Here is a 57,671-nt window from a genome sequence, read left to right as displayed (position 1 = left end):
CGCCGGCGCCGTGCACGTCGCCGAGGGCATCGGCTATCCCGTGCTCGTGCGCCCGAGCTACGTGCTCGGCGGCCGCGGCATGGAGATCGTCTACGACTCGCCGTCGCTCGCCGACTACTTCTCGCGCATCGAGGGCCAGGGCATCGTCGGTCCGAGTCATCCGCTGCTCGTGGACCGGTTCCTCGACGACGCGATCGAGATCGACGTCGACGCGCTCTACGACGGCACCGACCTGTACATCGGCGGCGTGATGGAGCACATCGAGGAAGCCGGCATCCACTCGGGCGACTCGAGCTGCACCCTGCCGCCCGTGACGCTCGGCCGCGCCGAGGTCGACCGGGTGCGTGAGGCGACGCGCGCCATCGCTGAGGGGATCGGCGTGCGCGGGTTGCTCAACGTGCAGTTCGCGATCGGCGCCGGCGTGCTCTACGTGCTCGAGGCCAACCCGAGGGCCAGTCGCACGGTCCCGTTCGTGTCGAAGGCGCTCGGCATCCCGCTCGCCAAGGCCGCGTCGCGCATCATGGTGGGCGCGACGGTCGCCGAGCTGATCGCCGAGGGCATGCTCCCCGAGTCCGACGGCTCGCGGGTGCCCCTCGACGCGCCGGTCGCCGTGAAGGAGGCCGTGCTGCCGTTCCACCGCTTCCGCACCCGCGAGGGCATCATGGTCGACTCCGTGCTCGGGCCCGAGATGCGCTCCACGGGCGAGGTCATGGGCATCGACAAGGACTTCCCGACGGCGTTCGCGAAGAGCCAGTTGGCGGCATACGGCGGCATGCCGCTGAGCGGCACGGTGTTCGTGTCGGTGTCCGACCGCGACAAGCGCGCGATCATCCTCCCGGTGCTGCGCCTGCAGCAGCTCGGCTACGACATCACGGCGACGGAGGGCACCGCAGAGGTCCTGCGCCGCAACGGCATCGGCGCCCGGGAGGTGCTGAAGTACAGCGAGAAGGCGTCGGCCGACGACGCCTCGATCGTCGAGCTGATCCATCGCGGCGAGGTCGACGTGGTGATCAACACCCCGAGCGGCCGCTCGGCCCGCGCCGACGGGTACGAGATCCGCGCGGCGGCGGTCGCGGCCGACATCGCGCTGTTCACGACCATCGCCGAGCTCTCGGCCGCGGTCGCCTCGCTCGACGCCGTCCGCGGCGGGTTCGAGGTGACGAGCCTGCAGGAGTACGGCCGGCGGCGAGCGGCGGCGCTGGCATGATCGGCTCCGGCGTGATCCCGTTCGGCGAGCGGCTCGAGGCGGTCTTCGCGGCCTACGGGCACCTGTGCCTCGGGCTCGACCCGCACCGGTCGGTGCTCGACGCCTGGGGCCAGCCCGACTCCGCGGAGGGCGTCCGCGAGTTCGGGCTCCGCGCGATCGAGGCGGCATCCGGCCTCATCGGCATCGTGAAGCCGCAGGTGGCGTTCTTCGAGCGACACGGTGCCGCGGGCTACGCGGTGCTCGAGCGCCTCCTGGCCGAGGCCCGTGACGCCGGGCTCCTCGTGATCGCCGACGCGAAGCGCGGCGACATCGGCTCCACGGTGGAGGCGTACGGGGAGGCGTGGCTGCGCCCGGGATCGAGCCTCGAAGCGGATGCCATGACGATCAGCGCATTCCAGGGCCTCGGCTCGATCGAGCAGGTCATGGTCTCGGCCGAGGCGGCGGGCAAGGGCCTGTTCGTCCTCGCCGCCACCTCGAATCCAGAGGCCGCCGCCATCCAGCGCGCCGTCCTCCAGCAGTCGAGCCGGGCCGGGTCGTCGGTGGCGCAGGCCATCACCGACGGCGTGATCAGCTGGAACCAGGGCCGAGTGGATGCCTCGAGCCACGCACTCGGCTCCATCGGCGTGGTGTTCGGGGCGACGACCGACCTCCCCGCCGCGGGCATCGACATCGAGGCCGAGCCACCGCGCCCGGGCCTGCCGGTGCTCGCGCCCGGATTCGGCCACCAGGGCGCCGAGCCGCGCGAGCTCCGCTCCCGGTTCGGCGGCTTCGCGGGCGGCGTCGTCGCGAACGAGTCGCGGTCCCTCCTGATGGCGGGGCCCGATGGACTGGCCGACGCCATCGCGCGTCGTGCCGACGAGTACGGAGCCGCGGTTGCCTGACACGAGCACGAGCACGAGCACGAGCACCACCGACGCGGCGGACTCGATCGCCGAGGCCGGGAAGCCCGTGACCGCGTCGAGCCCGCCCGAGGTCGATCGCGTCGCGGCGTCCCGCGCCGCCGTCGCCGCCCGCCGTGCGCGGGCCGCAGTGAAGGCCCAGGTCGCCGACGGCGTCCGCAGCCCGCTGGATGTGCTGCGCGCCGCCTATGAGGAGCCCGAGGGCGTCGAGGGTCGCCTTCGCGTGCCCGAGTTCCTCACGTCGATCCCGGCGATCGGCGCCACGAAGAGCGCCCGGATCATGCAGGACCTCGAGATCGCGACGTCGAAGCGGCTCGGCGGCCTCGGCCGGCTGCAGCGCCGTCGCCTCCGCGAGTTCGTCGCCGACTGGGTCGCCGATCACGGCGGCACGGGCGACCGGCTCGTCGTGCTCGCCGGTCCCACGGCGGTCGGCAAGGGCACGGTGGCGTCGTACATCCGGCGGCACCACCCCGAGGTCCGGCTCTCGGTGTCGGCCACCACGAGGGCGCCCCGGCCGGGCGAGGTCGAGGGCGAGCACTACTACTTCGTCGACGACGCGGAGTTCGACCGCATGGTCGAGGCGGGCGAACTGCTCGAGTGGGCCACCGTCCACAACGCCTCCCGATACGGCACGCCGCGCCGTCCGGTGGAGCAGGCGATCGCGGCGGGCAACAGCGTGCTGCTCGAGATCGACATCCAGGGCGCACGCTCCGTCCGCCGGGCGATGCCCGAGGCCACCCTCGTCTTCCTGCTGCCGCCGACCTGGGACGAACTCGTCCGCCGGCTGGTGGGTCGGGGCACCGAGAGTCCGGCCGAGCAGCAGCGCCGCCTGGAGACCGCGAAGGTCGAATTGGCGGCCGTCGACGAGTTCGACCACCAGGTCGTCAACCACGAGGTCGGCGAGGCCGCGCAAAAGGTCGTAGACTTGATGCGGCCCCGCAAGGGTCGGCGTTGAGCTGCCCGGGCCGAAAGTTTCCGCGCACCCGACGTGCGCACGTTCCGTTCTAAGGAGTCTGTCCATGGCTGAGAAGCTGTCCGGCATCATCGACCCGCCCATCGACGACCTGCTCTCCAAGGTCGACTCGAAGTACCAGCTCGTGATCTTCGCGTCCAAGCGGGCCCGCCAGATCAACGACTACTACGCCGACCTCCACGAGGGCAGCCTCTTCGACAACGTCGGCCCGCTGGTCGACTCGTCGATCGACGACAAGCCGCTGTCGGTCGCGCTCCACGAGATCAACGAGGACAAGCTCCGGCTCCGCCCCATCGGCGAATAGCACGTCCCGGATGTCGCCGCTCAACATCGTCGTCGGCATCACGGGCGGCATCGCGGCGTACAAGGCCGTCGGTGTGGTCCGCGCGCTCGTGCTCGCCGGCCACGACGTCCACGTCGTGCCGACCGAGGGTGCGCTCCGGTTCGTGGGTCGTCCCACGCTCGAGGCGATCTCGCGCAATCCGGTGCACACCGACCTCTACGAGGGTGTCGCCGAGGTGCGCCACGTCGCGATCGGGCAGGCGGCCGACCTCATCGTGATCGCGCCCGCCACCGCGAACTCCATCGCGAAGCTCGCGACCGGCCTCGCCGACGACCTCCTGGGCAACACCGTGCTGGCCAGCGAGGCGCCCGTCGTCATCGCGCCCGCCATGCACACCGAGATGTGGCGGCATCCGGCCACGCAGGCCAACATTGCCACCTTGCGCGAGCGTGGTGTCACGGTCGTGGGGCCGGCGGTGGGCCAGCTCACGGGCGCCGACAGCGGACCCGGTCGCATGGAGGAGCCCGACGTGATCGTGGCCGCCGCGCTCGAGCGCGCCGCGGCATCGGGCCGACACGACCTCGCGGGGCGCCGCGTCGTGGTCACGGCCGGCGGCACTCGCGAGCCGCTCGATCCCGTGCGGTTCCTCGGCAACCGTTCCAGTGGCAAGCAGGGCGTCGCGATCGCGGAGGCGGCGCGGGCGCGTGGCGCCGAGGTCACGCTCATCGCGGCGAACCTCGAGGTCGCCCATCCGGCCGGCTGCGACATCCGCCAGGTCTCGACCGCACTCGAGCTGAAGCAGGCGGTGACGGATGCCGCACGTGGCGCCGACGTCGTGATCATGGCCGCGGCCGTCGCCGACTACCGTCCCGCCGACGTGAGCGAGTCGAAGCTGAAGAAGGACGCCGGGGACGGTGGCATGACGCTCGAGCTCGTGCGCAACCCCGACATCCTCGCCGGCCTCGGACACGCGCCACACGACGGCACGGTGCTCGTCGGCTTCGCGGCAGAGACCGAGCCCGACGACGAGCGGCTCCTCGCCCTCGGCCGGGCGAAGCGCGAGGCGAAGGGCGCCGACGTGCTCGTCGTGAACCGGGTCGGCTGGAGCGAGGGCTTCGCGAGCGACGAGAACCGCGTCGTCGTGATCGGACCCGACGGCGAGATCGTCACACGAGCACACGGAACGAAATCATCAGTGGCCCATGTCATCCTCGACGTGGTTGTCTCGGAATCGACGACCGCGGCGGTCGCCGCCGACATCACGAAGGAACACGGGACCACATGAGCGCACTCCGACTCTTCACCTCCGAATCCGTCACCGAGGGCCATCCCGACAAGATCTGCGACCAGGTCTCGGACTCGATCCTCGACGCGCTCCTCACGGTCGACCCGCACAGTCGGGTCGCGGTCGAGACGCTCGTGACGACGGGGCTCGTGCACGTCGCGGGCGAGGTGACGACGTCGGGGTACGTGGAGATCCCGGCGATCGTGCGCGAGCGGGTGACGTCGATCGGCTACAACTCGTCCGACGTGTGGTTCGACGGCCGCTCGTGCGGCGTGTCGGTGTCGATCGGCGGGCAGTCGCCCGACATCGCGCAGGGCGTCGACCACGCGTTCGAAGCCCGCGAACGGGCCAGCGTCGACGCGCTCGACATGCAGGGCGCCGGCGACCAGGGCATCATGTTCGGCTACGCCACGCGCGAGACGCCCGAGCTCATGCCCGTGCCGATCTGGCTCGCCCACCGACTCGCCGAGCGGCTCGCCACCGTGCGCAAGCAGGGCGAGCTCGACTACCTGCGGCCCGACGGCAAGACGCAGGTCACCGTCGGCTACGACGGGCAGGTGCCGCGCACGATCGAGACGGTGGTGCTCTCGACGCAGCATTCGCCGGCGGTCTCCACCGAGCAGCTCCGGGCCGAGGTCGAGGAGCTCGTCATCCGCCCGGTGCTCGACACGGTCGAGCTGGCGCGGCCCGACCTCGCCGTGCTGATCAACCCCACCGGTCGCTTCGAGATCGGCGGACCGCAGGGCGACGCCGGGCTCACCGGCCGCAAGATCATCATCGACACGTACGGTGGCGCGAGCCGTCACGGCGGCGGCGCCTTCAGCGGCAAGGACCCCTCGAAGGTCGACCGCTCGGCGGCGTACGCCATGCGCTGGGTCGCGAAGAACGCCGTGGCGGCGGGGCTCGCCGACCGCCTCGAGCTGCAGGTGGCCTACGCGATCGGCAAGGCCGCGCCCGTGGGCCTGTACGTCGAGTCGTTCGGCACGGCGCACGTGCCCGACGAGCGAATCATCGGCGCGATCCGCGAGGTGTTCGACCTCCGACCCGCCGCGATCATCCGCGACCTCGACCTGCTGCGGCCCATCTACGCCAAGACGGCGAGCTATGGCCACTTCGGCCGTGAGCTTCCCGAGTTCACCTGGGAGCGGCTCGACCGCGTCGACGACCTCCGCGCGGCCGCCGGGCTCTGACATGGCGGGCGGCCCCGTCGCCAGGGTGCTCGTCGATTCGCCGCTGCCGCAGCTCGACCAGCTCTTCGACTACTCGGTTCCCGAACGCCTGCGTGCGTCGGCGCGTCCGGGCGTGCGGGTGCGGGTGCCGCTCCGCACCGGCGGACGCATCGCGAACGGTTGGCTCGTCGAGCTCGTGGACGAGAGCGAGTACGGCGGCACGCTGAGCGAGGTCGAGGACATCGTGTCCGAGGTCCCCTTGCTGGTGCCCGAGGTCTGGGCGCTCGCGCGTGCGGTCGCCGACCGTGCCGCGGGCAATGCGAGTGATGTGCTCCGTCTCGCCATCCCGAGCCGCTACGTGCGGGTGGAGCGATCCTGGCTGTCCGCCCCTGCTGAGCCGGGAGACCTGCCCGAGGCGCCGCCGCCCGTGCACGGCGCTGAGGCGGGTCGCGTCGAGGCCGGCATCGAGCGCGGCGAGCGGATGTCGCTCCGCGCCGATCCGCGCCCGCTCCGCCTCCCCACGGGGCAGTGGGTCGGCGCGTGGGCGGTCACGCTCGCGCAGGCCGCGGCACACACGCTGGCCGCCGACCGTTCGGCCCTGCTCGTCGTGCCCGACTACCGCGACCAGGAGCAGCTCGAACTCGTGCTCGCGGCATCCGTCGACCCTCGCCGGGTACTGCGCACCGACGCCCGCCAGTCGGGCGGGAACCGCTACCGGTCGTTCCTCGACGCCACCCGCGACGAGGCCCGCATCATCATCGGCAACCGGTCGACGGTGTACGCGCCGGCACCCCGCCTCGGACTCATCGCGCTGTGGGACGACGGTGACAGCCTCCTGAACGAGCCGCTGGCGCCCGGGGTGCACCCGCGCGACGCGGCGCTGGTGCGGCAGGAGCAGAGCGGCGCAGCGCTCCTGTTCGCGGCCCACACCCGCAGCGTCGAGGTCGAGCGACTGGTCGCCGTCGGCTGGGTGCACGACGTCGCGCCCCTGAAGCACGTGCGGCCGCGCGTCATCCCGACCGAGCAGCAGGCCGCGCCCGAGCCGGGATCGGCGCGCATCCCGTCGGTCGCCTGGCGACAGGCGCAGGAGGCCGTGCGCGAGGGACCGGTGCTCGTGCAGGTCGCCAGGCCGGGCAACGCCCCGCTGCTCGCGTGCGATCGGTGCCGCGAGCCCGCCCGATGCACGGCCTGCGGGGGAGCGCTCGGGGTGCCCCGCAGCGGTGGCCAGCCCCGATGCGTGCTCTGCGGCACGAGCGCGAGCGCGTGGCGGTGCCCGGTGTGCGACGGTACGAAGCTGCGCGCGGTCACCGTCGGGGCGAGCCGCACCGCCGACGAGCTCGGCCGGGCCTTCCCGCGCACCAGGGTGATCCTCTCCGACGGCGAGCGACCGGTGCTGCGCGTGTCCGCCGAGCCGGCGCTCGTCGTGGCGACCCGTGGCGCCGAGCCGATCGCCGAGGGCGGCTACCGTGCCGTGCTCCTCCTCGACGGCGAGCGGATGCTGCTGCGCGAGTCACTGCGCGTCGCCGAGGACTGCCTGCGCTGGTGGTCGAATGCTGCGGCGCTGGCCGCGCCCGGGGCCACCGTGCACCTCGTCGGGGTGGGTGGCGCGCTCGCCTCGGCGCTGTCGATGTGGCGGCAGCCCGAGTGGGCCGCGACCGAGCTCGAGGCGCGCCGCGCACTGCGGTTCCCACCCGCGGTCAGGGTGGCGAGCGTGACGGCGGCGCATGCATCGGTGGCCAGAGCGGCGGAGTCGGTGTCCGACCTCGACGGGGTGGACGTGCTGGGGCCGGTGCCCGCCGACGACGACGGGCTGGAGCGGGCGATCGTGCGCTTCGACTACGCGGCCGGCGCACGCGTCGCCCGGGAGCTCCGGGCGGAGATGATCCGCGTCGCCACCGAGCGGCGTCGGCCGATCGCCGGCCGCCCCGCGCGCCGCCCGCCGGTGCTCCGGGTGCGGTTCGACGATCCCGAGGTGCCCTGAGAGGCACCGGCCGCCCTGGCCGGCGTGCATCGTGGTGCGTGCAGGGCACGGCGGTTCGGCCACAATGGAGTGTGCAGAAGCTCCGCCTCGTCTTCGCAGGGACCCCCGCCGCCGCCGTTCCCTCGCTCGAACGGCTCGCCGCGGGCGAGCACGACGTGCTGGCCGTCGTCACCCGGCCTGCGGCTCCGCAGGGGCGCAAGCGCGTGATGACGCCGTCACCGGTAGCCGTCGCGGCCGAACGACTCGGGATCCCCGTCATCGAGGCCGCGCGCCTCGACGCGACGGCCACCGAGCGCCTCCGCGACCTCGAGCCCGACCTCGGCGTGATCGTGGCCTACGGCGGCCTCGTGCGCGAGCCACTGCTGTCGTCGCCGGTGCACGGCTGGATCAACCTGCACTTCTCCCGGCTCCCGGCGTGGCGTGGTGCCGCGCCCGTGCAGCATGCGCTCATCGCCGGCGACGCGGAGACCGGCGCATCCGTGTTCCAGCTCGTTCCCGAACTCGACGCCGGCGACGTCTTCGCGACGCGGTCGCGGGCGATCGGCCCCGACGACACGGCCGGGTCCCTGCTCGAGGCCCTCGCCGTCGAGGGCGCGGACCTGCTGGCCGAGGTCGTCGACGGGATCGCCGACGGCTCGGCGGCCTCGACGCCGCAGACCGGTGCGGTGTCCTTCGCACCGAAGCTCGGTATCGACGACGCGCGGCTGGACTGGGCCGCGCCGGCCTCGACGGTGCACAGCCGGTTCCGCGGTGTGACGCCCGAGCCAGGCGCGTGGACGACCGTCGACGACCAGCGGTTGAAGGTCATCGAGCTCGCGGATGCCGCGGACGACGAATCGCTCCCGCCCGGGCGACTCGCGCTCGTCGGCCGTCGCCTGCTCGTCGGCACGGCGACCCACCCGCTCGAGCTGCGCCGGGTGCAGCCGGCCGGACGCACGGCCATGGCGGCAGCCGACTGGTGGCGGGGATCAGGCCGCGCGGACGCGGTGGCGCGATGAGCGGGGGCGACGGCGGCCGCACCCAGCGCGGTGGACGCGACCACGGCGGACGCAGCGGACGGGGCGGACGCGGTGACGCCGGAGACGCAGCCGAGCGCATCTCGCCCGCGCGGCTGGTGGCGTTCGAGGTGCTCGCCGCCGTCCGTGAGGACGAGGCCTACGCCAACCTGCTGCTGCCCGCCCGCATCCGACGCGCCCGCCTCGATCGGGCGGATGCCGCGTTCGCGACCGAGCTCACCTACGGCACACTGCGCATGCAGGGCTACTACGACGAGGTGATCGCGCTGGCAGCCGGACGACCGACGACCGCGGTCGATCCCGCCGTGCTCGACGTCCTCCGGCTCGGCGTGCACCAGCTCCTGGCGACCCGGGTGCCGACGCACGCGGCGGTCTACGAGCAGGTCGCCCTCGCCCGGCGAGTCGCACCGAAGGCGGCCGGCTTCGCCAACGCGGTGCTCCGCACGGTGTCGCGCTCGTCGGCCGAGGCGTGGCGCGACCTGGTCGCCGAGGGGGCGAAGGGCGAGGACGAGCGGCTCGCGCGACTCGAGAGCCACCCGAAGTGGATCGTGCGCGCCCTGCGCAAGGCGCTCCAGCGGGAGGGGCGTGCCGACGAGCTGCCCGACCTGCTCGCCGCCGACAACGCCTCGCCCCGCGTGAACCTCGCGGTGCTGCCCGGCCTCGGCGCCGACACCGCGTCGGTCGCGGGGTTCGAGCCCGACCCGTTCTCGCCGATCGGCGCGGTCGCCGACGACCCCATCGCCGTCGCCGAGTCGTCGGCCGGTCGCATCCGCGTGCAGGACGAGGGCTCGCAGCTCGCCGCACTCGCCCTGACGCGGGCGCGACCCGTCGTCCCGGGCGAGCGCTGGCTCGACCTCTGCGCAGGCCCGGGCGGGAAGACGGCCGTGCTCGCCGCCGAGGCGCTCGGCGCAGGGGCCCTCGTGGTGGCCAACGAGATGGTCCCCGCACGCGCCGAACTCGTGCGCAAGGCCCTCGCCGGCGTGCCCGCGTCGATCGAGGTGCACGTCGGTGACGGCCGCGCGATCGACGCCGGCACCCTCGGCGCGCCGGGCGGCTTCGACCGCATCCTCCTCGACGCCCCGTGCACCGGCCTCGGCGCCCTGCGGCGTCGCCCCGAGGCGAGATGGCGCAAGGCGCCGGCGGATGTCGCCGAGCTGACCAAGCTCCAGGGCGAGCTGTTCGACGCGGCGGTGCGAGCGCTCGCCCCGGGCGGCATCCTGGCGTACGTGACCTGCTCGCCGCACACCGGCGAGACGCACGGAACCCTGACGGCGGCGCTCGAGCGCTGGCGTGGGCGTGTCGAGCAACTCGACACCCACGCCGTCGTGCAGGCGCTGTCGCGGCATCCGCTCGACCTCGCCGGCGACCCCGAGACCGTGCAGCTGTGGCCGCACCGGCACGGCACCGACGCCATGTTCATCGCGCTGGTGCAGCGTACCGACGCCGATGCCGATGACGTCGCGGAGACCGCCGAGGCCGATCGCTAGGCTGGCGGCATGACGACGCGGATCAACCCGAGCATCCTCGCTGCCGACTGGGCGAACCTCGAGCACGAGCTCGGGCGCATCTCCTCGGCCGACCTCGTGCACGTCGACATCATGGACAACCACTTCGTGCCGAACCTCACCTTCGGGCTGCAGATGGTGCAGCGCCTGCAGGAGGTCTCGCCGATCCCGCTCGACGTGCACCTCATGATCGACGACCCCGACCGGTGGGCGCCCTCGTATGCCGAGGCCGGTGCCTTCTCGGTCACGTTCCATGCGGAGGCGGCGCGCGAACCCGTGGCGCTGGCGCGCCGGCTGCGCGAGATCGGTGCCCGCGCGGGCATCGCCCTGAAGCCCGGCACGGATGCCACGCCCTACCTCGACCTGCTGCCCGAGTTCGACCAGGTGCTGGTCATGACGGTCGAGCCCGGGTTCGGCGGCCAGTCGTTCATGTCCGAGACGATGCCGAAGCTGCGGCGCGTCGCCGAGGCCGTGCGTGACTCGGGCCTCGACGTGTGGCTGCAGGTCGACGGCGGCATCACGGCCGACACGATCGGCATCGCGGCCGAGGCCGGAGCCGACACGTTCGTCGCCGGGTCGGCCGTGTTCGGCGGCGAGGTGCCGGCCGACCGCATCGCGTCGCTGCGCGACGCCGCGTCGGCGCACACGCACGCGCACCGGTAGCCTAGACGGGTGAAGACCTTCGACGACCTGTTCGTCGAGCTCAGCGACAAGGCCCGCACCCGCCCCGAGGGTTCCGGCACGGTTCGACAGCTCGACGCCGGCGTGCACGCCATCGGCAAGAAGATCGTCGAGGAGGCGGCCGAGGTCTGGATGGCCGCCGAGTACCAGAGCGACGATGAGACCGCGGAGGAGATCTCGCAGCTGCTCTACCACCTGCAGGTGCTCATGCTCGCGAAGGGGCTCGCGCCGGCCGACGTGTATCGACATCTCTGATCGCGCATGACCCCATGACCGATCAGCTCCGTCGACACGAAAGCCAAGGAATGCTCCGAATCGCCGTGCCCAACAAGGGCTCGCTCGCCGAGACCGCCGCGCAGATGCTGTGGGAGGCCGGCTACACCGGTCGCCGCGACCTGCGCGACCTCCACACCGCCGACCCCCGCAACGGGGTCGAGTTCTTCTACCTCCGTCCGCGCGACATCGCGACCTATGTGGGCTCGGGCGCCCTCGACGTCGGAATCACCGGGCGCGACCTGCTGCTCGACTCGGGCTCCGAGGCGAACGAGATCGCCCCCCTCGGCTTCGGCGACTCGACGTTCCGCTTCGCCGGTCCGGCGGGCGGCTTCGCCGAGCTCGCCGACCTCCACGGCGTGCGCGTCGCCACCAGCTACCCGGGCCTCGTCGGCGACTTCCTCGCCGGGCACGGGGTCACCGCGAAGCTCGTGAAGCTCGACGGTGCGGTCGAGTCCGCAGTGCGACTGGGCGTGGCGGATGCCGTCGCCGACGTCGTGTCGACGGGCTCGACGCTCCGCCAGGCGGGCCTCGAGATCTTCGGCCCGGTCATCCTCGAGTCCGAGGCGGTGCTGATCGGCTCGGGCGTCGAGCGCCCCGGCGCCGACACCCTCCTCCGACGCCTGCAGGGCGTGCTCGTGGCTCGCCAGTACGTGCTGCTCGACTACGACGTGCCCGTCGCGCACCTCGAGCGAGCGACCGAGGCCGCCCCGGGCTTCGAATCGCCGACCGTCTCGCCGCTCCACGATCCCGAGTGGGTCGCCGTGCGGGTCATGATCCCGCGGGTCGACATGAACCACGTCATGGACGAGCTGTACTCGCTCGGGGCTCGGGCGATCCTCGTCAGCGCCATCCACGCGGCCCGGTTGTGAGGCGCGGATGTCCCTCGCCGTCCGTGTGATCCCGTGCCTCGACGTGGCCGCCGGCCGCGTCGTGAAGGGCGTGAACTTCCAGAACCTGCGTGACGCGGGCGACCCCGTCGAGCTCGCCGCGCGCTACTCCGACCAGGGCGCCGACGAGCTGACGTTCCTCGACGTCACCGCCACGGTCGACGACCGCTCCACCACGTACGACATGGTGCAGCGCGTCGCCGAGCAGGTGTTCATCCCGCTGACGGTGGGCGGCGGCATCCGCTCGGCCGAGGACGTGGCGCGACTCCTCGGCCACGGCGCCGACAAGATCGGCGTGAACAGCGCCGCGATCGCGCGGCCCGCGCTCATCGCCGAGATCGCCGACCGGTTCGGCGCGCAGGTGTGCGTGCTCTCGCTCGACGTGAAGCGCTCGCCGCGCACCGCGTCGGGCTTCGTGGTGACCACGCACGGCGGCCGCACCGAGACCGACCTCGACGCGCTCGACTGGGCGCGCCGGGCGATCGAGCTGGGCGCGGGGGAGCTGCTCGTGAACTCCATCGACGCCGACGGCACCAAGGCGGGCTTCGACCTCGAGCTCACCGCGTTGATGCACGAGCTCGCCGGTGTGCCGGTGATCGCGTCGGGCGGCGCCGGCGCCGTCGGGGACTTCGCGCCGGCGATCGCGGCGGGGGCCGACGCGGTGCTCGCGGCATCCGTGTTCCACAATGGCGAGGTGACGATCGGCGAGGTGAAGGCCGCCCTCGCCGCCGACGGGAGGATCGTGCGATGAGCGAAGCCGGCGACGAGGAACTGGAACGCGACGAGGAGTCGTGGGCGCCGGGGGCATCCGCCGTCGACCGCGCGCTGTTCAACGCCGACGGGCTACTGCCCGCGATCATCCAGGCGGAGGGCACCGGCGAGGTGCTCATGCTCGGCTGGATGGACCGCGAGGCGATGCGCCGCACGCTCACCGAGGGCCGGGTGACGTTCTGGTCGCGGTCCCGGCAGGAGTACTGGCGCAAGGGCGACACGTCGGGCCACGTGCAGTACGTGCGCGCCGCAGCGCTCGACTGCGACGCCGACACGCTGCTCGTCACGGTGGAGCAGGTCGGTGCGGCGTGCCATACCGGCACTCGTACGTGCTTCGACGGCGACCGGCTCGAGGTCGCGGTGGGCGCAGCGCCCGCTCCCGCAGCGACCGCCGCCCCGGCGCCGCCCTCGGCCGACTGACCAACCCCCGCTGACACGAGGAGGCCGAGTGCCCGCCACCACGAGCTTCGACGAGTTCATCGCCCTGCTGCCCGGCCGCAGGGTCGTGCCCGTGTCCCGGGAGCTCTTCGCCGACGGCGAGACCCCGGTCGGCATCTACCGCAAGCTCACCGCCGGCCGCCCGGGCACCTTCCTGCTCGAGTCCGCCGAGCAGGGCGGCATCTGGTCGCGGTACTCCTTCGTGGGAGCGTCCTCGTACGGCGTGCTCACCGAGCGCGACGGGCACGTCGAATGGCAGGACTACGGCCTCTCGGCGGAGCGTGCGCTGGGCGAGGCCGCAGCACTCGCGCCCCTGGCCGCGCTCGAGGCACTGTATGAGCGCTGGCGGACCGAGGACGTGCCGGGCGCGCCGCCGCTCACCGGCGGGCTCGTCGGTTTCATCGGGTGGGAGGCGATCCGGCAGATCGAGCACCTGCCGAACCGGCCGCCGGCCGACTTCCGGATGCCCGGGCAGGCGTTCGCCTTCGTGTCCGAGCTCGTCGTGATCGACCACCGCACCGGCACCGTGCAGCTCGTGGCATCGGCCCTGAACGACGGCGACGAGTCGCCAGAGGGGCTCTGGGTGGACGCGCAGGAACGGCTCGACCGGATGCAGCGGCGGCTCGCCCGCCCGTCCGAGGCGTGGCTCGCCGAGATCGACCTCGCGACCGCCGCGGCGCCGACGCCTCGCACCGAGAAGGCCGACTTCCTCGCCGCCGTCGAGCGCTCGAAGGAGTACATCCGCGAGGGCGACATCTTCCAGGTCGTGGTCTCGCAGCGCTTCGAGCAGGTGGCCACCGCCGACCCGATCGACGTCTACCGGGTGCTTCGAAGCCTGAACCCGAGCCCGTACATGTACGTCCTGCACCTCGACGACCCGGCCGGCGAGCCGTACTGGATCGTCGGCTCCTCGCCGGAGGCGCTCGTGAAGGTGGAGGACGGCCGCGTCTTCACCCACCCGATCGCGGGCTCGAAGCCGCGCGGTGCGACGCCCGAGCAGGATGCCGACCTCGAGGCCGAGCTCATCGCCGACCCGAAGGAGCAGGCCGAGCACCTCATGCTCGTCGACCTCGCCCGCAACGACCTCGCGAAGGTCTGCACGGCCGGATCGGTGGAGGTGACCGAGTTCATGCGCGTGGAGCGGTTCAGCCACATCATGCACCTCGTGTCGTCGGTCGAGGGCGATCTCGCGCCGGGGGCGAACGCCGTCGACGTGTTCCGGGCGACCTTCCCCGCCGGCACGCTCTCGGGTGCGCCGAAGCCGCGGGCCCTCGAGATCATCGACGAGCTCGAACCCGCGCAGCGCGGGCTCTACGGCGGCGTCGTCGGCTACTTCGGCTTCGGCGGCGACGCCGACCTCGCGATCGCCATCCGCACCGCCACCATCTCGGGCGGCATCGCCCGGGTGCAGGCGGGTGGCGGGCTCGTCGCCGACTCCGTGCCCGAGTCGGAGTTCCAGGAGTCGCAGAACAAGGCGGCGGCGCCGCTGCGCGCGGTCGCGGTGGCGAACGCCATGCGGAGGGTCGAGTGAGCGCCTCGCGCATGAAGCTGCCCATCATCGTGGCCACGATCGTCGGCGCGGGCCTCGCCCTGCTCTCGTGGAGCCAGACCTGGTTCGAACTGCGACTCGCGGATGCCGCGGCGCAGGGCTCCGACGACGCGATCGCCGTTCCCGGCAGCGTCGCGTCGCCGGCCCTCGCCGCACTCGGCCTGGCCGGACTCGCACTCGTCGCGGCCCTCGCGATCGCCGGTCCCGGCATCCGCATCATCCTGGGCGTGCTCGAGGTGGTGCTCGGGGGCTGCGTGCTGCTCGCCGCCGGCGTGTCGCTCGGCGGCCCCGTGGCCGCGGTGGCGCCGGCGGTGACGGATGCCACGGGCGTGTCGGGTTCCGGCCCGACGGCCGAGCTCGTGGCCGGCGTGACGGCCACCGCCTGGCCGGCCATCGCCATCGCCGGGGGAGTGCTGCTCGTGCTCGCCGGCGTCGCCGTCCTCGTCACCGGGACGCGCTGGCCCTCGTCGTCGCGCCGATACAGGTCGGCCCGGCTCGAGGACGCCGACGAGCCGGTCGAGGCGGACGGCGGCGCGCGAGCAGCATCCGACCAGGCCATCGACGACTGGGACGACCTCAGCCGCGGCGACGATCCCACCGGCGACCCCACCGAGCCCGCCGGCGACCCCACCGAGCCCACCGGACCGAACCGCTAGACTGGCCCCCGAAACCCCAGCAACGAAGGAGCAACATGAGCACCGAGCACGCAGATCCCGGCCACGGACACTCGCCCGCGGCATGGACCTCCGTCATCATCATGCTCATCGCCGTCACCATCGGCACGGTCGCGTTCTTCCTCGACCTGCCGTGGCTCGTCTGGGCGTCGGCAGCCCTCCTCGTCGTCGGTGCCATCGTGGGCTGGGTCCTGTCCCGTGCCGGCTACGGCGTCGGCGGGGCGAAGGTCGTCGAGAAGGCGCACTGACGCGTGCTGTCCGAACTGACCGCGAACGCGGTCGCAGATTCGCTTGCACGCCGTGAGACGCGCGGCTTCGCCGAGGTGGAGCGCGCGGCGCTCGCCCGCCCTGCCGCGCTCGACGCCCTCGAGGCGCTGAAGCCCGCCGAGCGGGTCAAGGTCATCGCCGAGATCAAGCGGTCGAGCCCCTCGCGCGGTGCGCTGGCGACCATCGCGGACCCGGCGGCCCTGGCTCGCAGCTACGAGCTCGGCGGTGCGAGCGCGATCAGCGTGCTCACCGAGGGCCGCAGGTTCGGCGGCTCGCTCGCCGACCTCGAAGACGTCCGCGCCGCCGTCGCGCTGCCCGTGCTCCGCAAGGACTTCATCGCGACGCCGTACCAGGTGCTCGAGGCCCGCGCGGCGGGCGCCGACCTGGTGCTGCTCATCGTGGCAGCCCTCGACGACGCGACGCTGCGCGAGCTCTTCGACCTCATCGTCGAGCTCGGCATGACGCCGCTGGTCGAGACGCACTCGGCCGACGAGCTCGACCGGGCGGCGGCGCTCGGCGCGCGCCTCATCGGCGTGAACGCCCGCGACCTCACGTCGTTCGAGCTCGATCGCGACCTGTTCGGCCGCCTCGCAGACCGCTTCCCCGCCGACGCCGTGCGCGTCGCCGAGTCGGCGGTGCTGTCGGCGGCGGATGTCGCGCACTACCGCGCGGCGGGTGCCGACGTGGTGCTCGTCGGCGAGGCGCTCGTCACGGGCGACCCCATTGCCAACCTCCGAGCCTTCCTGGCGGTGTGACATGGCGCTCAGAGCGCAGACCGGTCCGTACTTCGGCGACTTCGGCGGGCGGTTCGTGCCCGAATCCCTGATCGCCGCCCTCGACGAGCTCGGCGAGGCCTACGACCTCGCGAAGCTCGATCCCGCCTTCGGCGCCGAGCTCGCAGAGCTCGGCCGCAGCTACACCGGGCGACCGTCGATCATCACCGAGGTGCCCCGCTTCGCCGCGCACGCCGGTGGCGCCCGCGTCATCCTGAAGCGCGAAGACCTCAACCACACGGGGTCGCACAAGATCAACAACGTGCTGGGCCAGGCGCTGCTCACCAAGCGCATCGGCAAGTCGCGGGTCATCGCCGAGACGGGGGCCGGGCAGCACGGCGTCGCCACGGCCACCGCGGCGGCGCTGTTCGGCCTCGAGTGCACGATCTACATGGGCGAGGTCGACACCGAGCGGCAGGCGCTGAACGTCGCGCGCATGCGCCTCCTCGGCGCAGAGGTCGTGGCCGTCACCGCGGGCTCCCGCACGCTGAAGGACGCCATCAACGAGGCGATGCGCGACTGGGTCACGAACGTGGCGAGCACCAACTACATCTTCGGCACGGTCGCCGGGCCGCACCCGTTCCCCGAGATGGTCCGCGACTTCCAGAAGATCATCGGCGAGGAGGCGCGGCAGCAGGTCCTCGACCTCACCGGTGCGCTGCCCACCGCGGTCACCGCGTGCGTGGGCGGCGGCTCGAACGCCATCGGCATCTTCCACGCGTTCCTCGACGACGTCGAGGTCGGACTCTACGGGTTCGAGGCGGGCGGCGAGGGCGTCGACACCGAGCGCCACGCGGCCACGATCACCAAGGGCCGGCCCGGCGTGCTGCACGGTGCGCGCAGCTACCTCCTGCAGGACGACGACGGGCAGACCATCGAGTCGCACTCCATCTCCGCCGGCCTCGACTACCCCGGCGTCGGCCCCGAGCACTCCTGGCTCTCCGCGATCGGCCGGGCGCAGTACCGGCCGGTGACGGATGCCGCCGCCATGGAGGCGCTGCGCCTGCTGACCCGCACCGAGGGCATCATCCCGGCGATCGAGTCGGCGCACGCCCTCGCGGGCACGCTGGAGCTCGGTCGCGAGCTCGGCCCCGACGCCACGATCCTGGTGAACCTCTCGGGTCGCGGCGACAAGGACATGGACACCGCAGCGAAGTACTTCGAGCTGTACGACGAGGAGCACCCCAAGTGAGAACCGCCGGGCCCGTCATCCGCCGGCGCAACGAGGAGGCCGGCGGCGCGCTCATCGGCTACCTCCCGGTCGGGTTCCCGACACTCGACGAGAGCGTCGAGGCGGCCGTGGCGCTCGTGGAGAACGGCGTCGACGTGCTCGAGCTCGGCCTGCCCTACTCCGACCCGGTCATGGACGGCCCGGTCATCCAGGCCGCGACGCAGCAGGCGCTCGGCAACGGGTTCCGGCTCGCGCACGGGTTCGAGGCGGTGCGCCGCATCACCGAGCGCACGGATGCCCCGGTGCTGATCATGACCTACTGGAACCCCGTCGTGCAGTACGGCGTCGACCGCTTCGCGGACGACCTCGCCGCGGCCGGGGGAGCGGGCCTCATCACCCCCGACCTCATCCCCGACGAGGCGGCCGACTGGATCGCCGCCTCCGATCGCACCGGGCTCGACCGGGTGTTCCTCGCGGCGCCCACCTCCACCGACACGCGCATCCGCCAGGCGGTCGAGGCCAGCCGGGGGTTCGTCTACGCGGTCTCGACCATGGGCATCACGGGTGCCCGCACCGACGTCGACCAGGCGGCGCGCGCGCTCGTCTCCCGGCTCGCGGATGCCGGCGCGCCGGCGAGCTGCGTGGGCCTCGGCATCTCCACGGCCGCCCAGGTGGCCGAGGTGCTCGAGTACGCCGACGGCGCGATCGTCGGCTCGGCGCTCGTGAAGGCCCTCGCCGAGGGCGGGGTCGCCGGGGCCGGCGAGCTGGCCGCAGCCCTCGCGCGCGGCACGCGCTCGGAGTGAAGTACGCTGACTGGGGCCTGACGGGCCACCAGTCGCATGAGGAAAGGCAGCAGCCCGAGTGATCGCACCGCTCAGCATCCCGAGCCCCGACTACGAATGGCAGATCTGGGAGATCAACCTGTTCGGGTTGCAGCTCAACATCCACATGTACGCGCTGTGCATCCTGGTCGGCATCATCCTCGCGGTGGTCATCACCTCGCGGCGCCTCACCAAGCGGGGCGCCGAGCCCGGCGTGGTCCTCGACATCGCGCTGTGGGCGGTGCCGCTCGGCATCATCGGTGCGCGCATCTACCACGTGCTGACGCACCCGAACGACTACTTCTACCAGGGCGCCAACGTCTGGAACCCCTTGCAGCCCGGCGCGATCTGGAACATCTGGGAGGGCGGCAACGCGATCTACGGGTCGCTCATCGGCGGCGCGATCGGCGTCTGGATCGGATGCCGCATGACCGGCATCCGGTTCTGGTCCTTCGCCGACGCCCTCGCCCCGGGCCTCCTCGTCGCCCAGGCGGCCGGACGCCTCGGCAACTGGTTCAACCACGAGCTGTTCGGCATGCCCACCGACCTGCCCTGGGGCCTCGAGATCGAGTCGTCGAACGTCGCGTTCCCGGCCGGCCTGCCCGACGGCACCCTGTTCCACCCGACGTTCCTCTACGAGATCATCTGGAACCTCGCGGGCGCGGCGCTGATCATCCTCCTCGAACGTCGCCTCAACCTCCGCTGGGGCAAGGCGTTCGCGATCTACCTCATCTGGTACGGACTCGGCCGCTCGTTCTTCGAGGCGATCCGCGTCGACCCGAGCGAGATGTTCCTCGGGGTGCGCGTGAACGTCTGGGCGTCGTGGGCCGCGGTCATCCTCGGCATCGTGATCCTCATCGTGCAGCGGCGCCGGCACACCGGCGACGAGCTCTCGCCCTACGTTCCGGGCCGTGAATGGAAGCGCCCCGACCCTGAGGTAGACTCGGACGAAACCGAGTCCGACTCCGACTCTCTCGACGATGGCGTCGAGGGCGAGAACAGCACGGGCGAGACGGCAGCCACAAGCTCGAGCCGTTCTACCTCCGCGTAGCGCCCCATCTCCCAGTTCTCCGACGCGACGCCGCACCATGCGCCGCGACATCCCTTCGAAGGGCCGACGACGTCCCCTGCTGCCTAACTAGTTGATGAGGACGGTCCACGTGTCGCTCACTCCACCCTTCTCGAGGTTCAGTCTCGTTCCCGACGCCCAGGGTCTCTACGACCCGGCCGCCGAGAAGGACGCCTGCGGCCTCGCGATGGTCGCGACCCTCCGGGGCTCAGCCGGACACGACATCATCACCGCGGCGCTCGACGCCCTGCGCCATCTCGAGCACCGGGGTGCCGTGGGGTCCGACGCGGGCACGGGCGACGGAGCGGGCATCATCACCCAGGTGCCCGACGCGTTCCTGCGCGCGGTCGCACCCTTCACGCTGCCCGCCGCCGGCTCCTACGCCGTGGGCAACGCCTTCCTGCCCGTCGACCCGACCGCGCGCAGCAGCGTCAAGCGGCGCTTCGCCCAGCTCGCGGCATCCGAGGGCCTCGAGGTGCTCGGCTGGCGCGAGGTGCCCGTGCGTCCCGACGAGCTCGGCACCCTCGCCCGTGCGGCCATGCCGGTCGTGCAGCAGCTCTTCGTGCAGTCGTCCGCGACCACGTCGGAGGGTGCCCGGCTCGAGGGCATCGCGCTCGACCGGCTCACGTTCCGGCTGCGCAAGCGCGCGGAGCGCGAGCTCGAGCTCTACTTCGCGTCCCTGTCGTGCCGCACCCTCGTCTACAAGGGCATGGTGACCACGCTCCAGCTGGAGCCGTTCTACCCCGACCTCTCCGACGAGCGGTTCGCATCGAAGCTCGCCCTCGTGCACTCGCGGTACTCCACGAACACGTTCCCGTCGTGGCCGCTCGCCCAGCCGTTCCGGATGATCGCGCACAACGGCGAGATCAACACCATCCAGGGCAACCGCAACTGGATGCGCGCGCGCCAGTCGCAGCTCGAGTCGGAGCTGCTCGGCGACCTCGACCCGATCCTCCCGATCGTCACGCCCGGCGCGAGCGACTCGGCCTCGTTCGACGAGGTCGTCGAGCTGCTGACCCTCTCGGGCCGCAGCCTGCCTCATGCGGTCATGATGATGGTGCCCGAGGCCTGGGAGAACCAGACCGAGATCGACCCCGCCCGCCGCGCCTTCTACGAGTACCACTCGATGCTCATGGAGCCGTGGGACGGCCCGGCGGCCATCGTGTTCACCGACGGCTCGCTCGTCGGCGCCACGCTCGACCGCAACGGCCTGCGTCCCGGCCGGTACATCGTCACCGACGACGGCCTCGTGGTGCTCGCGAGCGAGATCGGCGTGCTCGACATCGACCAGTCCAAGATCGTGCGCAAGGGCCGCCTGCAGCCCGGACGCATGTTCCTCGTCGACACCGAGGCCGGGCGACTGATCGAGGACGACGAGATCAAGGCCGACCTCGCGGCATCCGAGCCGTGGGGCGACTGGCTCGAGGAGGGTCGCATCCGCCTCTCGGAGCTGCCCGAGCGGGAGCACATCGTGCACCCCCCGGCCTCCGTGAACCGTCGCCAGCGCACCTTCGGCTACACCGAGGAGGAGGTGAAGATCCTCCTCACGCCCATGGCGAAGACCGGGCAGGAGCCGCTCGGCGCGATGGGCTCCGACACGCCGATCGCGGTGCTGTCGCAGCGGCCGCGCCTGCTCTTCGACTACTTCACGCAGCAGTTCGCGCAGGTCACCAATCCGCCGCTCGACTCCATCCGCGAGGCCGTGGTCACGTCACTCGGCTCCTCGCTGGGCCCCGAGCGCAACCTCCTCACCGCCGGGCCCGACCACGCCCGCCAGGTGTCGCTCGACTTCCCCGTCATCGACAACGACGAGCTCGCGAAGATCGTGCACATCGACCCGCGGGTCGGCGCGCGCACGACGAAGACGCTGAAGGGGCTCTACCGCGTCGACGACGGGCCAGAGGCCATGCGGGCGCGACTCGACGAGATGTGCGACGAGGTCGACGAGGCCATCGAGGAGGGCGCGTCGTTCATCGTGCTCTCCGACCGCGACTCCAACAAGGACCTCGCGCCCATTCCCTCGCTGCTCATGCTCTCGGCCGTGCACCACCACCTCATCCGGTCGGAGACCCGCATGAAGGTCGGACTCGTGGTCGAGGCCGGCGACGTGCGCGAGGTCCACCATGTCGCGCTGCTCGTGGGCTACGGCGCCTCCGCGGTCAACCCGTACCTCGCGATGGAGACCTGCGAAGACCTCGTGCGAGCCGGCGTGATCACCGGTGTCACCCCCGAGCAGGCCGTGCGCAACGTCATCAAGGCGCTCGGCAAGGGCGTGCTGAAGATCATGTCGAAGATGGGCATCTCCACCATCTCGTCCTACGCCGGCGCCCAGGCCTTCGAGGCGGTCGGGCTCGCGCAGGACTTCATCGACGAGTACTTCACCGGCACGACCTCGAAGCTCGGCGGCGTCGGCATCGACGTGGTCGCATCCGAGAACCTGCACCGCCACCGCGTGGCCTACCCCGAGGACGCCGCCGTGCGCGCGCACGAGCGGCTCACCACGGGCGGCGAGTACCAGTGGCGCCGCGACGGCTCACCGCACCTCTTCAACCCCGAGACGGTGTTCCGGCTGCAGCACGCCACGCGCAACCGCCGGTACGACGTCTTCCGCGAGTACACCTCGCTCGTCGACGCGCAGGCCGAGGAGCTCATGACGCTTCGCGGCATGTTCGCGCTGCGCACCGGAGCCCGCCAACCGGTGCCGATCGACGAGGTCGAGTCGGTGGAGTCCATCGTCAAGCGCTTCTCGACGGGCGCGATGAGCTACGGATCCATCTCGAAGGAGGCGCACGAGTCGCTCGCCATCGCCATGAACCGGATCGGCGCGAAGTCGAACACCGGCGAAGGCGGCGAGGACCTCGACCGGCTCCTCGACCCCGAGCGCCGCAGCGCGATCAAGCAGGTCGCGTCAGGCCGGTTCGGCGTGACGAGCATGTACCTCACGCACGCGGACGACATCCAGATCAAGCTCGCGCAGGGCGCCAAGCCCGGCGAGGGCGGGCAGCTGCCGCCCACCAAGGTCTACCCTTGGGTGGCACGCACCCGGCACGCGACCGCGGGCGTCGGCCTCATCTCGCCGCCCCCGCACCACGACATCTACTCGATCGAAGACCTCAAGCAGCTCATCTTCGACCTCAAGCGGGCCAATCCCAAGGCGCGCGTGCACGTGAAGCTCGTGAGCCAGTCGGGCATCGGCGCGGTCGCGGCCGGCACGGCCAAGGCCCTGGCCGACGTCATCCTCGTCTCGGGGCACGACGGCGGCACGGGCGCGAGCCCGCTGAACTCGCTGAAGCACGCGGGAACACCGTGGGAGCTCGGCCTCGCGGAGACCCAGCAGACGCTCATGCTGAACGGCATGCGCGACCGGGTGGTCGTGCAGGTCGACGGCCAGCTGAAGTCGGGTCGCGACGTGATCATCGGCGCGCTGCTCGGTGCGGAGGAGTTCGGCTTCGCGACCGCGCCGCTGGTGGTGCAGGGCTGCGTCATGATGCGGGTCTGCCACCTGGACACCTGCCCGGTGGGCGTCGCGACGCAGAACCCCGAGCTGCGCAAGCGGTTCTCGGGCAAGCCCGAGTTCGTCGTGAACTTCTTCGAGTTCATCGCGCAGGAGGTGCGGGAGTACCTCGCGCAGCTCGGCTACCGCTCGCTCGACGACATCATCGGGCGTCGCGACCTCCTCGACGTCGACCGCGCGGTCTCGCACTGGAAGGCGGCGGGGCTCGACCTCACGCCGGTGCTCGTCGGCCCCGACTTCTCGGAGTCCGAGCCGCGGCGCAACCTACGGCACCAGGACCACGAGCTCGACCAGCACTTCGACAACGAGCTCATCCGCCGCAGCCGCATCGTCCTCGACGCCGGCGGCACCGTGCAGATTGAGCTGCCGATCAAGAACACCGAGCGTGCGGTCGGCACGATGCTCGGGCACGAGGTCACCGTCCTGCGCGGCGAGCACGGTCTGCCGCCGGGCTCCATCGACGTCACCCTGACCGGCTCCGCCGGCCAGTCGCTCGGCGCGTTCCTCCCGAGCGGCATCACGCTCCGCCTCGAGGGCGACTCGAACGACTACGTCGGCAAGGGGCTCTCGGGCGGACAGCTCGTGCTGCGTCCCTCGAGGGACAGCGGATTCGTCGCCGAGCAGAACGTGATCGCCGGCAACGTCATCGGCTACGGCGCGACCCGCGGCAGCATGTTCATCCGCGGCATCGTCGGCGAGCGGTTCCTCGTGCGCAACTCGGGAGCGACCGCGGTCGTCGAGGGCGTCGGCGACCACGCGCTCGAGTACATGACCGGCGGCCTCGCCCTCATCCTCGGCGAGACCGGGCGCAACCTCGGCGCCGGCATGTCCGGGGGCACGGCGTACGTGCTCGGCCTCCACGAGGACCGGGTGAACCGGGAGTCGCTGAGCTCGGGTGAGCTCGAGCTGCACCCGCTCGGCAGCGCCGACCGCGAGATCGTGCGCGACCTGCTCGAGCAGCACCTCGAGACCACGGACTCCGCGGTCGCCGCCAGGATCCTCGCCGAGGGGGATGCCGCGCTCGACCGCTTCACCAAGGTGCTGCCGCGGGACTACGCGGCAGTGCTCCGCACGCGGCAGAGCGCCGTCGACGAGGGGCTGGACCCCGACGGCGACGTCGTGTGGACGCGGATCCTGGAGGTGACCGGTGGCTGACGCATCCGCGATGCCCATCGGCATCGACGACTTCTCCCCGAACCGAGCACTGCTCGTCGAACGCATGGAGGTGACGGGTGGCTGACCCGAAGGGCTTTCTGAAGGTCACCGAGCGCGAGCTGCCCAAGCGGCGTCCCGTGCCGGTGCGCATCATGGACTGGAAAGAGGTCTACGAGCAGGGCGACCCCGCCCAGCTCCGCCGGCAGGCCGGACGTTGCATGGACTGCGGCATCCCGTTCTGCCATCAGGGCTGCCCGCTCGGCAACCTCATCCCCGAGTGGAACGACCTCATGTGGCGTGGCGAGGGCCGCGCGGCGATCGAGCGCCTGCACGCGACGAACAACTTCCCCGAGTTCACGGGCCGGCTGTGCCCGGCGCCCTGCGAGTCGGCGTGCGTGCTCGGCATCAACCAGCCCGCCGTGACCATCAAGCAGGTCGAGGTCTCGATCATCGACCAGGCGTTCGGCAACGGCTGGGTGCAGCCGCAGCCCCCCGGACGCCTCACCGGCAAGACGGTCGCGGTCGTCGGGTCGGGACCCGCCGGCCTGGCGGCCGCGCAGCAGCTCACGCGGGCCGGGCACACGGTGGCGGTCTTCGAGCGCGACGACCGCATCGGCGGTCTCCTGCGCTACGGCATCCCCGACTTCAAGATGGAGAAGAAGCACCTCGACCTGCGGCTCGCGCAGATGACCGCCGAGGGCACCCGCTTCCGCGCGGGTGTCAACATCGGCGTGGACATCACGTGGGAGCAACTGCGGGAGCGGTACGACGCGGTCGTCGTCGCGACGGGGGCCATGGTGCCGCGCGACCTGCCGATCCCGGGCCGCGACCTGCCCGGCGTGCACTTCGCCATGGAGTACCTCACGCAGTCCAACCGCCACCTCGCCGGCGACCAGGTCTTCGACCAGATCAGCGCCGAGGGCAAGCACGTCGTCGTCCTCGGCGGCGGTGACACCGGCGCGGACTGCATCGGCACGGCCCACCGGCAGGGTGCGCTGTCGGTCACCAACCTCGCCATCGGCAAGGAGCCGGGCACGACGCGTCCGGCCGAGCAGCCGTGGCCGATGCATCCGACCGTCTTCGAGGTGCAGAGCGCCCACGAGGAGGGCGGCAACCGCCACTACCTCGCGTCGACGGTCGAGTTCCTCGCGAATGACGCCGGCGAGGTGCGCGCGATCCGCGTCGCCGAGACCGAGTACCTCGACGGCCGTCGCGTGCCCAAGGCCGGCACGGAGCGCGAGATCCCCGCGGACCTCGTGCTCCTGGCCCTCGGGTTCACCGGCCCCGAGACTCGCGAGCTCGACGAGCAGCTGCAGCTCCCGGTCACCGACCGGGGCAACATCGCGCGCGACGGCGACTACTCGACGTCGCAGCCCGGCGTGTACGTCGCCGGCGACGCCGGACGAGGCCAGTCGCTCATCGTGTGGGCCATCGCCGAGGGCCGCGCTGCGGCATCCGCCGTCGACCGGTACCTTGAAGGCGACACCGACCTGCCCAGCCCGATCCCGGCGCACGCCCGCGCCTTCGCGATCTAGACCCAGCGCGCGCCGACGGCGCGTCGCACGACCACAACCCAGCGCTGCGGCGCGGAACACGGGAGCACACACCAGATGAGACGAGCGAAGATCGTCGCCACCCTCGGGCCGGCGACATCGAGCTATGAGCAGATCCGGGCGATCGTCGATGCGGGCATCGACGTGGCACGGATGAACCTCAGCCACGGCAGCTACGACGTCCACGAGGGCGTCTACCAGAACGTGCGGAAGGCGGCGAACGACTCGGGTCGCGCCGTCGCGGTGCTCGTCGACCTGCAGGGCCCGAAGATCCGGCTCGGCAAGTTCGCGAACGGCCCGCACGAGCTCGCCGAGGGCGACATCTTCAAGATCACGACCGAAGACGTCGTGGGCACGAAGGAGCTCGTCGGCACGACGTTCAAGGGACTTCCCCAGGACGTCAAGCCCGGTGACTTCCTCCTCATCGACGACGGCAAGGTGCGAGTCGAGGTCGTCGAGACCGACGGCACCGTCGTGACCACCCGCGTCATCGTGGCCGGACCGGTCTCGAACAACAAGGGCATCAACCTGCCCGGCGTCGCAGTCAACGTGCCGGCGCTGTCCGAGAAGGACGAGGCCGACCTGCGCTGGGGCCTCGAACTCGGCGCCGACCTCATCGCGCTCTCCTTCGTGCGGAACGCGAGCGACATCGATCGCGTGCACGAGATCATGGCCGAGGTCGGCCGTCGCGTGCCGGTGATCGCGAAGATCGAGAAGCCGCAGGCCGTCGACGCACTCGAGGAGATCACCGAGGCGTTCGACGCGATCATGGTCGCGCGCGGCGACCTCGGCGTCGAGCTGCCCCTCGAGGCCGTGCCGATCGTGCAGAAGCGCGCGGTCGAGATCGCCCGCCGCCTGGCGAAGCCGGTCATCGTGGCGACGCAGATGCTCGAGTCGATGATCCACAGCCCGGTGCCGACGCGCGCCGAGACCTCCGACGTCGCCAACGCGGTGCTCGACGGCGCCGACGCGGTCATGCTCTCGGGCGAGACCAGCGTGGGGGAGTACCCCGTCATCACGGTGAAGACCATGGCGCGCATCGTCGAGTCCACCGAGGAGCACGGGCTGGATCGCATCCTGCCGCTCGGCACCAAGCCCCGAACGCAGGCCGGCGCGATCACCCTCGCAGCGGTCGAGGTCGCCGACTTCGTCGAGGCGAAGTACCTGTGCGTGTTCACCGAGACCGGTGAGTCGGTTCGCCGGATGTCGCGTATCCGCTCGGTCATCCCGATCATCGCCTTCACGCCCGATCCCGCGATCCGGCGGCGGATGGCGCTGAACTGGGGCGTCGAGTCCTACGTGGTGGACCGCGTCACCCACACCGACCAGATGGTCGGCCAGGTCGACGTCGTGCTCGCCAAGACCGGGAAGGCCGTGAACGGCGAGAAGGTCGTCATCATCTCCGGTTCCCCTCCCGGCATCCCCGGCACCACCAACGACGTGCGCGTGCACGTCGTCGGCGAGGTGCTCTAGCCGCTCGCCGTCCGATGGCCCGGCGCTCCGAGGGAGCGACCGGGCCGTCGTGCGTATGTCGTGGATGCGTGACGCCGCACCTCCGTGCCAGACTTCCGTCATGGGGGTCGTGCTGACGGGCAGGAGCGCATGATGTCGACCGGATCGAGTGCAACCGCCGGCCGTGAGCGCCGTGCGCGCCGTGCGCCGAAGCGTCCCTCCACGACGCTCGCCGAGCGGTGGACGACCATCGACGGCATCGACGTGTTCTACCGGGAGTCACCTGTCCCGCCGCCCGGAGCACCGGTGATGATGCACGTGCACGGGTTCGGGCTGTCGGGTCGCTACCTGCTTCCCACCGCAGAGCGGCTCGCCGACGACTTCCACACCCTCGTGCCCGACCTTCCCGGGTTCGGTCGCAGCGGCAAGGCGGCCGACGCGCTGGACGTGCCCGACCTCGCGCACGCGGCAGCGCGGTTCCTCGACGACCGCGGCATCGAACGCGTGACCCTCGTCGGCAACTCCATGGGCTGCCCGGTGATCTGCGAGTTCGCGTACCACTATCCCGAGCGCCTCGAGCGGGCGGTGCTCGTGTCTCCGGCCGGCGGCATCTTCAACCAGCCCCTGCGCCGGGCGATGGGCCAGATCAGCCGCGACGGCACGCGCGAGCCGCCGCAGCTGATGCGCGTGGTGACCCCCGACTACCTGCGATTCGGCGTGCCGAGCACCGTGCGCATGTTCAAGGCGCTCACGCAGTACCCCTCGCTCGAGCGCATGCTGGCGATGCACATCCCCACGCTCGCGGTGCTCGGCGACCGCGATCCGCTCATGCCCGGGCCCGAGCGCGTGCAGGAGGTGGCGAGCCAGACCGACAACCACGTGCTCATCGTGAAGATCGAGGGGGCGGCGCACGCCATCAACTTCAGCCACTCGGGCGAGCTGGCGCACCTGATCCGGCTCTTCATGGCCGACCAGCCCATCGTCGACGACCCGGATTCGCCCGGTCACGCGCGCCTCTACGAGATCCATCGCGGCACGCAGCATCCGCCCGCTCGTGAGGATTGACCGCCCAGGGGTGAGGTGTGCGGATGCCGCGTCGCGCACAGGCGGCTCACGCCAGACGGTGCCGGTGGTGGGGGTCGAACCCACACGCCCTTTCGGGCAAAGCATTTTGAGTGCTCCGCGTCTGCCATTCCGCCACACCGGCCAGAGGCCTCGCTCAGAATACCGTAGGCTTTCCTGCGTGACTGACAGCGAAGAGACCCAGCCGCCCGCGCCGCGCCGCGTCGTCGTCGCGGAGGATGAGTCGCTCATCCGCCTCGACATCGTCGAGATCCTCCGCGACAACGGCTACGAGGTCGTCGGCGAGGCCGGAGACGGCGAGACCGCCGTGGCGCTCGCGACCGAGCTGCGCCCCGACCTCGTCATCATGGACGTGAAGATGCCGCAGCTCGACGGCATCTCGGCGGCCGAGCGGCTCTCGAAGGGCCACATCGCGCCCGTCGTGCTCCTCACGGCGTTCAGCCAGAAGGAGCTCGTCGAGCGGGCGAGCGAGGCGGGTGCGCTGGCCTACGTCGTCAAGCCGTTCACGCCCAACGACCTGCTGCCGGCGATCGAGATCGCACTCGCCCGCCACGCGCAGATCATCGCGCTCGAGGCGGAGGTCGGCGACCTCGTCGAGCGGTTCGAGACCCGCAAGCTCGTCGACCGGGCCAAGGGCCTGCTGAACGAGAAGATGGGCCTCACCGAGCCCGAGGCGTTCCGCTGGATCCAGAAGGCGTCGATGGATCGCCGCCTCACCATGAAGGACGTCTCGCAGGCGATCATCGAGCAGTTGGCGCCGAAGAAGTAGCGCACAGACCCCCGAATTCCGGATGCCGCGACGACCTGCTCGTCGCGGCATCCGTCGTCTTCCGCCGCCGCGCCGCCGCCCCTGGTGCGGGCGTCCACGGCGGCGAATCGGTGTCGGCGGCCGCTTGTAGGCTTGGGGGGTGCCGGACGCAGACAAGCCCACCCTTCTCGTGATCGATGGCCATTCGCTGGCCTTCCGGGCCTTCTACGCCCTTCCGGTCGACAGCTTCTCCACCCGTGACGGGCAGCACACGAACGCCATCCACGGGTTCCTGTCGATGCTGCTGCTGCTGCTGGCCAACGAGAAGCCGTCGCACCTCGCGGTCGCGTTCGACATGTCGCGCCAGTCCTTCCGCACGCGGGAGTACGCCGAGTACAAGGGCAACCGGGGCGAGACGCCCGTGGAGTTCAAGGGCCAGGTGCCGCTCCTGCAGGAGGCGCTCCAGGCGATGGGCATCCGCACCATCGAGAAGGAGGACTTCGAGGCAGACGACATCCTCGCGACCCTCGCCACGCAGGCGTCGGCCGACGGCTACCGCGTGCTGCTCGTCTCGGGCGACCGCGACACCATCCAGCTCGTCGACGACGACGTGACGCTGCTCTATCCCAACACGCAGGGCGTGTCGCAGCTCAAGCGCTACGACACCGCCGCGGTGATCGAGCGCTACGGCATCCGCCCCGAGCAGTACCCAGACGTCGCCGCCCTGGTGGGCGAGACGAGCGACAACCTGCCCGGCATCACGAAGGTCGGCGAGAAGACCGCGGTGAAGTGGCTGGGCCTCTACGGCGACCTCGAGGGCATCCTCGCGCACGCCGACGAGATCAAGGGCGTCGCCGGGCAGAACCTGCGCGACCAGCGCGAGAACGCCGAGCGCAACCGCCGGCTCAACCGGCTCGTGCGCGACGTCCCGCTCGAGGTCGTGCTCGACGAGCTCGAGGCGAAGCCGATCGACGTGGAGTCGGTGCGTCCGCTCTTCGAGCGCCTCGAGTTCCGCACGCTCCTCGAGCGGCTCACGAAGCTCGCCGCCGGTGACCTCAACGGCAACGGCGGCGGGCGTGTCGCCGCCGGCACCGGTTCGCCCGCGGCATCCGCCCCCGCCGTCGAAGAGATCGCCTCCGCTCCCGCACCGATCGCTCCGTCGCCGCAGCGGCTCGGCGGTGAAGCGCTCGCATCGTGGCTGGAGCGCGCGACGGCCGCTGAACCCGCCGGACTCGGACTGAGCCTCGAGATCGTCGACGGGCGCGTGATCGGGGCCGGCATCGCCGCCTCCGACGAGACGGTGCAGCTCGCCTGGCAGGCCGGTGCCGCCGACGCGGCGCCATTCGAAGCCTGGCTCGCCGGTGAGGCGCCCAAGATCATGACCGACGCCAAGGCGCAGCTCAAGGCGGCCGCGCGATCGGGCCTCCCGGTCGCGGGCCTCGTGCTCGACACGCTCGTCGCCGGGTGGCTCATCCGGCCGATCCTGCCGGAGAAGTCGCTGGCCGACCTCGTGTCCTTCCACCTCGGTGAGACCGTCCCGCAGGCCGACCCCTCGCTGCTCGTTCCCGAGGAGGGAAGCGACGCGGGCGCTCCCGAGTACGCCTGGTACACGCTCCGGCTCGCGCCCGTGGTGCTGCGCGCGCTCTCCGAGGACTCCCGCCGCCTGCTCGCCGAGGTCGAGATGCCGCTCGTGCCGGTGCTCGCCGCGATGGAGCTGCGTGGCGTCACGGTCGACCACGCCGAGCTCGCCTCCCTCTCGTCCGAGCTCGGTTCGCGTGCCCTGGCGCTCGCGCAGGCGGCCTACGCCGAGATCGGTCGCGAGGTGAACCTCGGGTCGCCCAAGCAGCTGCAGGAGGTGCTCTTCGAGCAGCTCGGCATGCCCAAGACCCGCTCCACCAAGACCGGCTACACGACCGACGCGAGTGCCCTGGCCGATCTGCAGGAGTCCAATCCGCACCCCTTCCTCGGCTACCTCCTCGAGCACCGCGACGTGACGAAGCTGCGCCAGATCGTCGAGTCGCTCGACAAGTCGATCGCCGCCGACGGCCGCATCCACACGTCCTACGGGCAGATCGGTGCGGCCACGGGGCGCATGTCGTCGAACGACCCGAACCTGCAGAACATCCCCATCCGCACCGAGGACGGCCGCCGGATCCGCAAGGCGTTCCGTCACGGACCCGAGTACACCGAGCTGCTGACGGCCGACTACTCGCAGATCGAGATGCGGATCATGGCCCACCTCTCGGGCGACCCCGGCCTCATCGAGGCGTTCAACGCCGGCGAAGACCTGCACCGCTTCGTCGGCGCACGGGTGTTCTCCGTCGAGCCCTCCGATGTGACGTCGCTCATGCGCACGAAGGTCAAGGCGATGTCATACGGCCTCGCCTACGGGCTGAGCGCGTTCGGACTGTCGAAGCAGCTGCGCATCGACCGGGCCGAGGCCCAGCAGCTCATGCGCGAGTACTTCGAGCGTTTCGGCTCCGTGCGCGACTACCTGAGGGGCGTCGTCGAGCAGGCGAAGGTCGACGGGTACACCGAGACCATCTTCGGGCGCCGGCGGCCGTTCCCAGACCTGTCGAGCCCCAACCGCGTGCTCCGCGAGAACGCCGAACGCGCTGCGCTGAACTCCCCGATCCAGGGCTCGGCCGCCGACATCATGAAGATCGCGATGACGAGCGTCGAGGCCGACATCGCTGCGAAGGGCCTCGAGAGCCGGATGCTCATGACGGTGCACGACGAGCTCATCTTCGAGGTCGCCGACGGCGAGTCCGACGTGCTGGAGCAGGTCGTCCGCGACCGAATGGCCAATGCCGCCGAGTTGCTCGTGCCGCTCGACGTGCAGATCGGCCGCGGCTCGAACTGGGACGACGCGGCGCACTGACCGCGGGCGTGGGCGCATGCGCCTGTCGGCATGCATCGCCGGTGCTCGCGTTCGGGCGGCCTCGGCGAGGGTCACCGGGGTGTCATAGGCTCGACCCATGGCATCGAGTGAGCGCATCCCGTCCGACGTCGATCGCATCGCAGAGGGGTGGGTCGACACACTCGTCGAGCTGAACCCCGCAGTGGGCACGTACATCGGGCGGCCATCGGCCGACGACCGACTCGCCGACTACTCGCCCGATGGCCACGCCCGGTCGATCGAAGCGACGCGTGCAGCGCTCGCGGCGCTTCGCGCGGCCGAACCGGTCGACGATATCGACCGCATCACCGTCGCCGACCTCGGCAGCGAGCTCGCGCTCGCCCTCGAGAGCCACGACGCGAAGCTGCACCTGCGCGACCTCAACGTCATCGCGAGCCCCGCGCAGGAGGTCCGTGAGGTGTTCGACCTCATGCCCACCGATTCGCGCGACGACTGGGAGCGCATCGCCGCGCGTCTCGGCGCCGTGCCCGCCGCGATCGACGGGTACGTCGCCACGCTGCGTGCGGGCGGCGCCGAGGGCGTCGTGCCGGCCGTCCGGCAGGTGCGCGAGGTCGCCGCGCAGGCCCATCGCATCGCCAAGGCCGACGGGTTCTTCGCCACGTTCGCCGAGCAGGCGAAGGCCGGCGAGGGCGAGCTTCCCGAGTCGTTGCACCGAGAGCTCGAGCGTGCGGCATCCGGTGCCGCTGCCGCGTACGGCGAACTGGCCGCGTTTCTCGAACGGGAGCTCCAGCCGATCGCGGGAGAGCGCGACGGCGTGGGGCGCGAGATCTACGCCCTGCAGTCGCGGCACTTCCTCGGGGCCGTCATCGACCTCGACGAGACCTACGAGTGGGGCATCGAGGAGCTCGCCCGCATGGTGGCCGAGCAGGAGGCCATCGCGAACGAGATCCTGCCCGGGGCATCCGTCGCGGAGGCGATCGCCCACCTCGACGGCGACCCCTCGCGCAAGCTGCACGGCACCGACGCGCTGCAGCGTTGGATGCAGGAGACCAGCGATCGGGCGGTCGCGGAGCTCGGCGCCACGCAGTTCGACATCCCCGAGGAGATCCGCACGCTCGAGTGCATGATCGCGCCCACGCAGGAGGGCGGCATCTACTACACCGGGCCGAGCGACGACTTCACCCGACCGGGCCGCATGTGGTGGTCGGTGCCCGAGGGCGTCACCGAGTTCGACACCTGGCGCGAGCTCACCACCGTCTACCACGAGGGCGTCCCCGGCCACCACCTGCAGATCGGCCAGGCCGTCGTGAACCGCGGCAAGCTCAACACCTGGCGGCGTCAACTCGCCGGCACGTCGGGCCACGCCGAGGGCTGGGCGCTGTACGCCGAGCGCCTCATGGAGGGCCTGGGCTACCTCGACGATCCCGCCGACCGGCTCGGCATGCTCGACGGCCAGCGCATGCGCGCGGCTCGCGTGGTGCTCGACATCGGCGTGCACCTGGGCAAGCAGCGGCCCGACGGCACCGGCCGGTGGACGGGGGAGTACGCGTTCGAGTTCCTCTCCGAGAACGTGAACATGAACGAGGGGTTCGTGCGCTTCGAGGTGAACCGCTACCTCGGCTGGCCCGGGCAGGCCCCGTCGTACAAGGTCGGCCAGCGGATCTGGGAGCAGCTGCGCGACGAGGTGGCGCGGCGTGAGGGCGACCGGTTCGACATCCGCGAGTTCCACCGTCGCGCGCTCGACCTCGGCGGCGTCGGCCTCGACACGCTGCGTGGCGCGCTGCTCGGCTGAGTGCGCGTGAGCCGCCGCCCCCGTTCGGGGGTTGGCGGACACGCTGAGGTCGGCGTAGACCTAGCCATGTCGAGCCGGCCCGCGGCTCGTGCTGGAAGTTCCGATGACCCGAGTTGGACGCGTTTCCCGATCGCGACGGTTGGTGGCGGCATCGCTTGCCGCCACCGCCTCGCTCGCGGCGCTCATGCTCATGCCGACCGACACCGCGGTCGCCGCGGAGGACGACTTCACCATCGTGGTGATCCCCGACACGCAGGGCTACACGAACACTGGCGGCATCGACGCCATCTTCGACCAGCAGACGCAGTGGATCGTCGACCAGCGCGACCAGCTGCACACCAAGTTCGCGATCCATCTCGGCGACCTCGTCGAATCCTGGCCGAACGTCAACCAGTGGGCTCGCGCGAGCCGGTCGATGGCCATCCTCGACACGGCGGGCGTCCCGAGCTCCGTGCTCCCCGGCAACCACGACCTCAGCATCACGACCGGGGAGTCGAGCACCTACGACACGTACTTCCCGCCGAGCCGCTACTCCGCCGCGACATGGAACTCCGCCTCCGTGCGATACGGCGGCTACCTCGGGCAGAACCAGTTCGGGCCCGATGGCATCGATCGGAAGAACAAGGACAACTACGCGCTGCTCGACGCCGGCGGACTCAAGCTCCTCCTCGTGAACCTGGAATTCGAGTCGCCCGCGTACTCCCTGGCCTGGGCGCAGCGCGTCATCGACGCGTACCCCGATCGCCGAGTCATCCTCGCGACGCACGGCTTCATCACCACCACCGGCAACCGGTCGAACACGGTCATCCGCACCGACACGACGCCGAAGTCTGCGAACGACGTCTGGAACGAGCTCGTCTACCGCAACTGCAACATCTTCATGGTCGTCAACGGGCATTGGCACGACGGCGAGTTGAGTGAGGCCCGCCGCACCGATCCCAATGCGTGCGGCCGGCCCGTGCACCAGATCCTCAGCGACTACCAGGATCGCGCCAATGGCGGGAACGGGTGGCTGCGGTACTACACGTTCCATCCCGCGACCGACACGATCGACGCCTTCACCTACTCGCCGTACCTGCAGCAGACGGAGAACGACGCGGACAGCCGCTTCACGCTGTCGTACGACATGCACGCGCCGGCCGGCGGGGAGCCGGTGACGCTGCTCGCCGGCGGCTCCTCATGGAGCTGGCGCTACGAGCCCGGCGCCTGGCCGACCGGTTGGAACACCGAGGCGTTCGACGACACCGCGTGGGCACGGGGCGGCGCACCGCTCGGACGCGGATCCACCTCCATCGTGACGGTGGTCGACAAGCCGCTGCCGACCACCAATCGCCCGATCAGCATGGTGTTCCGACATCGCGTCGACATCGCTCTAGCCGGCGAACTCAGTGACGTGCGCGTGATCACGCGCGCCGACGACGGCGTCGTGGTGCACGTGAACGGCGTCGAGATCGGCCGCTCGCGGATGCCCACGGGCACCGTGACCTCAGGCACGTACGCCACCGCGGCGCCGAGGACCTCGGTCGCGACCGCCACGCCGACCGAGTTCGCGGTGCCCGCCGGCCTGCTGCACGACGGGATCAACACGATCGCGGCATCCACCCACCTCAACTACAAGGGCACGACGGATGCGTCGTTCGAGCTGGTCATGTCCGCGACCCGAGTGCAGGACACGACGCCTCCTGCACCAGCACCCCCGACGCTCACGGCCGACAGCACCCACGAGGACGTGACCCTCTCGTGGGCGCCGGGTGACGCGACGCCCGTGCAGAGCTGGACGATCTCGAAGGATGGTCAGCCCCTCGGCACGGTGGCCGGCGGGACCACCACGACGGTCGACACGGAGGTCCTGCCGGCAACGGCGTACACCTACGGCATCCGTGCTGTGGGAACGACGGGACTCGAGTCGACGGAGACCACGCTCGTGGTGACGACGGATCCCGCGCCGTCCGAACCGGTGCCGGTCGTGCTGGTGGACGCGGGAGGCGATTGGCGCTGGCAGTACCGCAGCGGCAGCTGGCCAGCCGGCTGGACCACATCCGCCTTCGACGATCGCGGCTGGAACGCCGGGAAGGCGCTGTTCGGATTCGGCGCTCCCGGCATCGTCACCGTCGTCGACGTGCCGCCGCCGACGTCGGGACGGCCGATCAGCGCGCAGTTCCGACGCTCGTTCACGGTCGCCGACGCGGACGTGCTCAGCGGCGTCACGCTGACGACTCGCGCGGACGACGGGGTGGTGGTGTTCGTCAACGGAGTCGAGGTCGCTCGCTCGAATCTCCCGACCGGAGTCATCGGTTCGGGTACCTATGCGACGGCGGCGCCCCGCACCACGGCCGCACCGCAGGTGGTGGTCACGATCCCGGCGTCCGCCCTGCGCGACGGGGTGAACACCATCGCGGCATCCGTGCACCTCAACTACCGCGCGACCCGCGACATGACGTTCGATGCGAGGATCGATGCGATGGCGGCTCCCGGATGACCGTGACCACGGGTGTGTGAGCACGGATGACGGGCGGGGCGTACTGCCGGATTGCGGCCTATGCCAAGGATTGGCTAGGATAGAGCGTCACTCGTGTGACATCCCTGTCCGCATGCCCATCGCGGAACCAACATAACGCTCTACCTCGCGATGGGCTCGATTCTGTCCTTTACGGAGCATTCACTACATGACAACCGCAACGACCAAGGCACCCAAGCAGGTCGCGATCAACGACATCGGATCTGCTGACGATTTCCTCGCCGCGGTCGAGAAGACTTTGAAGTTCTTCAACGACGGCGACCTCATCGAGGGCACCGTCGTGAAGATCGACCGCGACGAGGTGCTCCTCGACGTCGGCTACAAGACCGAGGGCGTCATCCCCTCGCGTGAGCTTTCCATCAAGCACGATGTCGACCCCAGCGAGGTCGTCGGCGTCGGCGACACCGTCGAGGCGCTCGTTCTCCAGAAGGAGGACAAGGAAGGCCGCCTCATCCTGTCGAAGAAGCGTGCGCAGTACGAGCGCGCGTGGGGCGACGTGGAGAAGATCAAGGAGGCCGACGGCGTCGTGACCGGTTCGGTCATCGAGGTCGTCAAGGGCGGCCTGATCGTCGACATCGGCCTCCGCGGCTTCCTCCCGGCGTCGCTCATCGAGCTCCGCCGCGTGCGCGACCTCACGCCGTACCTCGGCCAGGAGATCGAGGCGAAGATCCTCGAGCTCGACAAGAACCGCAACAACGTCGTGCTCTCGCGCCGCGCGCTCCTCGAGCAGACGCAGTCCGAGTCGCGCTCGACGTTCCTCGCGAACCTCCACCCGGGCCAGATCCGCAAGGGCGTCATCTCGTCGATCGTCAACTTCGGTGCGTTCGTCGACCTCGGTGGCGTCGACGGTCTCGTCCACGTCTCCGAGCTCTCGTGGAAGCACATCGAGCACGCCAGCGAGGTCGTCGAGGTCGGCCAGGAGGTCACCGTCGAGGTGCTCTCCGTCGAGCTCGACCGCGAGCGCGTCTCCCTGTCGCTCAAGGCGACGCAGGAGGACCCGTGGCAGGTCTTCGCCCGTACCCACGCGATCGGCCAGGTCGCACCGGGCAAGGTCACGAAGCTCGTTCCGTTCGGTGCGTTCGTGCGCGTCGCAGACGGCATCGAGGGCCTCGTGCACATCTCGGAGCTGTCGGGCAAGCACGTCGAGCTCGCCGAGCAGGTCGTGTCGGTCGGCGAAGAGGTCTTCGTCAAGGTCATCGACATCGACCTCGAGCGTCGCCGCATCTCGCTCTCGCTGAAGCAGGCGAACGAGGGCGTCGACCCCGAGGGCACCGAGTTCGACCCGGCGCTCTACGGCATGCTCACGGAGTACGACGAGCAGGGCAACTACAAGTACCCCGAGGGCTTCGACCCCGAGACCAACGAGTGGCGCGAGGGCTTCGAGGCCCAGCGCGAGAAGTGGGAGCAGGACTACGCTGCCGCCCAGGCTCGCTGGGAGGCCCACAAGAAGCAGGTCGCCGCGGCGAACGCTGCTGCCGTGGCCGACGACTCGTTCACCTCGGGTGCCGCATCGTTCTCGAGCGACTCGGCCGGCGCGGGCACCCTCGCCGACGACGCGTCGCTCGCGGCGCTGCGCGAGAAGCTCTCGAGCAACAACTAGTCGCGTTTCGCGATACGGAAGGCCGGTCCCTCGGGGCCGGCCTTTCCGCGTCTCCCGGGCGTCGTGTTCGACCGGGAGAGAGGCGCGTTCGACCCGGATAGAGTGGTCGGCGTGTATCTGATCGGTCTCACTGGCGGAATCGCCTCAGGCAAGTCCACGGTCGCGCGTCGCCTCGTGGAGCACGGGGCGGTGCACATCGACGCCGACGACCTGGCGCGGCGGGTCGTCGCACCGGGCAAGCCGGCGCTCGCGGCGATCGTCGACGAGTTCGGTCCCGGCGTGCTCCGCTCCGACGGCACGCTCGACCGGGCGAAGCTCGGCGAGCTGGTGTTCGCCGATGAGGCGGCGCGCGCGAAGCTCAACGCCATCGTCCATCCCGCCGTTCGGGAGCTCTCGGCCAAGCTCATCGAACGGGCCGCGCAGGAAGACCCCGAAGCGGTCGTCGTCTACGACGTCCCGCTCCTCGTCGAGGCGGCCGTCGACCATCCGTTCGATCTCATCGTCGTGACGAACGCCCCGCGCAAGACGCAGGTCGAGCGGCTCGTCGAGCAGCGCGGGTTCGACCCGCTCCAGGCGCAGGCGCGCGTTGACGCCCAGGCGGACAACACCTCCAGGCTGGCGATCGCCGATGTCGTCATCGACACTGACGGCTCGCTGGCGCACACCATGAGCCAGGCCGATGCCCTCTGGAATCGGATCAGGGCGCAGCGCACCTCCGCGTAGCCGTTGTTCGCGGGGAGCTGACTCGGCCGGAGTGTCGGCGGCCGAACCTAGACTTGATGGCATGCAGGCCACACGATCCGTCCGTCCGTTCGAGGTCGTGAGCGACTACCGGCCGAGCGGTGATCAGCCGACGGCGATCGCAGAGCTCGCGGGTCGCATCAACGCCGGCGAGACCGATGTGGTGCTCCTCGGTGCCACGGGCACCGGCAAGTCGGCGACCACCGCGTGGCTCATCGAGCAGGTCCAGCGGCCGACGCTCGTGCTCGCGCACAACAAGACGCTGGCGGCCCAGCTCGCCACCGAGTTCCGCGAACTCATGCCCAACAACGCGGTCGAGTACTTCGTCTCCTACTACGACTACTACCAGCCCGAGGCCTACGTCCCGCAGACCGACACCTTCATCGAGAAGGACTCGTCGATCAACGCCGAGGTCGAGCGGCTCCGGCACTCCACGACGAACTCGCTGCTCAGCCGGCGCGACGTGGTGGTGGTGTCCACGGTGTCGTGCATCTACGGCTTGGGCACCCCCGAGGAGTACCTGAAGGCGATGATGCCGCTCCAGGTCGGGCAGCGCGTCGACCGCGACTGGCTCATCCGCAAGTTCGTCTCGATGCAGTACCAGCGCAACGACGTCGACTTCTCGCGCGGCAACTTCCGCGTGCGCGGCGACACCATCGAGATCATCCCGATCTACGAGGAGCTCGCGATCCGCATCGAGATGTTCGGCGACGAGATCGAGGCGCTCTACCACCTGCATCCGCTCACCGGCCAGGTCGTCGAGAAGCTCGATGCCGTGCCCGTGTTCCCCGGGTCGCACTACGTCGCGAGCACCGACGTCATGCAGCGCGCGATCGGCACGATCCGCCTCGAGCTCGAGGAGCGGCTGGCCGAGCTCGAGCGCGAAGGCAAGCTGCTCGAGGCGCAGCGGCTCCGCATGCGCACCACGTTCGACCTCGAGATGATGGAGCAGATCGGGTTCTGCTCCGGCATCGAGAACTACTCCCGCCACATCGACGGCCGAGCACCCGGTGAGGCGCCGCACTGCCTCCTCGATTACTTCGCCGACGACTTCCTCGTCGTGATCGATGAATCCCACGCCACCGTCCCGCAGATCGGCGCGATGTTCGAGGGCGACTCGTCGCGCAAGCGCACGCTGGTCGAGCACGGCTTCCGGCTGCCCAGCGCCCTCGACAACCGCCCGCTGAAGTGGGACGAGTTCAAGGCGCGGGTCGGCCAGACCGTGTACCTGTCGGCGACGCCCGGCCGCTACGAGATGGGCATCGCCGACGGCGTGGTGGAGCAGATCATCCGGCCGACCGGCTTGGTCGATCCGCAGATCGTGGTGAAGCCGTCGAAGGGGCAGATCGACGATCTCCTCGAGGAGATCCGGCTCCGCGCCGAGCGAGACGAGCGCGTGCTCGTCACGACGCTCACGAAGCGCATGGCCGAGGAGCTCACCGACTTCCTCACCGAGGCCGGCGTGCGAGTGCGGTACCTGCACTCCGACGTCGACACGCTGCGTCGCGTCGAGCTCCTCACCGAGCTGCGCGCCGGCGTCTACGACGTGCTGGTGGGCATCAACCTGCTCCGCGAGGGCCTCGACCTGCCCGAGGTGTCGCTCGTCGCCATCCTCGACGCCGACAAAGAGGGGTTCCTCCGGTCGTCGACCTCGCTCATCCAGACGATCGGCCGTGCGGCGCGCAATGTCTCGGGCGAGGTGCACATGTACGCCGACGTGCTGACCGACTCGATGGCTGCGGCCATCGACGAGACCACGCGTCGCCGCGACCGACAGCTCGAGTACAACAGGGCGAACGGCATCGACCCGCAGCCGTTGCGAAAGCGCATCGCCGACATCACCGAGGTGCTGGCGCGCGAAGAGGCCGACACGGCCGCGCTGCTTGCGGGCCGCGACGCCCGCAAGAAGTCGCCGGTGCCCAACCTGCGGCGGGAGGGCATCGCCGCCGAAGGGGCCAACGATCTCGAGGAGCTCATCCGCGACCTCAACGAGCAGATGCTCGAAGCAGCCGGCGAGTTGAAGTTCGAGCTGGCAGCACGGCTTCGCGACGAGGTGTCCGAGCTCAAGCGGGAGCTGCGGCAGATGGAGAAGGCGGGCCACCTCGGCTGAAGCGAGCAAACACGAGCACCTGCCGCTTCGTTCGCCTCGGTGTGGGACCCGAATCGAACGTATGTTCGCTGAGAGCACGATCAACGCGGGACTCCGTGTCAGTGGGTCTCCCTAGACTCGTAGGGTGCCAGTTTCACGTCTCGATGCCCATTCGCAGCTGAGTGTCCGCGGTGCCCGCGTGCACAACCTGCACAACGTCGACGTCGAGATCCCGCGTGATGCGATGGTCGTCTTCACGGGTCTCTCGGGCTCCGGCAAGTCGTCCCTGGCGTTCGACACGATCTTCGCCGAGGGCCAGCGCCGCTACGTCGAGTCGCTCTCCGCGTACGCGCGGCAGTTCCTCGGCCAGGTCGACCGGCCCGACGTCGACTTCATCGAGGGCCTGAGCCCCGCCGTGTCGATCGATCAGAAGTCGACCAACCGCAACCCGCGCTCGACCGTCGGCACGATCACCGAGATCTACGACTACATGCGCCTGCTCTGGGCGCGCATCGGCGTGCCGCACTGTCCCGTCTGCGGCGAGCCCATCCAGCGGCAGACCGTGCAGCAGATCGCCGACCAGCTGATGGAGCTGCCCGAGGGCACCCGCTACCAGATCCTGAGCCCGGTGGTCTCGAAGAAGAAGGGGGAGTTCGTCGACCTCTTCCGCGAACTCGCCGCCGGCGGATACTCGCGCGCCGTGGTCGACGGCGAGGTCATCCGCCTCGATGAGCCGCCCGTGCTCAAGAAGCAGGTCAAGCACGACATCTCCGTCGTGATCGACCGGCTGGTCGCCGGTCCCGACGTCCTCGGCCGGCTCACCGACTCGCTCGAGACGGCACTGCGACTCACCGATGGCCTGGTGCAGGTGAACTACGTCGACGAGACCGGGCCCGCCGCGTGGGCGACCTTCTCCGAGAAGCTGTCGTGCCCCAACCAGCACCCCATCCAGCTCACCGAGATCGAGCCGCGCACGTTCTCGTTCAACGCGCCGTTCGGCGCATGCCCCGAGTGCTCCGGCCTCGGCACCAGGATGTCGGTCGACGAGGAGCTGCTGCTCGGCGACCCGTCGCTGAGCATCGCCGAGGGCGTCATCCTGCCGTGGACCTCGCAGGGGAAGAGCCTCTACAACTACTACGAGAAGCTCCTCGACGGCCTGGCCCGCGATCTCGGCTTCTCGCTCCGCACCCCGTGGGAGGAGTTGGCCGACGACGCGCGCCAGGCGGTGCTGCGCGGAGACAACTTCGAGGTCAAGGTGCGTTGGCGCAACCGGTACGGCCGTGAGATGAGCTACTCGTCGGGCTTCGAGGGGGTCGTTCCCTACATCGAGCGGCAGTATCTCCAGGCCGAGACCGACGTGCAGCGCGCGCGCTGGTCCGAGTACCTCCGCGAGGTTCCGTGCCCAGTCTGCGATGGCAAGCGGCTGAAGCCCGAGGTGCTGTCGGTGCTCGTCCACGAACACAGCATCGCCGACGTGGGCCTGCTGAGCCTCACCGAGGCCAGGTCGTTCATGGATCGCCTCGAGCTCACCGATCGCGAGCAGGCGATCGCCGCGCAGGTCCTGCGCGAGATCAAGCTCCGACTCGACTTCCTCATCCGGGTCGGACTCAGCTACCTCGACCTGGCCCGCGCCGCCGCGACGCTGTCGGGCGGCGAGGCCCAGCGCATCCGGCTTGCCACCCAGATCGGCTCCGGCCTCACCGGCGTGCTCTACGTGCTCGACGAGCCGAGTATCGGCCTGCACCAGCGCGACAACCGCCGACTCATCGACACCTTGGTCGCACTCCGCGACCTCGGGAACACCCTGATCGTGGTGGAGCACGACGAGGACACGATCCGCACCGCGGACTGGATCGTCGACATCGGCCCGGGCGCCGGCGTGAACGGCGGCACGGTGGTGCACTCGGGCAGCTACGCCGACCTCCTGAAGAACACGCGGTCGCTCACCGGCGACTACCTGTCCGGGCGCAAGGAGATCGCCATTCCCGCCCGTCGCCGACCGATCGACCCGGCACGCATGATCGGCGTACAGGGCGCGGAGGCCAACAACCTGCGCGGCGTCGACGTCGAGTTCCCGCTGGGCACCTTCACCGCGGTCACCGGCGTCAGCGGCTCGGGCAAGTCGTCGCTCGTCAACGACATCCTCTACCGGGTGCTCGCCAACCGGCTCAACGGGGCACGCAAGGTGCCGGGCAAGCATCGGCGAGTGACGGGCATCGACCAGCTCGACAAGGTCGTGCACGTCGACCAGGCACCGATCGGGCGCACGCCGCGCTCGAACCCGGCGACCTACACCGGTGTGTTCGACCGCATCCGCACCCTGTTCTCCGAGACCACCGAGGCGAAGGCGCGCGGGTACCTGCCGGGGCGCTTCAGCTTCAACGTCAAGGGCGGCCGCTGCGAGGCCTGCTCGGGCGACGGCACCATCAAGATCGAGATGAACTTCCTGCCCGACGTGTACGTCGCGTGCGAGGTCTGCGGCGGCCAGCGGTACAACCGCGAGACGCTGCAGGTGCACTACAAGGGCAAGAACATCGCCGAGGTGCTCCAGATGCCGATCAGCGAGGCCGCGGAGTTCTTCGAGCCCATCTCGGCGATCCACCGCTACCTCAAGACGCTCGTCGACGTCGGCCTCGGCTACGTCCAGCTCGGCCAGAGCGCCACCACCCTCTCGGGCGGCGAGGCGCAACGCGTGAAGCTCGCGACCGAGCTCCAGCGCCGATCGAACGGGCGCAGCGTCTACGTGCTCGACGAGCCCACCACGGGCCTGCACTTCGAAGACGTGCGCAAGCTCCTCAAGGTGCTCGGCAAGCTCGTCGACAAGGGTAATACGGTGATCGTCATCGAGCACAGCCTCGACGTCATCAAGTCCGCCGACTGGATCATCGACCTCGGCCCCGAGGGCGGATCCGGAGGCGGGCAGGTCGTGGCGACCGGAACGCCCGAGCAGGTCGCCCGGGTTGCGACGAGCCACACCGGCTACTTCCTCCGTGAGATCTTCGACGCGGCATCCGTGCACGCCGAGGTCGCCAGCTGACGAGGATGACCGACACCGTCCCGTATCGGCCGAAGGCGGGGGAGATCCCCACCGACCCGGGGGTCTATCGATTCCTCGACGCCGACCGCCGCGTGCTCTACGTCGGCAAGGCGAAGAACCTTCGCGCCCGGCTCTCGAACTACTTCGCTCCGCTGCGCACCCTTCACGAGCGCACCCGGCGCATGGTCACGACGGCGGCGTCCGTGGAGTGGACCGTCGTGCAGAGCGACGTGGAGGCGCTGCAGCTCGAGATCACGTGGATCAACCAGCTCCACCCGCCGTTCAACGTGCGGTTCAAGGACGACAAGTCCTACCCGTACCTCGTCGTGACGCTCGGGGACGAGGCGCCGCGCGCCATGATCTCCCGACGGCGCGGGATCCCCGGTGCCCGGTACTTCGGCCCCTATCCGAAGGTCTGGGCGGTCAACGAGACACTCGACCTGCTCATGAAGCTGTTCCCGATCCGCACCTGCAAGGACAGCGACTACCGACGGGCGATGGCGAGCGGCAAGCCGTGCTTCGCCGGGCAGATCGGCAAGTGCTTCGGACCGTGCTCGGGCAAGGTGACCATCGAGGAGCACCGGGCCAACGTCGACCGATTCGTCGCCTTCATGCAGAATCAGGACCGAAGGATCCTCGCCGACCTGACGCGACGGATGCAGGCGGCCGCCGCCGTGCAGGACTACGAGACCGCCGCGCGCCGCCGCGACGAACTGCAGGCCGCCACGGCCTTCTTCGAGAAGAGCGCCGTGGTGCTCGGCGAGAAGGTCGACCTCGACGTCTTCGGCATCGACCACGACGAGCTCGCGGCCGCCGTGCACCTGTTCATCGTCAGGTCGGGGCGGGTGCGCGGCGTGCGCTCGTGGACCGTCGACAAGGAGCTCGACGTGCCGTTGGGCGAGCTCGTCGACTCGGTGCTGCAGAACGCCTACGGCGAGGACCTGACGCCGCCCGCCGAGGTGGTGGTTCCCGAACTGCCCGACGATGCACCGGCGGTCGAGGACTGGCTCGCCGGCCTCGCAGGCCGGAAGGTGCGGCTGCGTGCCGCCCAGCGCGGCGACAAGGCGGCGCTGCTCGACACCGCGACCCAGAACGCGCGACAGGCGCTCATGCTCTACAAGACCCGGCGAAGCGCGGACTTCACCACGCGCTCGCGTGCACTGGAGGACATCCAGGAGGCGCTCGGCATGGCGGATGCGCCGCTGCGCATCGAGTGCTTCGACGTGTCCCATCTCAGTGGCACCAACATCGTCGCCTCGATGGTCGTCTTCGAGGACGGGCTTCCTCGGAAGGACGAGTACCGTCGGTTCACGATCCCGAACTCAACCGATGACACCGATTCGATCCATCAGGTGCTGACGCGCCGGCTCGCCTACCTCGCGAGGCCCGACGCCGGCACGGCCGCCGGCACGGCCGATGGCGCGGGCGCCACCGACGGCGGCACCGATGCGGAGACGGATGCCGCGGCATCCGAGCGGCGCAAGAAGTTCGCCTACCGGCCGAACCTGCTCGTGGTCGACGGCGGCGAGCCGCAGGTCGCGGCCGCCGCGCGGGCGCTCGAGGAGTCGGGTGTCGAGGGTATCTACCTCTGCGGCATCGCCAAGCGACTCGAGGAGATCTGGACTCCCGACGCGGATTTCCCGGTGATCCTGCCGCGCAACAGCGATGCGCTGTTCCTGTTCCAGCGGGTGCGCGACGAGGCCCACCGGTTCGCGATCACCCACCAGCGTCAGCGCCGCAAGCGCGACATCGGCACCGTGCTCTCCGACATCCCGGGCCTCGGACCCACGCGCGTGAAGGAGTTGCTGAAGCACTTCGGCTCCGTCACGCGGCTCCGCGGGGCGGGCGAAGCCGACATCGCCGAGGTCAAGGGCATCGGCCCCGCGCTCGCGACGACCATCCACGCGCACCTGCACGCCGACGGCGTGTCGGCGCCCCGCTAGGCTGGAGTGTCGACGCGCGGAAGGGGGCCCGAGACGATGGCAGCCGAAGCCGAGCATCAGGAGATGCTCATCGTCACCGGGATGTCCGGCGCCGGGCGCTCCACGGTCGGCAACGCGCTCGAGGACCTCGGGTGGTACGTGGTCGACAACCTGCCGCCGCAGATGCTCCGCCCCCTCGTCGAGCTCGTCGAACGCGCCGGAGCCTCGCTGCCGCGGATCGCCGCCGTCGTCGACGTGCGCGGTCGCGACTTCTTCTCGGAACTGCAGGACATCATCCAGGCCCTGCGCACGGGCGTCAACGTGCGCGTCGTGTTCCTCGACGCGACCGACGCAGTGCTCGTCCGCCGCTTCGAGTCGGTGCGTCGCCCGCATCCGCTGCAGGGCAACGGCACGCTGCTCGACGGCATCGGCGCCGAGCGCACCCGCCTGGCCGAGTTGCGCGAGTCGAGCGACATCGTCGTCGACACCTCCGACCTGAACATCCACCAGCTGGCGACCCTCATCACCGAGACGTTCGCCGAGGCCGGCCGTGCCGGGCTTCGGGTCACCCTCCTCAGCTTCGGGTTCAAGTACGGGCTTCCCACCGATGCCGACCTCGTCGCCGACGCCCGCTTCCTGCCCAACCCGTTCTGGATCCCCGAGCTCCGGCACCTGAGCGGCGAGGACGCCGCGGTCGCCGAGTACGTGCTCGACCAGCCGGGGGCGAGGGAGTTCATCGACGCCTATGCGACGGCGCTCGAGCCGGTGATGGCCGGCTACCAGCGTGAGAACAAGCGACACGCGACCATCGCGATCGGATGCACCGGCGGCAAGCACCGCTCGGTCGCGCTGGTCCGCGAGCTCGCCGAGCGACTCGGGCAGTTCCCGGGCGTGGCGGTCAGCGTGAAGCACCGCGATCGCGGCCGTGAATGACCCGGCCGCGCGACATGAAGAAGGAAAGGACCTGACGTGGCACTGACCGCCGATGTGAAAGAGGAATTGGCGCGGGTCGAGGTGCCGAAGACCACCGTGCGGGCCGCCGAACTGGCTTCCGTGCTGCGCTTCGCCGGTGGGCTGCACATCATCTCCGGACGCATCGCCATCGAGGCCGAGCTCGACTCGCCGACGATCGCCCGCCGGGTGACGCGCGACCTGGGCGAGCTCTACGGCGTTCGCCCCGACGTGTCGGTCATCTCGCCGTCGGGCATCCGCCGGTCGAACCAGTACCTCGTGCGGGTGCTCGACGGCGGCGAGACCCTCGCCCGCCAGACCGGCCTCCTCGACGCACGCCGCCGCCCCGTGCGCGGGCTTCCGAACAAGCTCACGACCGGGTCGCGCGACGACGTCGCTGCGGTCTGGCGCGGCGCGTTCCTCGCGCACGGCAGCCTGACCGACCCCGGCCGCTCGGCCGCCCTGGAGATCACCTGCCCGGGCAACGAGACGGCGATGGCCCTCGTGGGAGCCGCCGGACGACTCGGCATCTCGGCGAAGGCCCGCGAGGTGCGCGGCGTGCACCGCGTCGTGATCCGCGACGGCGAGGCCATCAGCTCGATGCTCGCACTCATGGGCGCCACCGACACCGTGCGCAACTGGGAGGAGCTGCGCCAGCGTCGCGAGGTCCGTGCCACCGCGAACCGGCTGGTCAACTTCGACGACGCCAACCTCCGCCGGTCGGCGCAGGCCGCCGTGGCCGCTTGCGCGCGAGTCGAGCGGGCGATGGAGCTGCTCGGCGACGACATCCCCGACCACCTGAAGTACGCCGGAGAGCTCCGCCTCGCGCACCGTGAGGCGAGCCTGGACGAGCTCGGCCACCACGCCGACCCGCCCATGACGAAGGACGCGGTGGCCGGCCGTATCCGGCGTCTCCTCGCCATGGCCGACAAGCGTGCGGCCGACCTCGGCGTGCCCGGCACCGAGGCGAGCCTGCCCTCCGACCTCGACGACGTCTGAGCCGCTGCCGAGCCCGTCTCGACGACGAGCAGCACGTTGCAGACGACGAGCGGATGCCGCGGCATCCGCTCGTCGTCATGCGCCGTCGCAGTCGGTCAACCCCGGTCGGCCTCCGACGGGCCGGGCATAGACTCGGTGGTGCGGCCGCGGAACACCGGGCAGGAGCCCGGCACGCCCGGCATCTGACAAGGAGAAGCAATGGCTGACTACACCCTCCCCGATCTCCCGTACGACTACTCGGCGCTGGAACCGTCGATCAGCGGCACGATCATGGAGCTCCACCACTCGAAGCACCACCAGGCGTACGTGACCGGCGCGAACACCGCCCTCGCGCAGCTCGCAGAGGCGCGCGACTCGGGCAACCTCGCCAACGTCAACAAGCTGGAGAAGGACCTCGCGTTCAACCTGGGCGGCCACGTCAACCACTCCGTGTTCTGGACGAACCTCTCACCCGACGGCGGCGACAAGCCCACCGGCGACCTCGCCTCGGCGATCGACGAGCACTTCGGGTCCTTCGACAAGTTCCAGGCCCACTTCACCGCCACCGCGCTCGGCGTGCAGGGCTCCGGCTGGGCCGTCCTCGCCTGGGACTCGATCGGCCAGCGCCTGATCATCGTGCAGTTCTTCGACCAGCAGGCGAACCTCCCGGCGGGCATCGTGCCGCTGCTCATGCTCGACGTCTGGGAGCACGCGTACTACCTCGACTACAAGAACGTGCGGGCCGATTACGTCAAGGCGTTCTGGAACATCGCGAACTGGGAGAACGTCCAGCAGCGCTTCACCACCGCACGCGAGAAGACCTCAGGGCTGCTGCTACTGTCGTAGCGGATGGTGTCCCCGGACCCGTCCGGGGACACCGCCGTCCGATCCGTTCACCTTGGAATCGCGCATTCGCGCACGTCAATTCAGGAGACATCCGTGTCCGTAAAGATCGGCATCAACGGCTTCGGCCGCATCGGCCGCAACTACTTCCGTGCCGCCCTCGCCCAGGGCGCCGACCTCGAGATCGTCGCCGTGAACGACCTCACCGACAACAAGACGCTCGCCCACCTGCTGAAGTACGACTCGATCACCGGCCGCCTCGACGCGACCGTCGACTACGACGACGACAACATCATCGTCAACGGCAAGGCGATCAAGGCGTTCGCCGAGCGCGACCCCGCGAACCTGCCCTGGGGCGAGCTCGGCGTCGACATCGTCATCGAGTCGACCGGCTTCTTCACCAAGGCCGCCGACGCGCGCAAGCACATCGCCGCCGGAGCCAAGAAGGTGCTCATCTCGGCGCCCGCGACCGACGAGGACGCGACCTTCGTCATGGGCGTGAACGAGGACGAGTACGACCCCGCCTCGCACCACATCATCTCGAACGCGTCGTGCACGACGAACTGCCTCGCGCCGCTCGCGAAGGTGTTCAACGACGCGTTCGGCATCGAGCGCGGCCTCATGACCACGGTGCACGCCTACACGGCCGACCAGAACCTCCAGGACGGCCCGCACAAGGACCTCCGTCGCGCGCGCGCCGCCGCGATCAACATCGTCCCCACCTCGACCGGTGCGGCGAAGGCGATCGGCCTCGTGCTGCCCGAGCTCGTAGGCAAGCTCGACGGGTTCGCCCTCCGGGTGCCGGTGCCCACCGGCTCGATCACCGACCTCACCGTCACGGCATCTCGTCCGGTCACGGTCGACGAGGTCAAGGCGGCCTACAAGGCGGCCGCCGAGGGCCCGATGAAGGGCATCCTCAAGTACACGGAGGACGAGATCGTCTCGAGCGACATCGTCTCCGACCCGCACTCCTCGATCTTCGACGCCGGGCTGCTGCGCGTCCTCGGCGACCAGGTGAAGCTCTCGAGCTGGTACGACAACGAGTGGGGCTACTCCAACCGGCTCGTCGACCTGACCGAGTACGTCGCCGAACGCCTCTGAATCGAGCATCCGTGACCCTGCGAACGATCGACAGCCTCGGTCCGCTCGCCGGCAAGCGCGTCGTCGTCCGTTGTGACCTCAACGTCCCCCTCCAGGGATCGGTCATCACGGACGACGGCCGCGTGCGGGCGTCGGTCCCCACCCTCGAGGCCCTCACGGGCCAGGGAGCCCGCGTGATCGTGGTCTCCCACCTCGGCCGGCCCGACGGCTCGCCCGACCCGAAGTACAGCCTCGCCCCCGTCGCCGCACGGCTCGATGAGCTGATCGACGCGCCCGTCGCGTTCGCGACCGACACGGTCGGTGCGGATGCCGCGGCGAAGGTCGAGGCGCTCGGCGATGGCGAGATCCTCGTGCTCGAGAACCTGCGGTTCAACGCGGGGGAGACCTCGAAGAACGAGGCTGAGCGCACCGCGTTCGCGGGCGAGCTGGCCGGCTTCGCCGATGCGGTCGTCTCCGACGGCTTCGGCGTCGTGCACCGCAAGCAGGCGAGCGTCTACGAGCTCGAGGAGCTGCGGCCGAGCGCCGCCGGGCTCCTGATCGCGTCGGAGCTCGACGTGCTCGACCGGCTCACCGAGTCGCCCGAGCGCCCCTACGCCGTGGTGCTCGGCGGGTCGAAGGTCTCCGACAAGCTGGGCGTGATCGCGCACCTGCTGCCGCGTGTCGACACGCTCCTCATCGGCGGCGGCATGCTGTTCACCTTCCTCGCCGCCCAGGGGCACAAGGTCGGATCGAGCCTCCTCGAAGCCGACCAGATCGAGACGGTCAAGGGCTACCTCGCCGAGGCGGAGGAGCGCGGCGTGTCGATCGTGCTGCCCACCGACGTGGTCGTCGCGGCATCCTTCTCGGCCGACGCCGACAATGTGGTGACCTCGGCCGACGCGATCGAGGAGACACCGTTCGGCGCATCCGGACTCGGCCTCGACATCGGCCCCGCAACGGCCGCGGCGTTCGCCGAGCGGATCCGCGCATCGAAGACGGTGTTCTGGAACGGCCCGATGGGCGTGTTCGAGTTGGCGCCCTTCGCAGCCGGCACCAAGGCGGTGGCCGACGCACTCACCGAGGTCGACGGCCTCAGCGTCGTCGGCGGCGGCGACTCGGCGGCGGCGGTGCGGCAGCTCGGGTTCGCCGACGACCAGTTCGGTCACATCTCGACGGGCGGTGGCGCGAGCCTCGAGTTCCTCGAGGGCAAGAAGCTCCCCGGACTGGAGGTCCTCGGATGGCAGTGAAGCGCACCCCGTTCATCGCGGGAAACTGGAAGATGAATCTCGACCACCTGCAGGCGATCGCGTTCGTGCAGAAGCTCGCGTGGGCGCTGGCCGACGCGAAGCACGACTTCGCCGACGCGGAGGTCGCCGTGTTCCCGCCGTTCACCGATCTCCGTTCGGTGCAGACGCTCGTGTCGGCGGACTCGCTGCCGCTGGCCTACGGCGCGCAGGACGTGTCGGCACACGACTCGGGCGCGTACACCGGCGAGGTCTCGGGTGCGTTCCTGGCTCAGCTCGACTGCAGCTACGTGATCATCGGACACTCCGAGCGTCGCACGCTGCACCACGAGACCGACGCCGACGTGAACGCCAAGGTGCTCGCCGCCCACCGCCACGGGCTCGTGCCAGTGGTGTGCGTCGGCGAGACGGCTGAGGACCTCGAGGCGCACGGTCCGAGTGCCGTGCCGGTGGCGCAGCTTCGCACCGCGCTCGAAGGAGTCGACGGGTCCAAGGGGCTGGTCGTCGCGTACGAGCCCGTCTGGGCGATCGGGTCGGGGCAGGCTGCGACGCCCGCGCAGGCGGAACAGGTGTGTTCCGCGCTTCGTGCGCTCATCGCCGAACTGCTCGGCGACGACGTGGCCTCGGCCACGCGCATCCTCTACGGCGGATCGGTGAAGGCGTCGAACATCGCGTCCTTCCTTCGGGAGCCCAACGTGGACGGTGCGCTCGTCGGCGGCGCGAGCCTCGACATCGACGAGTTCTCGAGCATCGTCCGGTTCAAGAAGCACGTCGGCGCCTAGGCGCTTCGCGCCACGGGCGGAGCCGCGGGTGCGGCTATACTCGATTGTCGGCACTGACACCCTGCGTCGTGCCCGGAAAGGTTCACCGTGGAGATTCTCCAGGTCGTCCTGCAGGTGCTGCTCGGTCTCACGAGCCTCCTGCTGACGCTGCTCATCCTGCTGCACAAGGGCCGTGGCGGCGGTCTGTCCGACATGTTCGGCGGCGGCGTCACGTCCAGCCTCGGCGCGTCCGGTGTGGCCGAGCGCAACCTCAACCGGATCACGGTGATCCTGGCGCTCATCTGGATCACGTGCATCGTGGTGCTGGGTCTCATCACCAAGTTCGACGCCGGAATCTGACGGGAACGCCATGGCATCAGGAAACAGCGCCATCCGGGGCTCGCGCGTCGGCGCGGGACCGATGGGCGAACAGGACCGCGGATTCCACGCCGACCGGGTGGCCGTGAGCTACTGGGACGCGCAGGGCAACGAGACCGTGCGGTACTTCGCGGCGAGCCTCCCCGAGGAGGAGATCCCCGAGATCATCGACAGCCCGTCGACCGGTCTTCCCGCCGGCCGCGACAAGGAGAACCCGCCCTTGGTCTCCAAGCTCGAGCCGTACAAGACGCACCTCGCCTACGTGAAGGAGCGGCGCACCGACGAGGAAGCCGCCGCGCTCCTCGAGGAGGCGCTGACGCAGCTCCGCGCCCGTCGCGGGCAGTCGGCTCCCCAGGACTGACGCACCGAACCGCATCGCAGACGACGAACGGGGCCAGCCGGAAGGCTGGCCCCGTTCGCGTCTGCTCGGGTGCGAGCGACTCAGTAGTCCCGTGCGATGAGCGACTCGGGCACTTCGGCCGCGGCATCCGCGTCGACGAAGAAGACCGTGCGTCGCCGACCCTTGATGCCGGCGACCGGCACCTCGTCACGGCTCGCGCCGGCGAGGGCGAGGCCGAGCGCGGAGGCCTTGTCGGCCCCGGCGAGCACCAGCCAGATGCGTTGCGACGAGTTGATCACCGGGCGCGTGAGGCTGAGCCGCTCGGGCGGCGGCTTGGGGGAGTTGCGCACCGGGATGACGGTGCGATCCGTCACCTGGATGCCGGACCGGTGCGGGAAGAGCGAGGCGATGTGCCCGTCGGGCCCCACGCCGAGGAAGGTGATGTCGAAGATCGGGTGATCGAGCCCGTCGACGCCGTGCTGCGAGAGCTCCGCCGCGTAGGCCTCGGCGGCCTCGTCGAGGCTCATGCCCGAATCGGATGCCGGGAACGGGTGCACGTTCTCCGACGGCACGTCGAGGTCGCCGAGGAGGGCGACGCGCGCCTGCTCGTCGTTCCGCTCGCCGTCACCGCCGGGCACCCACCGCTCGTCGCCCCACCAGAAGTGCACCCTCGACCAGTCGATCGAGGTGCTCGCCGGCGATGCGGCGACGGCTTCCAGGACGGCCGAACCCATCGAGCCACCGGTCAGCACCACGTGGGCGACCGCCTGGGCGTCGAGGATGTCGAGCATCTTCGTGATGAACCGCGCCGACACGGAACTCGCCAATGACGCCTTGTCGGGATGGACGAGCACCCGCCGTTCATTCGTCATGCATGGGCTCCTCACGCCTCGGGATCGCCGAGCAGCGACAGGCCACTCGTGATCACTTCACCGTACAACTCATCGGGATCGAGGCGACGGAGTTCGTCGGCGAGGCAGTCGCGCAGGTTGCGGCGCGGCAGCGGCACGTCGTGCACGGGCTGGCCGGGCTGGCGCAGCGTCGCGATTCCGGGGATGTCGCGGACCAGTTCGACCTCGCCGCTCTCCCGTTCGAGGTGCACGCCGTGGATGCCGTGCGAACCGGCGTCGACGGGCGTGAGCTCGTACGTCGTCGGCGCGTCGAGCTGCAGGCGCAGCCACGCCGCCAGGAGGGTCGTGGACGGGGAGTCGATCGCCCCGGTCACGCGCACGCTCGTGATCTGCTCGTACGGCGGCTGGTCGAGCACCGCGGCGAGTTGGGCGCGCCACAGGGTGAGGCGCGTCCACGCGAAGTCGGCGTCGCCCGGGGTGTAACTGGACGCGAGCCGCGCCAGCGCACCCTGCGGGTCGGGCTGCGTCGAGGCATCCGTGATGCGTCGGTGGGCGATGCGCCCGAGCGCCGCCTCACCGGGCACCTCGGGTGCCGCCCCGGGCCACCAGGTGACGACCGGAGCATCGGGCAGGAGAAGGGCCATGACGAGGCTCTCCTCGTCGCGGGCCGCATCGCCGCAGGCGCGGAGCACGATGACCTCGCTCGCGCCGGCGTCGCCGCCCACTCGGATCTCGGCGTCGAGGCGTGCCGCCGTGTCGGGCAGCTCGTGCGGATCGCTCGAGACCACGATGACCCGCATGGGGTGCTCGCGCGAGGCGTCATTCGCCGCCTCGATCGCCTCCTCCTCGCTGCCGGGCGCGGTGGCGATGACGAGGGTGAGCACACGGCCCAAGGCGACGACGCCGCCCTCCTCGCGGATCTTCACCAGGGTCTTGGAGACCTGGCTGGTCGTCGTGTCGGGAAGTTCGACGATCATGGGCGCCTCCAGCTACGTCCGTCGCGGTGCAGGAGCTCGTCTGCCGAGCTCGGACCCCAGGTTCCGGGGCGGTACTGCTCGGGCTGACCCTGCGTCGCCCAGAACTCCTCGATGGGGTCGAGGATCTTCCAGGAGAGCTCGACCTCCTCCTGGCGGGGGAACAGCGGCGGGTCGCCCAGCAGCACATCGAGGATGAGCCGCTCGTAGGCCTCGGGGCTCGCCTCGGTGAAGGCGTGTCCGTAGCCGAAGTCCATCGTGACGTCGCGCACCTGCATGCCCGCACCCGGCACCTTGGAGCCGAAGCGGATGGTGACGCCCTCGTCGGGCTGCACGCGGATGACGAGGGCGTTCTGTCCGAGCTGCGAGGTCTGGCTGTCGGCGAAGACCTGCTGGGGTGCACGCTTGAAGACCACGGCGATCTCGGTCACGCGCCGTCCGAGGCGCTTCCCGGCACGCAGGTAGAACGGCACCCCGGCCCACCGGCGGGTGCCGATCAGCAGCTTCATCGCCGCATACGTCTCGGTCGTCGACTCGGGGTTCATGCCGTCCTCGTCGAGGAATCCGACGACCTTCTCGCCGCCCTGCCATCCGCCCGAGTACTGGCCGCGCGCCGTTCCCGTGGCCAGGTCGTCGGGCAGGCGCACCGCGGACAGGATCTTCTCCTTCTCGGCACGCAGGTCTGCGGCGTCGAACGAGATCGGCTCCTCCATGGCGGTGAGGGCGAGCAGCTGCAGCAGGTGGTTCTGGATGACGTCGCGGGCCGCGCCGATGCCGTCGTAGTAGCCGGCTCGGCCGCCGACGCCGATGTCCTCGGCCATGGTGATCTGCACGTGGTCGACGAAGTTCGCGTTCCAGATGGGCTCGTAGAGCTGGTTGGCGAAGCGGAGGGCCAGGATGTTCTGGACGGTCTCCTTGCCGAGGTAGTGGTCGATGCGGAACACCGAGTCGGGCGGGAACACGGAGGCCACGACGTCGTTGAGCTCGCGCGCCGACTGCAGGTCGGAGCCGAACGGCTTCTCGATGACCACGCGTCGCCACTGGTTGTCGCGCTGCTCGGTGAGTCCCGACCGCTTCAGCTGCTCCGTGACGAGCGGGAACGACTTCGGCGGGATCGACAGGTAGAACGCGTGGTTGCCCATGGTGCCGCGCTCACGGTCGAGCTCGTCGACGACCGCGTGGAGGCGGTCGAACGCCGCGTCGTCGTCGAAGTCGCCCTGGACGAAGCGGATGCCGCGTGCGAGCTGCTTCCACACGTCCTCACGGAACTCGGTGCGGGCGTACTGCCGCACCGAGTCGTGCACGACCTTCTCGAAGTCCTGGTCGTCCCAGTCCCGTCGCGCGAAGCCGACGAGCGCGAAGCCCGGGGGCAGGAGCCCCCGGTTCGCGAGGTCGTACACCGCCGGCATGAGCTTCTTGCGGGACAGGTCGCCGGTCACCCCGAAGATGATGAGGCTCGAGGGGCCGGCGATCCGGTTGAGGCGGTAGTCCTTGGGCGAGCGCAGCGGATTGTGCTGCGCGGAGATCTCTGCCGGGGCCATGGGATCCTTCCGCGGATCAGCCGACGGCGTCGAACAGCGTCGCGACGTTCGCGGCGGGGTCCGTCAGCGTCAGGGTCAGCACCGGGCGGCCGTGCTCGGCGAGCACGCTCGCGTCGCCCGACGCCTGCGCGGCGATGAGCTCACCGAAGGTGAAGGGGCGGTCGGGGATCGCGAGGTCCTCGGCCGGCGTCTCGGTGATCTGCAGGAACACGCCGACGGCGGGGCCGCCCTTGTGGAACTGGCCGGTGGAGTGGAGGAAGCGCGGACCCCAGCCGAACGTGACGGGGCGGCCGGCACGCGCCGCGAGCCGGTCGCGCAGCTGCGCCAGCTCGGGGTGGGCGACGCGGTCGACGTACGCCTGCACCGAGATGTAGCCGTTCGCGGGCAGCTCCTCGAGCAGGACGTCGATCGCCGACACCAGGTCGCTCGCGGCGCCGATGACGTGGGGCGTGCCGCGCACCTCGATGCCGTCGGCGACGAAGGCCGCGGGTGCCGGCTCGGGCCGCGCGTCGAGCAGTCCGCGCGCCGCGATCTTCGCGGACTCGACGTCGGGTTGGTCGAACGGGTTGATGCCGAGCAGGCGCCCGGCGACCGCCGTGGCGTACTCCCACACGAGCAGCTGGGCGCCGAGGCTGCCCGAGACGCGGATCTCGCCGGTGTCGTGGTGGCTGAAGATCTGGTCGCCGGCGTCGTCGACGACGCGCACCACCTGCACGTCGGGGAGGTCGGCCTTCAGCTCGGGCGCGTCGACGTCGAGGACGACGGGGAGGATGCCCTTGCCCTCCTTGCCCGTCGACTCGGCGATGAGCTGCTCGGCCCAGTCCGCGAAGCCCACGATGTGGGTGCCGTCGGCGACGATCGCGAGCTTGTCGCGCAGCGGCTCGGTGGCGGCGATGGCGGCGCCGAGCACCAGTCCGGGGTTCTCGGGGCTGTCGATCGCGAGCGAGAGCTCGATGGTCTCGGCCTCGTCGAGGATCTCGGCGATGTCGGCGCCGGCGAGCCCCGACGGCACGAGGCCGAACGCGGTGAGGGCCGAGTAGCGCCCGCCGACCGTGGGGTCGGCGTTGAACACGCGGTAGCCGGCGGCACGAGCCGACTCGTTGAGCGGCGAGCCCGGGTCGGTCACGACGATGATGCGCGTCGTCGGGTCGATGCCCGCGTCGCGGAACGCCTGCTCGTACACCCGGCGCTGGCTGTCGGTCTCGACCGTCGATCCGGACTTGGAGGACACGACGAGCGCCGACTCGGCGAGCCGGTCGCGGAGCGCCGCGGCGACCTGCCCGGGCTCGGTCGAGTCGAGCACGGTGAGCTCGACCCGCGCGGTGCGGGTGATGACCTCGGGCGCGAGCGACGAGCCGCCCATGCCGGCGAGCACGATGTGGGTGACGCCGTCGGCCTCGAGCTGCTCGCGGAGCGCCTCGATCTCGGGCACGAGCGGACGGGAGACGGCGACCGCCTCGGTCCAGCCGAGGCGCTTCGACGCCTCGTCCTCGGCGGCGGGTCCCCAGAGCTCGGGGTCCTGGGCGGTGATACCGCTCGCGACGAGGTCGGCGACCAGCGTCGGCACGGTGCGGCGCACCGCGTCGGCGGCGGCGCCGCTCACGGAGATGCGGAAGCTCATCGGGCTGCCTCCAGTGCGCCGCGGACGGTGTCGAGGAGTTCGTGCCAGGAGACGATGAACTTCTCGACGCCTTCGCGTTCGAGGACCGCGGTGACGTCGTCGTAGTCGACGCCGACCCGGGCGAGCGCGTCGAGCACGGCGCCGGCGTCGGCGTACGCGCCGGTCACGGTGTCGCCGACGATCTCGCCGTGGTCGAAGGTCGCCTCGAGGGTCTTCTCGGGCATGGTGTTCACCACGCCGGGCGCGACGAGCTCGGTGACGTAGAGGGTGTCGGGCAGCGCCGGGTCCTTGACCCCGGTCGACGCCCACAGCGGACGCTGCCGGTTCGCGCCGGCCTCAAGGAGCGCGGT

At 70.6% G+C, this 57,671-nt stretch carries 47 protein-coding genes and 1 tRNA gene (1 of these 48 running past the window's edge); 42 read left to right on the top strand and 6 right to left on the bottom strand.

The window, feature by feature from the left end:
- From carB to AC1DZA_RS05755, 25 genes are all read left to right on the top strand, one after another.
- Positions 1 to 1,207, top strand: the 3' portion of a protein-coding gene (gene carB / locus AC1DZA_RS05875) for a carbamoyl-phosphate synthase large subunit (RefSeq protein WP_309978822.1). 2,084 nt of this gene lie to the left of the window's left edge; 1,207 of the gene's 3,291 nt are visible here — the last part of the coding sequence; its start codon lies beyond the left edge, outside the window; its stop codon occupies positions 1,205 to 1,207.
- On the top strand, positions 1,204 to 2,088 hold the full coding sequence (gene pyrF, locus AC1DZA_RS05870) for an orotidine-5'-phosphate decarboxylase (RefSeq protein WP_476772045.1): 885 nt from the start codon (positions 1,204 to 1,206) through the stop codon (positions 2,086 to 2,088). Before carB ends, pyrF begins: the two co-directional genes overlap by 4 nt.
- Positions 2,089 to 2,134: 46 nt before the next feature.
- A complete protein-coding gene (gmk, locus tag AC1DZA_RS05865) occupies positions 2,135 to 3,061 on the top strand; it encodes a guanylate kinase (protein WP_476772347.1) in 927 nt (308 codons plus the stop codon).
- A 64-nt stretch (positions 3,062 to 3,125) separates the two neighbouring features.
- Entirely contained in the window at positions 3,126 to 3,383 is a 258-nt protein-coding gene (gene rpoZ / locus AC1DZA_RS05860; protein ID WP_067947279.1) for a DNA-directed RNA polymerase subunit omega, read from the top strand.
- A 10-nt stretch (positions 3,384 to 3,393) separates the two neighbouring features.
- The gene (gene coaBC, locus AC1DZA_RS05855; protein ID WP_476772044.1) at positions 3,394 to 4,647 is read left to right on the top strand and encodes a bifunctional phosphopantothenoylcysteine decarboxylase/phosphopantothenate--cysteine ligase CoaBC; all 1,254 of its coding nucleotides are present in this window, start codon (positions 3,394 to 3,396) and stop codon (positions 4,645 to 4,647) included.
- Entirely contained in the window at positions 4,644 to 5,837 is a 1,194-nt protein-coding gene (gene metK, locus AC1DZA_RS05850; protein WP_159602790.1) for a methionine adenosyltransferase, read from the top strand. Before coaBC ends, metK begins: the two co-directional genes overlap by 4 nt.
- 1 nt (position 5,838) lies before the next feature.
- A complete protein-coding gene (locus AC1DZA_RS05845) occupies positions 5,839 to 7,797 on the top strand; it encodes a primosomal protein N' family DNA-binding protein (RefSeq protein ID WP_476772043.1) in 1,959 nt (652 codons plus the stop codon).
- Between the two features lie 71 nt (positions 7,798 to 7,868).
- Complete coding sequence (gene fmt, locus AC1DZA_RS05840; RefSeq protein ID WP_476772042.1) at positions 7,869 to 8,795, top strand: methionyl-tRNA formyltransferase; 927 nt, start codon at positions 7,869 to 7,871, stop codon at positions 8,793 to 8,795.
- A complete protein-coding gene (locus AC1DZA_RS05835; protein ID WP_476772041.1) occupies positions 8,792 to 10,300 on the top strand; it encodes an RsmB/NOP family class I SAM-dependent RNA methyltransferase in 1,509 nt (502 codons plus the stop codon). The genes fmt and AC1DZA_RS05835 overlap by 4 nt, the downstream gene beginning before the upstream one ends.
- 9 nt (positions 10,301 to 10,309) lie before the next feature.
- Entirely contained in the window at positions 10,310 to 10,981 is a 672-nt protein-coding gene (gene rpe / locus AC1DZA_RS05830; RefSeq protein ID WP_476772040.1) for a ribulose-phosphate 3-epimerase, read from the top strand.
- Positions 10,982 to 10,990: 9 nt separating this feature from the next.
- On the top strand, positions 10,991 to 11,254 hold the full coding sequence (locus AC1DZA_RS05825) for a phosphoribosyl-ATP diphosphatase (RefSeq protein ID WP_159605314.1): 264 nt from the start codon (positions 10,991 to 10,993) through the stop codon (positions 11,252 to 11,254).
- A 50-nt stretch (positions 11,255 to 11,304) separates the two neighbouring features.
- On the top strand, positions 11,305 to 12,144 hold the full coding sequence (gene hisG / locus AC1DZA_RS05820) for an ATP phosphoribosyltransferase (protein WP_476772039.1): 840 nt from the start codon (positions 11,305 to 11,307) through the stop codon (positions 12,142 to 12,144).
- A 7-nt stretch (positions 12,145 to 12,151) separates the two neighbouring features.
- Entirely contained in the window at positions 12,152 to 12,913 is a 762-nt protein-coding gene (hisF, locus tag AC1DZA_RS05815; protein ID WP_476772038.1) for an imidazole glycerol phosphate synthase subunit HisF, read from the top strand.
- A complete protein-coding gene (hisI, locus tag AC1DZA_RS05810) occupies positions 12,910 to 13,353 on the top strand; it encodes a phosphoribosyl-AMP cyclohydrolase (RefSeq protein WP_476772037.1) in 444 nt (147 codons plus the stop codon). The genes hisF and hisI overlap by 4 nt, the downstream gene beginning before the upstream one ends.
- Positions 13,354 to 13,381: 28 nt before the next feature.
- On the top strand, positions 13,382 to 14,902 hold the full coding sequence (locus AC1DZA_RS05805) for an anthranilate synthase component I (RefSeq protein WP_476772036.1): 1,521 nt from the start codon (positions 13,382 to 13,384) through the stop codon (positions 14,900 to 14,902).
- Positions 14,899 to 15,576 (top strand): Trp biosynthesis-associated membrane protein, encoded by a 678-nt coding sequence (locus AC1DZA_RS05800; protein ID WP_476772035.1) that lies wholly within the window; start codon positions 14,899 to 14,901, stop codon positions 15,574 to 15,576. The genes AC1DZA_RS05805 and AC1DZA_RS05800 overlap by 4 nt, the downstream gene beginning before the upstream one ends.
- Before the next feature lie 35 nt (positions 15,577 to 15,611).
- Entirely contained in the window at positions 15,612 to 15,842 is a 231-nt protein-coding gene (locus AC1DZA_RS05795) for a DUF6704 family protein (protein ID WP_476763556.1), read from the top strand.
- A 3-nt stretch (positions 15,843 to 15,845) separates the two neighbouring features.
- Positions 15,846 to 16,616 (top strand): indole-3-glycerol phosphate synthase TrpC, encoded by a 771-nt coding sequence (gene trpC, locus AC1DZA_RS05790; protein ID WP_309978790.1) that lies wholly within the window; start codon positions 15,846 to 15,848, stop codon positions 16,614 to 16,616.
- Between the two features lies 1 nt (position 16,617).
- Positions 16,618 to 17,826, top strand: coding sequence for a tryptophan synthase subunit beta (gene trpB, locus AC1DZA_RS05785; protein ID WP_476763922.1), 1,209 nt, complete (start codon positions 16,618 to 16,620; stop codon positions 17,824 to 17,826).
- On the top strand, positions 17,823 to 18,608 hold the full coding sequence (gene trpA, locus AC1DZA_RS05780) for a tryptophan synthase subunit alpha (RefSeq protein ID WP_476772034.1): 786 nt from the start codon (positions 17,823 to 17,825) through the stop codon (positions 18,606 to 18,608). The genes trpB and trpA overlap by 4 nt, the downstream gene beginning before the upstream one ends.
- A 58-nt stretch (positions 18,609 to 18,666) precedes the next feature.
- Positions 18,667 to 19,677, top strand: coding sequence for a prolipoprotein diacylglyceryl transferase (lgt, locus tag AC1DZA_RS05775; RefSeq protein WP_476772033.1), 1,011 nt, complete (start codon positions 18,667 to 18,669; stop codon positions 19,675 to 19,677).
- Between the two features lie 109 nt (positions 19,678 to 19,786).
- Positions 19,787 to 24,364 (top strand): glutamate synthase large subunit, encoded by a 4,578-nt coding sequence (gene gltB / locus AC1DZA_RS05770; RefSeq protein ID WP_476772032.1) that lies wholly within the window; start codon positions 19,787 to 19,789, stop codon positions 24,362 to 24,364.
- A gap of 77 nt (positions 24,365 to 24,441) precedes the next feature.
- Positions 24,442 to 25,899 carry a glutamate synthase subunit beta gene (locus AC1DZA_RS05765; RefSeq protein ID WP_476772031.1) on the top strand — a complete coding sequence of 486 codons (1,458 nt, stop codon included), beginning with the start codon at positions 24,442 to 24,444 and terminating at the stop codon, positions 25,897 to 25,899.
- 75 nt (positions 25,900 to 25,974) lie between these two features.
- Entirely contained in the window at positions 25,975 to 27,390 is a 1,416-nt protein-coding gene (gene pyk, locus AC1DZA_RS05760) for a pyruvate kinase (protein WP_309978780.1), read from the top strand.
- Between the two features lie 132 nt (positions 27,391 to 27,522).
- A complete protein-coding gene (locus AC1DZA_RS05755; RefSeq protein ID WP_476772030.1) occupies positions 27,523 to 28,434 on the top strand; it encodes an alpha/beta fold hydrolase in 912 nt (303 codons plus the stop codon).
- 59 nt (positions 28,435 to 28,493) lie between these two features.
- Here the strand turns inward: AC1DZA_RS05755 and AC1DZA_RS05750 are convergent.
- A tRNA-Leu gene (locus AC1DZA_RS05750) sits at positions 28,494 to 28,576 on the bottom strand.
- A 36-nt stretch (positions 28,577 to 28,612) separates the two neighbouring features.
- Between AC1DZA_RS05750 and AC1DZA_RS05745 the strand changes: the two genes are divergently transcribed.
- The 17 genes from AC1DZA_RS05745 (at position 28,613) to AC1DZA_RS05665 (ending at position 52,355) form a co-directional block, all read left to right on the top strand.
- Positions 28,613 to 29,221 (top strand): ANTAR domain-containing response regulator, encoded by a 609-nt coding sequence (locus AC1DZA_RS05745; RefSeq protein WP_159602535.1) that lies wholly within the window; start codon positions 28,613 to 28,615, stop codon positions 29,219 to 29,221.
- Between the two features lie 139 nt (positions 29,222 to 29,360).
- Entirely contained in the window at positions 29,361 to 32,081 is a 2,721-nt protein-coding gene (polA, locus tag AC1DZA_RS05740) for a DNA polymerase I (RefSeq protein ID WP_476772029.1), read from the top strand.
- A 97-nt stretch (positions 32,082 to 32,178) separates the two neighbouring features.
- On the top strand, positions 32,179 to 33,852 hold the full coding sequence (locus AC1DZA_RS05735; protein ID WP_476772028.1) for a DUF885 domain-containing protein: 1,674 nt from the start codon (positions 32,179 to 32,181) through the stop codon (positions 33,850 to 33,852).
- Between the two features lie 142 nt (positions 33,853 to 33,994).
- Positions 33,995 to 36,331, top strand: coding sequence for a metallophosphoesterase (locus tag AC1DZA_RS05730; RefSeq protein ID WP_476772027.1), 2,337 nt, complete (start codon positions 33,995 to 33,997; stop codon positions 36,329 to 36,331).
- Positions 36,332 to 36,518: 187 nt separating this feature from the next.
- On the top strand, positions 36,519 to 37,970 hold the full coding sequence (rpsA, locus tag AC1DZA_RS05725; protein WP_159599853.1) for a 30S ribosomal protein S1: 1,452 nt from the start codon (positions 36,519 to 36,521) through the stop codon (positions 37,968 to 37,970).
- Positions 37,971 to 38,081: 111 nt separating this feature from the next.
- Positions 38,082 to 38,693 carry a dephospho-CoA kinase gene (coaE, locus tag AC1DZA_RS05720; RefSeq protein ID WP_476772026.1) on the top strand — a complete coding sequence of 204 codons (612 nt, stop codon included), beginning with the start codon at positions 38,082 to 38,084 and terminating at the stop codon, positions 38,691 to 38,693.
- 61 nt (positions 38,694 to 38,754) lie between these two features.
- On the top strand, positions 38,755 to 40,821 hold the full coding sequence (gene uvrB, locus AC1DZA_RS05715; RefSeq protein ID WP_476772025.1) for an excinuclease ABC subunit UvrB: 2,067 nt from the start codon (positions 38,755 to 38,757) through the stop codon (positions 40,819 to 40,821).
- 124 nt (positions 40,822 to 40,945) lie between these two features.
- Entirely contained in the window at positions 40,946 to 43,837 is a 2,892-nt protein-coding gene (gene uvrA, locus AC1DZA_RS05710) for an excinuclease ABC subunit UvrA (RefSeq protein ID WP_476772024.1), read from the top strand.
- Between the two features lie 5 nt (positions 43,838 to 43,842).
- Entirely contained in the window at positions 43,843 to 45,780 is a 1,938-nt protein-coding gene (uvrC, locus tag AC1DZA_RS05705; RefSeq protein WP_476772023.1) for an excinuclease ABC subunit UvrC, read from the top strand.
- A 36-nt stretch (positions 45,781 to 45,816) separates the two neighbouring features.
- A complete protein-coding gene (gene rapZ, locus AC1DZA_RS05700) occupies positions 45,817 to 46,692 on the top strand; it encodes an RNase adapter RapZ (RefSeq protein ID WP_476772022.1) in 876 nt (291 codons plus the stop codon).
- A 36-nt stretch (positions 46,693 to 46,728) separates the two neighbouring features.
- A complete protein-coding gene (gene whiA / locus AC1DZA_RS05695; protein WP_309978758.1) occupies positions 46,729 to 47,709 on the top strand; it encodes a DNA-binding protein WhiA in 981 nt (326 codons plus the stop codon).
- Positions 47,710 to 47,907: 198 nt separating this feature from the next.
- Complete coding sequence (locus tag AC1DZA_RS05690; protein WP_476772021.1) at positions 47,908 to 48,534, top strand: superoxide dismutase; 627 nt, start codon at positions 47,908 to 47,910, stop codon at positions 48,532 to 48,534.
- 93 nt (positions 48,535 to 48,627) lie between these two features.
- Positions 48,628 to 49,632: a type I glyceraldehyde-3-phosphate dehydrogenase gene (gene gap / locus AC1DZA_RS05685; RefSeq protein ID WP_309978754.1), complete on the top strand. Its 1,005-nt coding sequence runs from the start codon at positions 48,628 to 48,630 to the stop codon at positions 49,630 to 49,632.
- 11 nt (positions 49,633 to 49,643) lie between these two features.
- Positions 49,644 to 50,858 carry a phosphoglycerate kinase gene (locus tag AC1DZA_RS05680; RefSeq protein ID WP_476772020.1) on the top strand — a complete coding sequence of 405 codons (1,215 nt, stop codon included), beginning with the start codon at positions 49,644 to 49,646 and terminating at the stop codon, positions 50,856 to 50,858.
- Positions 50,849 to 51,637: a triose-phosphate isomerase gene (tpiA, locus tag AC1DZA_RS05675; protein WP_476772019.1), complete on the top strand. Its 789-nt coding sequence runs from the start codon at positions 50,849 to 50,851 to the stop codon at positions 51,635 to 51,637. Before AC1DZA_RS05680 ends, tpiA begins: the two co-directional genes overlap by 10 nt.
- An 87-nt stretch (positions 51,638 to 51,724) precedes the next feature.
- A complete protein-coding gene (secG, locus tag AC1DZA_RS05670; RefSeq protein ID WP_159599832.1) occupies positions 51,725 to 51,976 on the top strand; it encodes a preprotein translocase subunit SecG in 252 nt (83 codons plus the stop codon).
- Between the two features lie 10 nt (positions 51,977 to 51,986).
- Positions 51,987 to 52,355 carry an RNA polymerase-binding protein RbpA gene (locus AC1DZA_RS05665; protein ID WP_309978748.1) on the top strand — a complete coding sequence of 123 codons (369 nt, stop codon included), beginning with the start codon at positions 51,987 to 51,989 and terminating at the stop codon, positions 52,353 to 52,355.
- 80 nt (positions 52,356 to 52,435) lie between these two features.
- Here the strand turns inward: AC1DZA_RS05665 and pgl are convergent, their stop codons facing one another.
- The 5 genes from pgl to AC1DZA_RS05640 all read right to left on the bottom strand — a co-directional run.
- Entirely contained in the window at positions 52,436 to 53,206 is a 771-nt protein-coding gene (gene pgl / locus AC1DZA_RS05660; protein ID WP_476772018.1) for a 6-phosphogluconolactonase, read from the bottom strand.
- 11 nt (positions 53,207 to 53,217) lie between these two features.
- The gene (locus AC1DZA_RS05655) at positions 53,218 to 54,162 is read right to left on the bottom strand and encodes a glucose-6-phosphate dehydrogenase assembly protein OpcA (protein WP_309978744.1); all 945 of its coding nucleotides are present in this window, start codon (positions 54,160 to 54,162) and stop codon (positions 53,218 to 53,220) included.
- Positions 54,159 to 55,700: a glucose-6-phosphate dehydrogenase gene (gene zwf, locus AC1DZA_RS05650; protein WP_309978742.1), complete on the bottom strand. Its 1,542-nt coding sequence runs from the start codon at positions 55,698 to 55,700 to the stop codon at positions 54,159 to 54,161. The genes AC1DZA_RS05655 and zwf overlap by 4 nt, the downstream gene beginning before the upstream one ends.
- A 16-nt stretch (positions 55,701 to 55,716) precedes the next feature.
- Positions 55,717 to 57,321 (bottom strand): glucose-6-phosphate isomerase, encoded by a 1,605-nt coding sequence (locus AC1DZA_RS05645; protein ID WP_476772017.1) that lies wholly within the window; start codon positions 57,319 to 57,321, stop codon positions 55,717 to 55,719.
- The coding region (locus AC1DZA_RS05640) for a transaldolase family protein (RefSeq protein WP_476772016.1) at positions 57,318 to 57,671 on the bottom strand (354 nt) is incomplete at its 5' end. The genes AC1DZA_RS05640 and AC1DZA_RS05645, both read right to left, overlap by 4 nt.

Source organism: Agromyces sp. P2_B3, from assembly GCF_056404815.1.
This window is presented reverse-complemented; position numbering and strand designations above follow the sequence as displayed.

Coding starts and splice junctions, on each gene's coding strand:
- pyrF (WP_476772045.1), top strand. CDS start 1,204: ATGATCGGCTCCGGCGTGATCCCGTTCGGCGAGCGGCTCGAGGCGGTC.
- rpoZ (WP_067947279.1), top strand. CDS start 3,126: ATGGCTGAGAAGCTGTCCGGCATCATCGACCCGCCCATCGACGACCTG.
- coaBC (WP_476772044.1), top strand. CDS start 3,394: ATGTCGCCGCTCAACATCGTCGTCGGCATCACGGGCGGCATCGCGGCG.
- metK (WP_159602790.1), top strand. CDS start 4,644: ATGAGCGCACTCCGACTCTTCACCTCCGAATCCGTCACCGAGGGCCAT.
- AC1DZA_RS05845 (WP_476772043.1), top strand. CDS start 5,839: ATGGCGGGCGGCCCCGTCGCCAGGGTGCTCGTCGATTCGCCGCTGCCG.
- AC1DZA_RS05835 (WP_476772041.1), top strand. CDS start 8,792: ATGAGCGGGGGCGACGGCGGCCGCACCCAGCGCGGTGGACGCGACCAC.
- rpe (WP_476772040.1), top strand. CDS start 10,310: ATGACGACGCGGATCAACCCGAGCATCCTCGCTGCCGACTGGGCGAAC.
- hisG (WP_476772039.1), top strand. CDS start 11,305: ATGCTCCGAATCGCCGTGCCCAACAAGGGCTCGCTCGCCGAGACCGCC.
- hisF (WP_476772038.1), top strand. CDS start 12,152: ATGTCCCTCGCCGTCCGTGTGATCCCGTGCCTCGACGTGGCCGCCGGC.
- hisI (WP_476772037.1), top strand. CDS start 12,910: ATGAGCGAAGCCGGCGACGAGGAACTGGAACGCGACGAGGAGTCGTGG.
- AC1DZA_RS05795 (WP_476763556.1), top strand. CDS start 15,612: ATGAGCACCGAGCACGCAGATCCCGGCCACGGACACTCGCCCGCGGCA.
- trpB (WP_476763922.1), top strand. CDS start 16,618: ATGGCGCTCAGAGCGCAGACCGGTCCGTACTTCGGCGACTTCGGCGGG.
- pyk (WP_309978780.1), top strand. CDS start 25,975: ATGAGACGAGCGAAGATCGTCGCCACCCTCGGGCCGGCGACATCGAGC.
- AC1DZA_RS05755 (WP_476772030.1), top strand. CDS start 27,523: ATGTCGACCGGATCGAGTGCAACCGCCGGCCGTGAGCGCCGTGCGCGC.
- AC1DZA_RS05735 (WP_476772028.1), top strand. CDS start 32,179: ATGGCATCGAGTGAGCGCATCCCGTCCGACGTCGATCGCATCGCAGAG.
- rpsA (WP_159599853.1), top strand. CDS start 36,519: ATGACAACCGCAACGACCAAGGCACCCAAGCAGGTCGCGATCAACGAC.
- uvrB (WP_476772025.1), top strand. CDS start 38,755: ATGCAGGCCACACGATCCGTCCGTCCGTTCGAGGTCGTGAGCGACTAC.
- uvrC (WP_476772023.1), top strand. CDS start 43,843: ATGACCGACACCGTCCCGTATCGGCCGAAGGCGGGGGAGATCCCCACC.
- rapZ (WP_476772022.1), top strand. CDS start 45,817: ATGGCAGCCGAAGCCGAGCATCAGGAGATGCTCATCGTCACCGGGATG.
- AC1DZA_RS05690 (WP_476772021.1), top strand. CDS start 47,908: ATGGCTGACTACACCCTCCCCGATCTCCCGTACGACTACTCGGCGCTG.
- tpiA (WP_476772019.1), top strand. CDS start 50,849: ATGGCAGTGAAGCGCACCCCGTTCATCGCGGGAAACTGGAAGATGAAT.
- AC1DZA_RS05665 (WP_309978748.1), top strand. CDS start 51,987: ATGGCATCAGGAAACAGCGCCATCCGGGGCTCGCGCGTCGGCGCGGGA.
- pgl (WP_476772018.1), bottom strand. CDS start 53,206: ATGACGAATGAACGGCGGGTGCTCGTCCATCCCGACAAGGCGTCATTG.
- AC1DZA_RS05655 (WP_309978744.1), bottom strand. CDS start 54,162: ATGATCGTCGAACTTCCCGACACGACGACCAGCCAGGTCTCCAAGACC.
- zwf (WP_309978742.1), bottom strand. CDS start 55,700: ATGGCCCCGGCAGAGATCTCCGCGCAGCACAATCCGCTGCGCTCGCCC.
- AC1DZA_RS05645 (WP_476772017.1), bottom strand. CDS start 57,321: ATGAGCTTCCGCATCTCCGTGAGCGGCGCCGCCGCCGACGCGGTGCGC.